This is a genomic window from Acinetobacter sp. YH12152 (assembly GCF_013418285.1).
In the GTDB taxonomy this organism is placed as follows: domain Bacteria; phylum Pseudomonadota; class Gammaproteobacteria; order Pseudomonadales; family Moraxellaceae; genus Acinetobacter; species Acinetobacter amyesii.
In genome coordinates, this window is the sequence record NZ_VPCH01000017.1 from 1 (window position 1) to 57,671 (window position 57,671).

Genomic DNA, 57,671 nt, shown 5'->3' on the forward strand with positions numbered 1-57,671 from the left:
AAAATATATATCGTTGGCAGAAGAAATTATTTAGACCAATTATCAAAAACTTCATTGATGACTTTATTCTCGATAAAAATCATCTGCTACCACAGAGAATCTATAAATGATAGTGCGTAAGTCCTATTCATTTAAAAATAAGCAACCGAATTGCTAAATTTAGTTTCATAAATTTCCTATCTTATTTATTTATATTAGATTTTTATATTTTATCTTTTGCAGATGGATTTATTTATTAGCATTATTTTGAATTTAATATTGTGGGTAAGTTATTTTAATTTGAATTTAAAAATAGAATAAATCGACTAGCTTGTGGATAAAAAATATTCAATCATTTAAATATTCAGCGATTACACATGATTAGCGAGAAATAAAAAAAACCGCACTGAGGCGGTTTTTTTTATTTGAAATAGGTTTTTTGAATTCAAATTAGGCAGATTTCGCGTAAATATTGGCTTGTATCCACAGGTTGCCACGAATATATTGCCCAACATTGAAATCTTTATGCGCCGGATTTCGTGTTGCAACACGAACAATCACCGCTTCTTGGTTTTCTTCGTGGATTAAGGTCACATCATACAGCGTGTAGTCTTGCTCTTTAAATTGCATGGCGGTTTTGCCAACAATATGCCCTTGGAACCATGCTTCGTCTTCTTGGCCAAGATTTTCACCATATAGGTATGCAACCATTTTAGAAAAATCGACGGTCACTGGCGCTTTGTCATCTTCAGACTTTGGTTGCCATGCTTTAATTTGTTCGTGTAAATCTGCAGGGGCAACACCATTATTTGCTGCCAAGATATCGTTTAAAGCACGATGATGTTTAATCGATGCAGGATCATCAACGACAAGCTGTTCATGTTCTGCGACAGCTTCGAGTTCATAGGCCCAAGCATTGAGTTGCACACTGTAGCTTGCATCTTTTTCATATTGGTCGTGATTGACGCTATATAAACTATCAAAAGCATACACACTGGTATTTGCGCCTAAGTCGAGGCAAAGCACTGCTTGTGTATTGGATTTACAGGTAATAATACGTTCAATGGTGGCTTTGGTTTTATATGGGCTATCAAAACTTGGAAATGCAGTTTTAACGGCTTTAGGTTTATTATTTTCTACCGCAATCACTTGGCACAGTTGAATCGACGCTTGTGATGGACCTTGAATCAGCCAGGTACTTTGATCCATATCAGATTCTTGTGCGCATAAGCCCATCGGCATAATGGGTGCATCTAATGCCTGACCCAGCCAAACTGGTACATCCGTTGTCGGGTTGCCTGTAAGCAAATTCCAATGTTCAACATGACTACCAAAAGTTTGATCTTCAATAGTGATAATTTCAGGGCTATTTTGTTTTTTCATATGCACAATTGATATTGGGTTGGTTTCATAATTAATAAATCGAGGGTTATTTGAAATTTTCAAGTCACCGACGTCATATTTATCATGAAATCATGCATAAAAAATGTTTTCAGTAGGATTTAAATGTAAAAGCATTGGAAAATAAGCCCAAGTTGGAGTCATTTTGCAGCTTTTCGATTCTCATGATTAGAGAAATGTAGATCCATTCAGCGGATGCAGATCCCCAAAATGTCATGTAGATTTGTTACTATGAGTCATGTTTAAAAGTGAATGGAAAATCAGTGCTGCCATTTAAATTATGGGTGGATGCAGATGCGTTACCACGCATATTACGTGATGTGATTATTCGGGCTTCTGATCGTTACCAGTTAGAAGTCACTTTTGTCGCCAATCAAAATGTTGGGATAACGCCTTCGGTGCGGATTAACTCGATTCAAGTCATGAGTGGGGCAGATGCAGCGGATAAAGAAATTATTCAGCGCATGAAAGAGCACGACATCGTGATGACACAGGATATTCCACTTGCTGCTGAAGTGATTGAGCGAGGCGGTATAGCGATACATCCACGCGGTGAGATTTATACCACAGCAAATGTCAAAGCACGTCTACACTTACGTGATTTTATGGATACTTTACGGGGTGCAGGTGTGCAAACCGGTGGTCCAGCCCCGATTTCTGAACGTGATAAGCGCGAATTTTCCAGTAGCTTAGATCAAACCATTCAAAAGCAAAAACGCAAAACGGCACAGAAGTAAAAACCATGGCATCTAAAACAAACCTAGCGACGACCTATGCGTTGTTGGTCTTTATTTGGTCAACCACGCCACTTGCCATCGTTTGGAGTGTCAGTGATATCAATGCGTTTTGGGCACTGACATTACGCTTTTTTATCGCATTACCCTTGGCTGTTGCATTATTGTTTATTTTTAAACATAAACTGCCGATGGATAAAACCTCGCTGCACAGTTATTTGGCCGGGGCATTTAGTTTTATTGGTTCGCAAATTTTTACCTATATGGCAACAGCCTATCTCAGCTCAGGCATTATTGCCCTGATGTTTGGTTTGGCACCAATTATGACGGGTCTGATCGGTCGTTTCTTCTTTCATACCTATCTGCATCGCTTGCAATGGATGGGGATGTTGATTGCCGTCTGTGGTTTAGCCATTATTTGCTTAGGCGGCAGTGATCAGCACGTACAGCCTGTTGGCATCGTCTTAATGTTAATGAGCGTATTCGTCTACTGTATGTCGATTTTTTGGGTGAAAAAAGTCAATGCACCTTTGCAGCCCATGTCTCAAGCCACAGGTTCGATTCTTATCTCAGCACTATTTTCTGCCGCGATGCTACCGTTTATATGGCAGTATGCACCGACACAGATGCCTTCAACTAAAGCGCTCATTGGCTTATTTTATGCAGTGATTATGGCTTCATTGATTGCAATGTTTTGTTATTTCAAACTGGTACAAAACATCAAGGCGACAACTTTGTCTTTAACAACGGTACTCACACCCATGCTTGCTATGCTCTTTGGTGCTTTACTGAATGATGAAAAATTATCATTGATGGTTTTACTTGGTGCTGTGATTCTATTATCAGGCTTGTTTGTTTATTTTTATAAAGATTTTCGGGCGAACAGAGAGCTCGCCCACAAATTAAAACATTGATTAAAAATCACTCTTTGTTTTGGGTCAGTGCGATACACTCTGCAAGTTTGACGCGGTCTTGAGGGAGCAGCGTGATAAAATAGGCACCCGTACGATATAAGTTGCTTTCTTCTTCACGGCTATAAACCACTTGTGCTGTTGCCGCAATATGGAAGAAATTTTCAGGGTGGCTTAAGGTCACATGGATATAAGTGCCTTCTTTAATCGCGCGTTCGCTAAAAAAGCTCAAACCAGTCTCTGAGAAATTCACATGCTCAGGCACTGGTAACATGCTTTGTACAATTGCGTCGTATAAAGAACCCGTAATAAGGTTTAACTTTTGGTTAAATAAGGATAAGATTCGAGCAATTTGTTGATCTTTCTCAGCTAATTGTTCTAATTCGTAGTTGAGTGCATGATCAAATTGATCTAATTCAGCAAGTAGTAGAAAATAGCGCGGCAATACAAAATTAGGATCGTAAGGATCATTCAGTGCAACATCATCAGAGATAATCTGATAGTTGATGCGCAAAGCAGCATCGATACGCGACATTACACGGCGTTCAGTTTGAACGCTTTGATGCTGTAAATTTTCCATAATATATTACCTCGGACTAGATGGTTATGTTTAAACCAATCTCGCTGTATATAGGGTTGAGATACACTCGCGCTCGGCGCAGTAACCACTTTATTTCTTTTATTGCTCTGGTATCCATGATCGGCCTCACGCTTGGTGTGGCAGTCCTTATTACAGTTTTATCTGTGATGAATGGTTTCGATCGTGAGCTGAAAACTCGTGTCTTAGGAATGATACCTCAAGCCACTGTTTCTTCAACACAAATTTTAACAAATTGGCCTGAACTTGCAAAAAAAATTGAGCAGCATGAGCATGTTCAAGGGGTCGCACCATTCACCCAATTACAGGGAATGTTGACGGCACAAGGTCAAGTGTCTGGCATTATGGTCAGTGGGATTGAACCGCAGTATGAAAAAAAGGTATCAATTATCCAAGACCATATGGTGGAAGGCAGTATCGATAACCTGAAAAAAGGTGAGTTTGGTATTGTCCTTGGCAAGCAAATGACAGATGCCTTAGGTTTAGGCTTGAATGACAGTGTGACCTTAGTGCTTCCTGAAGCAACTCCTTCGCCGGCTGGCGTTGTTCCGCGTTTTAAACGATTTAAAATTGTGGGTATTTTCAGTATTGGTGCGGAAGTTGATTCGATGATGGGCTATGTGGCCCTGAACGATGCGTCGACTTTATTAAGACTGCCAGATGGTGCACAAGGCATCCGTATGAAGTTGGATGATATTTTTGCAGCACCACAAGTCTCTCAAGAAATTGTGCGTGATCTACCAGCAAACTTCTATGCTTCAGATTGGACTTATACACACGGCAACCTATTTAGTGCGATTCAAATGGAAAAGGCAATGGTAAGTTTATTGCTGTTCCTGATCGTATTGGTTGCAGCATTTAATATCGTGTCTTCATTGGTGATGGTGGTCACTGATAAAAAATCTGATATTGCAATTTTGCGTACTCTAGGCGCTTCACCAGCTACAATTACGCGGATCTTCATGGTGCAAGGTACAGTGATTGGGGTGATTGGTACGGTGTCTGGGGCGATCTTAGGAATTATCGCTGCATCCAGTATTAGTAATTTAGTTGGTTGGTTAAATACTACACTGGGCTTAAATATGTTTGATGCTTACTTCATCAACTATTTACCGTCTTATTTAAGATGGCAAGATGTTGTGGTGATTGTGTCCTTATCATTGGGTCTTAGCTTTATCGCGACTATTTATCCAGCTTTACGTGCAGCTAAAGTTCAACCTGCAGAGGCACTACGCTATGAGTAATTTAGTTTTAGATGCCCAAAACATTACCAAATCTTTTACCGATGGGAAGTCTACAGTCGATGTGATTCGTGGACTTTCATTACAAGTTAAAGCGGGTGAGTTTGTTTCGATTGTGGGGTCAAGTGGCTCTGGTAAAAGTACGTTGTTGCATGTATTGGGTGGCTTGGATCGTCCAACATCGGGTCAAGTGTTGATTAATGGTCAACGCTTTGACACTTTAGGTGAAGCAGAGCGTGGTTATATTCGTAATGAGCATTTAGGTTTTGTGTATCAATTCCATCACTTGCTACCTGAATTTACCGCCTTTGAAAATGTGGCGATGCCATTAATGTTACGTAAGTCGAGTAACTTCAAAGAAGTGAAGCAGCAAGCTGAATATCTCTTGGAACGCGTTGGACTTTCCCACCGCATGACGCACAAGCCCGGTGAGCTTTCAGGTGGTGAACGTCAACGTGTGGCTTTGGCTCGTGCATTAGTAGCAAAACCTAAGTTGATGATGGCTGATGAGCCAACTGGGAACTTAGACCGCAAAACCGCGGTAAAGATTTTTGAGTTACTATCTGAGTTGCGTAAAGAATTTAACATGGCCATGTTAATCGTGACCCATGACGAATATTTAGCTCAATCTGCTGATGCGATTTTGCATATGCAAGATGGTTTATGGGTAGATGACTAATCGCTAAATTGATTTCGCAAAAATTAGTGGATTAAGATTGTTTGATTGAAGCTCACCTCGGTGGGCTTTATTATTACCAGCACATAATAAAAATAATGACGACTCATGTTACAAAGCTTTTGTATTGGCTGGATTTTAGGCATTTCTTTTATGGGGTTCACGTTTTGGAATCCACATATTTCGACAGCTCAGTTGCTTTTTATTGTTCTGATTTGGCTAGGTTTACAGCTTTGTATTTCCCCAAAACTAAAAAGTATCTTTTCGAAATTCTTACAGCTCAGTACAAATCTTTGCATGGGCGCAGTTCTCGGCTTCAGTTTCGCCAATACTCAACTTGATCAGCGTTTGGCATTGGTTGAGCATCAGAGCAGACAAGGCGAGTTTATTGTGTATATCCCACAAATTAGCCAACTCAAAGACCAAGCGATACATCAAAAAGCCGAAGTGCTAAATGTGAATCAGCAGATTCAATATTTTATGGCGTATTTACCCAATTCGATTTTGCAAAATAATGACCAGACGATCCAGCTAGTTCCCGGGCAATACTATCGCATGTATGGTGAGTTACGGCCTACACAGAGTTATGTGACCGAAGGTGCATTTGATCAAGAACGGTGGAGCATACAGCAAAATATACATGCTAGTTTAAAGGTGAAGTCAGTCGAATTGATACCACCCCAACATATGACTGCAATGGGCTATGGTCATCAGTATCAACGACATCAAGGTGTGTTGCATCAGTTCAAAATAAAAGTCGAACAGCAGCGTTTATATTTAAGAGCGTTTATATATCAACAACCACTACGAAATCATGGCTTGCTGCTAGCACTGCTTACTGGTGATAAAAGTTTACTCACTGAAGGCACCAGTGAATTATTTCAACGCTTTGGCATGAGTCATTTACTAGCGATCTCTGGTCCGCATGTACTGGTTTTTGCCAGCATGCTCTGTTGGGCGATGCAGTTGGGTATCCGTAAATATTGTCCCAAAATTTATCTCAAATGGCCTAAACAATATGTATTGGTCGTGCCCTTTATCTTCTGTGTCCTTTTATATTGTGCATTTACCGGTTTTGAAATACCAGCACTAAGAACGCTGACGATCTGCCTTGTCGCAAGTAGCATGCTTTTGTTACGGCAAACCATTCAGCCTTTTCAACTGCTGGTTTTTAGTGCCGCAATTTTATTGCTCGTGGATCCCTTTAGTATTTTATCCGCGGCATTTTGGTTGTCTTATGGCGCATGCTTTATTTTACTGCGGATATATCAAACCTTAAGGATGCATTTACTGGCTCAAGCGGAAGTCAGTTTTTGGCAAAAGTTAAAGCATTCAATGTGGTTGATGGTGGAATCACAATGGAAAATCTTTGTCGCCTTATTTCCATTGATGGTGATTTTTTTCAAGCAAGTGACTTGGATTAGCCCATTAAGTAATTTATTCGCCATCCCGTGGTTAGGGGCTGTGGTGGTTCCTTTAGATATCATCGGAGGGGCACTTTCTTATATTTCTACACCTTTGGCGCATTTGGTCTTTTTATTCAATGATCTGTGTTTAGAAGTGTTACATGTATTTCTCTATGGCTTAGATCGACTCTTTGCACCAAAAATGCACGATGTCGCATTGACGTCCACTCAGATCGTACTGTTGATACTCGCCATAGTAATCTTATTTTTACCTGAAGGAATCTTGCCAAAATATTGGGCGGTCATTGCCTTTTTTGCTCTGTTTATTCCATGGAAAAATTCAGCAAATTTTCAGCTTTCAATTTTAGATGTGGGACAAGGGCAGGCGATCTATATCCGTTCTGTAGATCATCATATGATGGTGGACTTCGGTGGAAACTATGATGAAAGTCAATTTAGTGTCGGGCAGAATATCATCCGGCCATTTTTGAGTGTGAATGGTGTCCATCGACTAGATCGGGTGTTATTGACTCATTTAGATCAAGACCATAGCGGTGGTTTTTTCTCATTGGAGCAACAGCTTGATATCGGGCAGCTTTCAAGTAATGAGCGAGTACAAACCACGAACCAAGTTCCACAGCGTTTATGTCAGCGTGGTCAGCAGTGGAATTGGGATCAGCAAGTCTATTTTGAAATACTCTCGCCAAAGCCTGAAGATCTGACAAATGCTCAATGGAATGCCAATGAACGTTCTTGTGTTCTATATGTCACGGTCAAAGGCGTCAATGGCCCACGACATTTTCTATTGATGGGGGATGCGGGTTGGGAGACGGAATATCAAATGTTAAGTGATTATCCAGACCTAAAAGTCGATGTCTTGGTGCTTGGACACCATGGTAGTCGGCACAGTTCATCCTATGCGTTTTTAAACCATTTTAAGCCCAAGTTGGCGATTGCTTCCGCAGGTCGCTTTAATCGTTATGGACATCCTGCAAAGATGACCCAAACACGGCTCAAACAATTAGACATTCCACTCTTGCAAACTGCACAAAGTGGAAGTATTCATTTCAAGCAAAATAAACAACAAATTGAACTAATTGAAGAGCGGACAAAGTATAAATGGCTCGATCTATATCGCAGGCTATCTAAAGAATCCGAATAGAAAAACTACTTCAAGTATATTGCTTGAAAATGTCATTCTGCCACATTTTTTATTGTTTGAAGTCTTTGATATTCCTCACGAATATCACGAATGCGTTGAGCGGCTTCTTCATCACTAATATTGTATAGATTTCTCAATTTTGGGTTGGCTTTAAAGCGTTTATAGCTCCAGTGATAATGCTCTGGGTAACGATGGATTAAATCTTCCACTGCTTTAAAGATAACCATCGAGCCATCATCTGCATTACCTTGATAAATATTGTCATCGATAGGTTCGATATGCATATCAAAACCATGATTATCATTACGAATGGCGTACAGTAAGAGCGCACGTGCTTTGGTTTTTTGAATTAGTTTTGCACTTAAGTTGCTGGTTTTTAGTGGAATACCAAAGTATGGAATCATTTCGCCGCCGGCATTGGGGGTGTGGTCTGGCAAGATCACAGTCGTCCCACCTTGTTTTAAGGCTTTGAAAATCTGACGTACACCTGATTCATCCGTAGGAACCAATATTGCTTGCTCACGGCTTCGAGCAGCACGGACAAAATTGTTGGCAGATTCGCTTTTTACCGGCTTGTACATGATGGTCATTTGAGTGTACTGCGCAACCCATGCATTCATGATTTCCCAAGTACCAAAATGTGGTACTACGAGTACAACGCCTTTTTGTAGGGCGAGCGCTTCATGTAAATATTCAGCGCCATGTACGTGATGAATTCGTTGAATATTTTTTTCTGTACTTGCACCCCAAATGTTAAAAAATTCAAAATAAGAACAAAGTTCGTTTCGAATCGCTTGTTTAGTGAGTTGAATGCGAGCTGACTCTGATAATTCAGGCAATGCAATTTTAAGATTGCGTTGAATCGTAGAGTAGGTTTTAGAGATTTTTAAAACATTGACTAACCCAGCCAAACCTTTTGCAATTAATCTTGAAATTTGAATAGGTTGACGGCTGATAAATTTTAACAGGTGATATGTGGTGTCCTGTGAATTTTGGTCGGTCATCTTATTTAAGTCTGAAAGAAATGAAAGAAAATTTAAAATAATTATAGGGGAAAATGAATTGATTAGACAGTTATAGCGATTAGCGTGTATATAATGACTACAAATTAACGATCAAATGGGTTTTTTTATGTCCGAATGGCCACCAAAACCTGAAGAAAAACAGCAAAGTTCTTCAAACAATATTCAGCAGCCAACTGGAAATGAATGGAAAATATTAGAAAAAGCCGTACTTTCTTCCGTTGAGGAACAACGTAGAGCACGTAGATGGGGTATATTTTTTAAATTTTTAACCTTTGCTTATTTGCTATTTATTATCATTGCGATGGCAAAAAGTTGCAGCATGTCATCATCAGATCCTGCAGCAACAGCGGGTTCACATATTGCCGTGGTTGATATCATTGGGACCATTGCAGCGGACAAGCAAAGTGTAAACAGCGCAAATACTATCAAAGCTTTGAAAAAAGCCTATGAAAACAAACAAAGCAAAGCGATTGTTTTAAATATTAATTCACCAGGTGGTTCACCTGTTCAGTCTGATGAAATTTGGCAAGAAATTCAGTACTTGAAAAAAGCCCATACCGATAAAAAACTGTATGCCATTATTGGTGATACAGGCGCTTCAGGTGCGTACTATATTGCTTCTGCCGCAGATGAAATTATTGTCAATCCTTCAAGTTTAGTGGGTTCAATTGGCGTGATCATGCCGAATTATGGTGTTAGTGGTTTGATGCAAAAATTCGGTGTAGAAGATCGCACCATGACTTCGGGTGAGAACAAAGCCATTTTATCCATGACTCAACCTGTAGATGCAGCACAAAAAGCACATGTTCAAGGTGTACTCGATAATGTTCATGCGCATTTCATTAATGCAGTGAAGGAAGGTCGCGGTAAGAAATTAAAATCAAATGATCCAGCTATTTTCTCAGGTTTATTTTGGACGGGTGATCAGGCTGTGAAGCTAGGTATTGCTGACCGTACAGGTAGTTTAAATAGCCTGAAACGTGAATTGAAAACTGAAAAAGCCGTGAACTACACCATTGAAAATAGTCCGTTTGATTCTGTACTAGGTCGTATGGGAAGTTCGTTTGGTCAAGGTTTGGCAAGCGCATTGTCACAACAGGTTCAATCTGAAAACAGCACGAAGTTACAATGAAACCGTTAATTCATTTTGCGCACGCCAATGGCGTGCCATCACGGGTTTATCAAAAATTGTTTGATTTACTGAGTGATGAATATGATGTGATCTATGTGCCGTTACTTGGGCCTGATAAGCGTTACCCAATCGATAACCATTGGAAAAGCTTAACACAGCAAGTCATTGACAGTATTGTACGTCAGGCCAATGGTCGTAAGGTGATTGGATTAGGTCACTCATTAGGTTCGGTTTTAACATTTCAGGCTGCTTTACAACGCCCAGAATTGTTTGAACAAGTGTTAATGATTGATCCGCCTATGATCATGGGGAAAGAGTCTTTTGCTTTGCACATCGCAAAACTCCTCAAACTTAAAGTCCTCGATAAAATGTCCCCAGCAGGATTGTCGAAGCGTCGTCGTGATCATTGGGACAGCCGTGAACAAGCAGCAGAGCTTTTAAGGCCGAAAGGTTTTTATAAAGATTTCGATCCAGACTGTTATCAAGCTTATATTGATCATGCCTTGATGGACGATAAACTGCGTGGTGGGGTGGAGTTGACGATTTCACGTGATGATGAAGTTCATATTTTTCGAACCAATCCTTCACTGTGGTGGTTACCTCATGCTCAACCACAAGTACCTGTACAGCAGTTAATTGCAGAGCAGGGACCATTTTTAGCTCGGCACTTTCCACAAATGGTAGAGAAAAAATTTGGGATTCCATTTAAAGTTGCTGCGGGGAGTCATATGTTTCCCTTGGAACATCCTGTGGAAACTGTTGAATTGATTAAAAATTTACTTAAATTGTCTAAGCGTCATCATTGAACCTTAAAAACGACAACACAAAAAAAGCACTCTATAGAGTGCTTTTTTTATGAATGAAACATTCTACTTTTGAGATTTATTTCGCATTTTCAAATTGTAAAACAACTTTGTTGTTGGCATCTAAAAATTTCAAATGATCTTTAGAGGCATCATAATGAGTAACTTGGCTCAATGCCTGTGAAAAATGTTGAGGAATATTTGTCGCAGTCAAACACGCTCTTTGTGTTGTAGCAAGGTTTGAAAATTGGATTTTTGTGTTTTGCACAGCGTAACCGCCCATGAATCGATTACAACCATCAGAACCACTTACACGAGTATCGTCGAAAGTGATGGTGGGTACGTTCGAATTGTTAGGGTCAGCTTCAAGCTTAACGCCTTGAATTTCACTCGCAACCCAATTTTTGTTTTGTAATTTATCTAAATTACGATCAGTAGCCGGATTTGATGTCGTAGCACAACCAATCATACCCAGTGTTATACATGCACAAGTCGCCAGTGTGATGGATTTTAACATGTGATTTTCTCCACTTTTGTTTGAAGGATGTAATATTTCTAGATTTATAAGGTTTACTAATTGCAATATAAGCTTATTATTTTAATGATGCTAAAAGCTTTAATTTAACTAAAAACTACATATTGATCATAAAGTTGAACATTCTGCAAAAATGGATTTTAGATTTTAGATTTTAGATTTTAGATTTTAGATTTTAGATTTTAGATTTTAGATTTTAGATTTTAGATTTTAGATTTTAGATTTTAGATTTTAGATTTTAGATTTTAGTAATAAATAGAGTTTTATTTGGCACTGAAAAAACAAAACGCACCCTAAGATGCGTTGATTGTTAAGTTATACAGTTGCTTAGAACTTACAGAATTGAACAGGTTGTTGCAAAGGCTCGCCACGATATAAAACACCATTTTCAGTGTGTTGAATGGTGCCATTACAAATCCATTCTGCCACTTGAGGGTAAATCACATGCTCAAGCACGTGAACCCGATCTGCCAGACTTTCAGCATGATCATGCTCATTGACTTTAAGTACGCCTTGAGCAAGCGCTTGACCAGCATCCAGCTCTGCAGTCACATAGTGAACTGTACAGCCATGGAAGACATCACCGGTGTTTAAAACACGTTGATGAGTATGCATTCCTTTATAATTTGGCAGCAGAGAAGGGTGGATGTTAATCATTTTTCCTTCCCATGCTTTGACAAATTTTGCGCTTAAAATGCGCATAAAGCCTGCCAAAATGACCAAATCAACATCCCAGTCGAGCAGTTGTTGATGCATCACATCATCAAAAGCTTCACGACTTGGATATTGCTTATGTTCAATGACTGCAGTTGCAATCTTTGCTTTTCTTGCACGTTGCAGTGCAAAAGCGTCAGGTCTATTGGAAATCACCCCAACGATTTGACCTGATAGATTGGCATCGATCAGGGCTTGCAGGTTAGATCCGCTGCCTGAAACAAGTACAGCAATTTTAATCATGAACGTTGCTTATGCGAAAACTACACGGATTTTTTCGTCAGCACCTTCAACAGATTCAGCATTGTCTGCAATGTGACCCATTGTGAATGCTTTTTCGCCAAGGCTATTGAGTAATTCAACAGTTTTGTCAGCATCGGCTGCATCAACCACGAGAACCATACCTACGCCACAGTTAAATGTGCGGTACATTTCAAATTGTTCAACACCACCTTCTTTTTGAAGTAGTTTGAATAATTCTGGCCATTCCCAAGATGCTTCATTGACTACCGCTTGAGCACCATTTGGCAGTACGCGAGGTAAGTTACCCGGTAAACCGCCGCCTGTGATGTGCGCCATAGCGTGTACATCCACTTCTTTCAATAACTGAAGAATTGGTTTTACATAAATACGTGTTGGTTCCATTGCTGTATCTGCAAGTGGACGACCATCAACGATTTGAGTAAGGTCAACGTTTTTCACATCTAAAATTTTACGAAGAAGTGAGTAACCGTTTGAGTGTGCGCCAGAAGATGCAACACCAACTAAAACGTCACCCGCTTTAACTTTAGAGCCATCAATAATTTTACTTTGCTCAACTACACCTACGCAGAAACCTGCAAGGTCATAGTCTTCGCCTTCATACATACCTGGCATTTCAGCAGTTTCACCGCCAACCAATGCACAACCTGCAAGTTCACAACCCGCACCGATACCAGTCACAACATTTGCTGCAACGTCAACGTTGAGGTGGCCAGTTGCATAGTAGTCAAGGAAGAACAGTGGTTCAGCACCACATACAAGAAGATCGTTTACGCACATTGCAACCAAGTCTTGACCAATTGTGTCATGACGGTTCAAATTCAATGCTAAACGCAATTTTGTACCAACACCATCTGTGCCAGATACGAGAACAGGTTCTTCATAACCTTTAGGAATTTTACAAAGAGCGCCGAAGCCGCCTAGGCCGCCCATTACTTCAGGACGTGCAGTACGTTTCGCGACAGATTTGATACGATCGACTAACGCGTCGCCCGCTTCAATGTCGACACCTGCATCTTTGTAGCTTAAACCAGTGTTTGGGGTAGAAGTTGAGTTGCTCATAATGAAGTCTCCGCATTCGCGCGGGGATTATAACCTGAATATGCAAAACTCTTATGCTATTTCGCACTAAAATGTTATCTTTATTAAAATATTTTCCTTTCTATAACGATTACATTGAAAAAAGGTGACTTTATATGGGTGATCGCACCTTGCGCCGAATATTTATTCTTGCTGGGATAGCATTGATCATATGGGTTTTATACTTATTAAAGCCTGTAGTTGTTCCTTTTGTCGGCGCATTTCTAATTGCATATTTATTTAGCCCTTTAGTCGATAAATTACATAATATTGGCTTGCCGCGCTGGTTGTCTATCAGTTTGGTCTTTATTGGAATTGGTGTCGCTATATTCCTTGCAATGTGGTTCCTCGTACCACTGGTATGGGAACAGTTGATGTATGCGAAAAACAATATTCCAAGCAATATTCATTGGGTCAACTATACATTCCTGCCGTGGTTATCAGAGACATTTAATCTTGTACCGATGGAAATTGATACAGAGCAAATGTCAGCAGCGATCATGGAGTATATTCAAACCAACTATAGTGCAGACAGTATCCAAGCCATGTTGTTAAAAGTGGCACAATCGGGTCTGAATTTCATACAGATTGGTGGCACGATTGTCTTAATTCCAATCATAGCTTTCTATTTCTTATTAGATTGGGAGCGTATGTTAGAAAACATGCGTCGACTTATTCCACGTAAATATGAAAAAAGCACGCTCACAATCGTGGGCGAATGTCATGAAGTTTTAGGTGCATTTGTAAAAGGCCAATTCTTGGTAATGTTCTTATTGGGTGTTGTTTATGCGGTTGGACTCCAATTAGTCGGTATTGAGGTTGGCATCATCATTGGGATGATTGCGGGTCTAGCCAGTATTATTCCGTATTTGGGTTTTGCGGTAGGTATTATTTCGGCAATTGTGGCTTGCCTGTTCCAATTCGGTTTGGATTGGGTGCATTTGGCCTTAGTACTGGTGGTATTCATGGTAGGGCAGGCGATAGAAGGTTATATTTTACAGCCTTTCTTATTAGGCGACAAAATTGGTTTGTCTCCTGTGGCAGTGGTATTTGCAGTCCTTGCAGGCGCGCAATTGGCAGGACTCCTCGGAATGCTCATTGCACTACCCGTTGCAGCGATTATTGTGGTCTTATTACGTCATGCACGCGAAAATTACGAGAAAAGTAATTTATACCGAAATGATGTACTTGTCGTAAATGATGCTGCAAGTGGCACTTTAAACATAGAAACCAATCAAGTTGCTGTCGATATTGAGCTCAAAAATCAGTCTGCAAATTCGCTGCAAGATCCTGAAATTTCGAGTAACATTGAAAGATCAGAACATAAAGATTGATAAGGCCAAAATATAGATATGCGTCAATTGCAGCTAGATATAGAACCACAACTCGATGCCCGAATTAGTGATTTTTCTGGGCCGAGTTGGGGGCATGTAATCGATGGTGTTCGTCAGTTACATGCTGGTTTAATGAATCGTTTCTATATCTATGGTGGAGCTGGCACAGGAAAAAGCCATTTACTGTCTGCAATATGTGACTCCTATTTAGAAATTGGCAAATCAGCAATTCAAGTTTCATTGCTTGAATTGCTCGATGCTCCCACTGAAGCGATTACTTCGCTTGATCGCTATGATTTGGTGGCTTTAGATGATATTGAAGCCATCAGTGGAGTTCCACATTGGCAAAAAGCTGTTTTTCACCTGATTAACTATAATAACGAAGAAGGTGGTCAATTGGTCTTTTCATCTCGACTAGCGCCAATTGAACTCAAACTTGAACTGCCAGACCTACAGTCTAGATTAACTCAGGCTGTTAGTGTGAAAGTGCCGAATGGTAGCTTATACGCAGACCGTCAAGCGCTCGTGAACTCTGTTTTAGCGCGACGTGGCATCCATATGGATCAACAAATTGTGGATTATTTGTTGGCACATGGGCCGCATCAGGCGTCTATTTTACTTCGCTCTTTAGAACAACTGATTCAGATGTTAAAAGGTGAAAAAGTCAAATTGAGTCATGCCAATTTAAGACAAATTTTTGCCCTAATTGATGAATATCGGTAAGCAATAAAAATTCTTGAGTAATTACTCAAGCTGTGACAAAGTACATAAAAATATTTTAATGTTGCAAGGATTGTGCAACTTAAGAATAAAAAGATAAAAAATATTTAAGGAGATGGATATGCTCAAACAGAGCATAGGCATTGGCATGCTTCTCATGGCAGGTCATGCATTTAGCGCAGAAATTACCGTTACAACCACTGAAGATGTTGTAAAGGATGACAAGGAATGTTCACTTCGTGAAGCCATAGAATATATCAATAATGGTATGCCAGAAGCCGGATATAATGGTTGCGGGGGGAAAGACGCCTATGCCTCAATTTCTCTGAAAAAAAATGAAGTTTATAAACTCACTAAAAAAATTGATATTAAAGCAGAACTGAATCTGAAAACGGCGTATGACAGTAACGTCAATGAAGATGTCGTACTCGGTCTTAATAATGCCGTCATTGAAATGACCGGTAAGGATCAAATTTTTAATATTAATGACGGCGAAAAAGAACTAATTGCGATCAATTTTAAAGAAATTTCATTTAAAGGATGTAAGCAAGATCAGTGCGCTGATAAAGGCGGCATCCTTTTTAATAATGAAAAACTCACACTTGAAAATGTAAAGTTTGAAGATGGTAATGCACGACTTGGTGGTGCAATCTACAATGTTGGATTCTCAGAAGATGGCGCAGCTGTAGCAAGCCGTCTGTATATGCGAACCACGATTTTTCAAAACAACAAAGCGGTAGATGGTGGTGCAATTTACTCAGAAGCACCGGCTTATGAAATCTATACATCTTTGTTCAAAAATAATGAAAGCACTTCTGGTCGAGCGATTGTTTACAATCAAAATGGGCTCGCAGACATCAGCAAGTTGGTGTTCAGTAACCCTCAAAATATCATTGCCAATAGTACCTTTTTCAAAAACAAAGGTTTTGCTGTCAACTTACGTGATGGTTTAGCACTCAATAATATTACAGTACTGAAGAACAGTGGCGGTATCGAACTAAATAGTACCTCTGAGCATGCTTATTTAGCCAATAGTGTGGTGATTGGTAATGCGCTCAGTGGTACCGCTCAAGATTGTAAAGTCGTGAACTCAGGAACAGACCAATCTGTTTTTTATAACAACTTAGTGGCTGCGAGTTGTCCTGTTGGGCCTGCTGCAAATTTAAATGATGTATGGTCTGGGACGAGTTTAATTGCGGGTGAAGATGAAGGTAGCTGTAAAACCTTAACAGAAGATCGTAATGCACTTTTCTGTCCATTTACCACAGCAAATAACGCATTTATTGGTTATTTACGTCCTCGTATTTTATTAGATTACGAAACGATTTTCTCAAGCCCGATATTAAATAAGGGGAAGACCACAGCAGATGGCAATGAGCATCATGTGTATTGTGAGTCTTCTGATCAGCGTGGAAAAAATCGTAATTTGGATGATGTTTGGTGTGATCGTGGGGCTATCGAAATTGTGGTTCCTGTGAGCATGCCTCGCTTAGGTAAAGACATACGTACAGGTGAAGTGGCGAAGTTTAATATCTTAGATGCTTTAGGTGACAGTGATTTAATTCCAAAAGAAGAATGTACAAAAGTGATGGGTATGGCAAATCCAACAGGTGAGCCATGGCAAGATGGTTGTCCAATAGTTGTACAAAGCACCGAATCAAAAGGTAAATTTACACTGAATTTGAATGGTGATTTTGAATACACGCCAAATGGAAATTGGCATGGCGCAGATATTTTTGAATTGCGTGTGGTGACGTCTTCAACCCGTTTTAATACTTCGGCAAAAAATTATTTAGCAGCAGAAGTGCGTATTTTCCAAGAACCAAACAATGAAATGGAAAGTAAAACCGTTAAAACTTCTGGTGGTGCTCTAGGCTGGGCGAGTATTTTTGCGCTGCTTGGCTTAGTTGGATTTCGTCGCTTTAAAAAATAGTCTGGATAGAATTAAGGACAGCACATGAAAAATTATAAAAAAGGATTGCTGGCGGTCATGGTCCTTGCGGCTATGTCTTCTATGGCAGCGACAAGTAATATCATCAAAGTTACGACCTTTGAGGATGAAAATGGTGAAAATCTCAATCAATGTTCTTTACGTGAAGCGATTGAAACTGCACGTAAAAACAAATCTTTTGGTGGATGTAATGTCGGTAATCCAAATAATGGGCAGACCGATTATATTCAACTTGAAGCAGGTGAATATCTTCTGACTAAAGGTGAGTTAGTTCCGCTCAATCAGATCGTGATTGAGGGGAAAAGTCGCTTTAACTATGATTCAAAAAATTTACTGACGCAGAAATTTCCTGCCTATGAGGATATTAGAACGACGATTAATGCCCAAGGCAAATCGCGTATTTTTAATACTTCACGCTCAGAAGCCAACTTTGTTGTCAATAATGTACGCCTTACTGGCGGGATGGCAGAAGACCGTGGTGGTGCCTTGTATTTAGGGGGAGCATTTACATTAAATAATGGTGCAATTGAAAACTCTCAAGCCAAAGTTGCTGGCGGTGCAATCTACTCCGTTGCGCATAATATGTCGAAAAAAACATTATTGGTGAGCAGTTTAGTTCAGGGCAACATCGCACCTAAAGGTAGTGTTGTCGCTATGGATTGTATCGGGAACTTGGGGGATACCCAGCCTGAAATTGTGTTCCAGCAAAGCAGTATTATTCAAAATGGTTCATCGACGAGCAATAGTGTGATGGACTTCTGTGGAAATGCCAAGGTTGAACTGACAGCAAATACGATTGCAAAAAACCAAGCAAATCCAAGTACGGGTAGTATTATCCGTGCCATTTCTCAGGGAACGGATCGTTTAAGTGCTTTTTCTAGCTTCGTTTTAACCAGTAATACAATAGTCGAGAACAATGCGGCTAGTACCTATTATTATGATAACAATGGTACAAAGGCTTGGTATTTCAATGTATTGGCCTACAATACTGGTGGAAAATCTTGTCGTTATCTGAATAATGCAGTACCTGATAATGGTCAAAAATTTGTGGCAAGTAATAATGCATTTGAACTGGCAGCCGCACAGTGTGATTTACCCGAAAGTGTGCTGAATAGTACGGAAAGCTTTCTGCAAAACCATGATGTAAGTAGCTATGCTATGGGGACTTTGTTAAGCGCCCTACAAACAAAATCTGCTTATAATTTGTATTTACCTTTGTATTATCCGAAAGCGATCGGCAGTGGTTTTGACTTAATCAATCTTGGCTTAGACGGCTGTAGTGATGCGGATCAACGGGGCATTTTGCGGATCACAGATGGTACTTTACAGTTATCACCTACGCAAAGAAACACATGTGATATTGGTTCGGTTGAGTTAATGAATTTAACCGCAGCAGATATGGCAGATATTACCAATGAGTCTTTAACAGCTCTGCAAGATAAGTATCAAAATACAATTGATGCTTTGAAAAAGGATATCGACGATCCAGATTATGCAGAATACAAAGTTGCCAATCAGGATGATTTAACAAAATACGAAGCGGCATTCAGTGCATTAAAAAATAACCTCAAATATCGTGCGGTTTATTTTGATCCATTCCCAGCATCATTACCTCAAGAAGAGTCTGTGAACGGAAGTGCTGAAACACGACAAATTGCCTTAAATGCTGACAACTATACCGTGACGACTTCACCAATCGGCATTGGTAGTGAAATTACGGTGTCTAGTACAGGCGAAGCAAGTATTGTGGGTAATCCACCACATGACCTGCACTGTGATTGGGATGCTGGAATAAAACAAATCGTTATATATCGCACCAGTGGGGCAACAACAGCGCCTACCGAATACGGTTTTTGTAAATATACGCTAAAACAAAAGACAGGGAGTCAGGCGGAATCCTCTGGTGTAGTACGTGTGGCATTTAAAAATATGACCCCAGTGGCCAAAGCTGCGCAATATACGATTAGTCCTTCAAATAATTTGTCAGTTACCGTCAATAATTTATTAGAAAATGCTAATGATGATGGTGATGGTCCAGTTGCATCAATGCCAGCGGGTAAATCGGTGTGGCATCAAAATGAAGAAGGCCAAATTATTCCAATTCGTTTTACAAAAATCCCAGCAGGTTTGAACTTTGAAGCCGAGTATAGTGGTAGTTGTCCCGCAAGTTATTTAAAGGAAACTTGCTACGGTGGCAAAATCACCTTCTCTGTAAAAAATGGCTTTAGTCAATTCGACTATCCTGTTGAATATAGCGTTGTCGATAGTGATGGCATTGCATCAAGCAATGCAACTCTGACCCTTAAGAATACTGCGAAGAATACCAACGCTTCTTCTAGCGGTGGTGGCTCTATGGGAGTATTTGGACTGTTGGCATTGATAGGTTTGGGTGTGTATCGTCAGCGTCGGTTGAGCAAGTAAGACAATAAAAAAAGCCTCGATAAGAGGCTTTTTTTATGACTTAACTAATGTAATTGATTTGATTTTCACAACATACTGTTGTTTTTGATTAGTGAACGATAGCGATAGGCTGTAAATATTTATTGATATACTCATCGCGAATAGCAGGTCTTTCATCAGGACTAGCTTTTTGCATACGTGTCGCGAGTTCTTTACGTTCTAAAGTACTCATTTTTTGCCATGTTTCGCGCATACGCTGCTTTTCACTGTCCGGAAGTTGGGTGAACCAATCCATGCGCTGTTGCAAGCTGACACGTTGATCTGCAGGAATCTCTTTGAGAGCCTGATACTTTTTAATTAAAGCCTGTTGTTCTGCTTCAGATAGCGAATCCCAAGTTTCATTAACTTGAGTATCTGCATCTTTTGAAAATATCCAAAAGCGATCAAAGCCAGCAAAACTGGTTTGCAAAAAACTAAAAGCACAGAATGCAATTGCTAATTTTTTAGCTGCCATGTGGAACTTTGTCCTCACCCAGAACCATCAACATTTCAAGATCTTCCACCATTTGAGGGGAGAGCTTAGGGGTTGAAATCACCTGATTTTGTGGTTTGTCATCCAGTACAGTCGCATTCGGTAAAATGACAAAACCTGCAATTGCTGCTGCAAGTGCAAAGCCAGACATTTTCCAAAAACCATAACGAGAAGTTTCGCGCTGATGAATATCTTCAAGCACGTTATTCATGACAGTTGCTTTGTCTTTATGGTGCTGTGCGAGTCCATCAAGTTTGGAAGTTACTTGCTTTAAGAAATCATCTTGTTTCATTCGGATGATCCTCCCATATGTGGATTCAAATGTGCCAAAGCGGTACGTAAACCTTGAATGGCACGGTGGTAATGTGTTTTCACACTGCCTTCGGAACAATTCATAATTTCTGCAGTTGTATGCGTATCAAAGCCTTCCCAAGCTCGCAACATAAATGCTTGTTGCTGGCGGACTGGAAGTTCTGCGATAGCATCTTGTATTTCCTCTGCAGTGACAGCCTGATCCAGAAAGTCGAAAGGGTTTGGTGTAGATTCATCTACAACATCCTGTATTTCGACATCGTCGTCATCTAGGCTGACTTTTCTAAATAGGGAAAACGGCTGCGAACGACGTGCTTCCTTTCGACGCCAATCTTGCAGCTTATTATTTAAAATGGTGTAAAACAGGGGATACCATTCCTCTGTGGACTTTTCAGCATAAGCTTTATGTAAGGAAATAAAGGCTTCTTGCACCAAGTCCATGGCAATGCCATGTTGACCGTGCGTTGCACTTTCCATCATTACTAAAGCACGCCCCGTCACTTCATTCATGAAGTTTTTCAGGCGAGACTCAGCCGTGCTTTTTAAAACACTGCTGTCTTGCGTCTCGGACTTTTTGGGTGCTAAATCCATAGAGATGGAAAATCCTGTCATCGGATACCCACCATTATTTCCATATTCATATACAAATAACGATGGAAATAACGGTTAGGTTGACAAAAAGAATTATTATTTTTTCTAGTGTAGTCTATTTTTTTCAGGCTTAAGCGCTAAATACAATAAAATAACGATTTTACTGACGCTGACGTACCATTTCAAAAAAACAGATCGAGCCAGCAATGGCTACGTTTAATGATTCTTGACCACCCGGTTGAGGAATCGCTACGGCTTCTGCATGTTGTAATGCATACTCAGAAACACCTTGACCTTCATTGCCTAAAATCCACACACATTGTTTGCGTAAATTTTTGCTATATAGGTTTTCAGACTGATGTGAGCTTGTTGCATACACTGGAATTTTGAATTTCGTCAAAATATCTTCAAGGGCAATATTTTCAAAGGTATTTAATGAAAAATGTGCGCCCATACCTGCGCGTAATACACGCGGTGACCAGAGTGATGCAGAGCCTTTGGTACAAACGACTTGCTCAATACCCGCTGCGGCAGCAGAACGGAGTAGGGTACCTACATTACCAGGGTCTTGAATGTTGTCTAAAATTAAGGTGTCTTCACTGATGTTAAGCGCTTCACTTGAACTTGGTAAATCCACAATCGCTAAGCAAGCAATAGATGTTCCAAGTGTACTGATATCTTTGTATAAAGATTCACTTAGAATGAACACCGCACCTTGATATTGTTCCGCAATGCGATCGAAATCAGCATGGTTAATTGCTTGTTCAGTGGTGAAAATCGATTTGATTGGACGTTTTGAGTCTAACCATGACAACACCAAGTGTGTGCCTTCCAAAACAGTTTGACCTTGTTTTTTACGGTAGGCATTTTGTTCGATTAAGCCACGGAGGTGCTTAATTTTCGGGTTGTCTTTTGATTCGAGATAAATCAGAGCCATGAGGGAGATATCCACGAAAGTCAGCAAAAATACTGACTTTCGTTATAAGAAATTAATTATGGTATGAAGTAACTAGGTCAACTTCGTTTTTAGAACCAATAATCACAGGAACACGTTGATGAAGTTCTGTTGGTTGGATGTCTAGAATGCGGACACGGCCTGTTGTAGACGCACCGCCAGCTTGTTCCATCAACATACTCATTGGATTTGCTTCGTACATTAAACGTAGACGACCTGCTTTTTTCGGATCTTTGAAGTCGTACGGATACATGAAAATACCGCTACGGCAAAGAATACGATGAATATCACCCACCATGCATGCAACCCAACGCATATTGAAGTCTTTTTCACGCGGGCCAGTTTTACCTGCAAGAAGTTCGTCGATATAACGTTTTACAGGCTCTTCCCAGTGACGCTGGTTTGATGCATTAATTGCATATTCTTTAGTATCTGCTGCAACCGCAATCGCATCTTTAGTTAATAAGAATTCTTTGCTTTCTGGATCAAAAGTAAAGAAGACTACGCCAGCACCGACAGTTAGAGCCATCATTGTTGATGGGCCATACAGTACATAACCTGCAGCCGCTTGGTTAACACCCGCTTGCATGAAATCTTCAGCTTGCGTTACCGCATTTTTTGCAGGAAGAATTGAGAAAATTGTGCCAACACACATGTTGATATCGATGTTGCTTGAACCATCTAATGGGTCGAACAAGACAAGATAATCGCCATTTTCTTGAGCTGGCGTGAATTCATCTAATTCTTCAGATGCCAGACCGCCGACATGTGGATGAACTTTTAATGCATCGATGAGGTAATCATTTGAAATGACATCAAGTTTCTTTTGTTCTTCACCTTGAACGTTTTCGTGTTGCGCGCTACCCAATACACCAGCCAAAGCACCTTTTTGTAAAAGAAGGTCGATGTCTTTGCATGTATTACCAATTGTTTCAATAACTTGTGCTAATGCAGGAGTAAGATTACCACTTTGTTGTTGTAGAAATTGGGAAAGGGTGAGATTTGACATAACCGGAAAACTCCAAATATTAATTTATCAAAAATGATAAAAATGTGATTGTGCAACATTTTAGATGAGAACGAAGGAAAAGAAAAATTAAACTAGACTATTTGTCGTGATTTTACCCTTGCAAGTCCTGAATAACATGCTATGTTGAATCTAATGTATAAATCGAAAGACAGGGAGCACAACAATGACCACACAAAAATTTGATGCGACTCCGACTGCAACTGAGGGATTGAATTTAGACGATATTTCTGCGGATACCGTAAAAGCTGCTTGGAGCAGTTACGAAGCAAAAGCAGAGTATAAAAAGTTCAATAAACATGATCTCATTGAGTCGATGCAAACAGAAAAAGAAAATGCTGAACATCCAGAAGCAGAAGCATAATGATTTAGATTGTTAAGCTAATTTTCTAGTTGGTAAAGCTAAGGATCTCGTTTTTAAAGTCGTTCACTTGCATTTTCATTGGATATTTTCTTAAAGTTCTAAAGTCGCTAACTGAATTTATCCTGAGTTAAAGGGCTAAAATGAGTAAAAGCACAGAACGATGCAAATGAAACGATATAAATAAAAAAAGCACTCATCAATGAGTGCTTTTTTTAGCTCAGACTTATTCAAGTCTTATTTAAGTAGTGGAGGAACAGCTTCGTAGTTAATTTCTACACGGCGGTTTTCTTTCCATGCATTTTCATCATGACCCGCATTGATTGGCATTTCTTTACCATAGCTGACTGCTTCAAGCTGGTTAGGGCTTACACCTGTTGTAATCAGGAAGCTTTCAACAGCTTTGGCACGACGTTCACCAAGTGCCATGTTGTATTCACGAGTACCACGTTCATCGGTATGACCTGTTAAAGCAACGCGTGAGTTTGCATTAGCAACAAGGAACTGGGCATGAGCTTGAAGGGTTTGTAAGTCTTCATTGCTAAGCTCGGTACTGTCGTAGTCAAAGTGTACTACGCGCTTCGCTAAAAATGCTTTATTCGCTTCAGTTACACCTTTCGATGATGCACCCGCAAGGTTTTGTGCATTGAGTGCTGCATCTTCACTTAAACCTGAAGTGTTTACAGTGGTTGAGCCATTTGGGTTTTGTCCTGCTTGTACATCTGCTGCAGGTTTACGGCTGGCACAACCAGTCATTACTAATGCTGTAGCTAAAACAGGTAGCGCAATCAGTTTCATTGCTTTCATATTGATCTCCATGACGGTTATTTATGATGTTTCATTAAAAAGTTATTGTTGAATAAATCATGCAGTGTTTATTTCGGTGCCCAAGCTGGTTCACGAACTTCACCTTGTTCACTTGGTAAGTTCATGCGGAAACGACCATCTAAAGACATGATCGAGAGCAAACCACGGTTTGCTTCACGTGTTGCATACACCACCATTTGACCATTTGGTGAGAAGCTTGGGGATTCATCTAAACTTGTTGGTGTTAAAATATTGGTTACACCAGAACCAATGTCTTGAACCGCAACTTTATAGTTACTACCGCTAGGACGATGCACCAAAGCTAATTTTTTACCGTCCGCACTTAACGTACCACGCGCGTTGAAAGCGCCACGGAAAGTTAAACGTTTGACACTTTCAGCACTTAAGTTGTAGGTATAAATTTGTGGAGAGCCACCACGGTCAGAGGTAAAAATAAATGATTTACCGTCAGGGGCATAACGTGCTTCTGTATCAATCGCTGTGTCATTGGTCATGCGTTTTAATTGGCGAGTCTGTAAATCCATCTGATAGATTTCAGGATTGCCATGCATTGAAGCGGTAAATAACATTGATTTACCATCAGGTGAGAAGCTTGGTGCACCATTCAGTCCACGGAAACTTGCAACTTTTTCACGGTTCCCACTCGCTAAGTCTTGGATGTAAATCGCAGGGCGCTTGGTTTCAAATGAAACATAGGCTAGCTTTTTCGCATCAGGCGTCCACGCAGGGGAAAGGATAGGATCACGTGAAGTCAAAATGGTACGGGGTTGTTCACCATCTGTATCTGCAATTTGTAGGGTATAGCGCTGATCTGGTGTTGCTGCATTACGCAATACATAGGCAATACGGCCGCTGAAGTCACCTGGAATGCCAGTTAAAGCTTGATAGATTGCATCACTGATCATATGCGCTGCTTGACGGTAACGTGAAGCAGGTACAGTGAGTAGTTCATTTAATAGGTATTGTTTTTTTTCAACATCATACAGTTGATAGTGAATTTCATAAGAGCCATCTGCCGTTGTTTTTGATGTACCGGTTACGACATAGGGTACGCCCGCAGCTTTCCATGCTTCTGCATTAGGTGAATTTATTGTTGCAGTTGCAGGTAAGTTTTTAGAGGCACTGGTAAATTTACCTGAGCGGTTCAAGTCATTTTCAACCACTGGATAAATATTTGAGTCATTACTAAAAGGCACGATCGCAATTTTAGGTGTTTCTTCAGGAGCTTTAGTGATTTCGAGGTGAAGCTGCGCATGCGTTTGAGTCACTAAAACTGGGCTCAAAGCAGTGAATACGGCTAAGCAAAGAAGATGTTTACGCGTCATTTCCATCATTCGCTAACTACTCTAAAAATGTGAGTTATTGTCTGTATTAGGTTGTGTCACATAATGGCATGATTTTGGATTATTAAAAGCATGAAAATATGACTGAACTGTTATAACACTGTGAAAAATGCAGAGATTTTATTCGAGTTCACTGAAGTTTATCTTAAAATTGGTGCAGACAACATCACATTTTGAATTGGAAATGATAATTCTATATAGTTGAAATTTAATTTTTGAATCAAATGGTTAGAAGAAATAAGTAGCTCTTAATTAGGCTGAGCTAGTAAAACTTATATATATGTCATTTTATGAAAAGTGTCGACCAAATAGAATTTTTTTCATTCAAAAAATCAGTGAATGAACCCATCTAATCAATAAATTTTCCAAAGTTTGCCATATTCAGAAGAAATATAAAAAAATCCCCGCAATCAATGCAGGGATTTATCAAACTTAATTTGAAGATCTAAATGTAGAGGTAAAGCTTTGTGCTTCACGTCTAGCATCAGGGTCGCTTGGCATTGGGTACGGTGCTGCAGCACGAACCGCGGCTTCAATACTGGCTTTCATATCAGGGTCACTAGAGTTCACAATAACTGATCGGACTGAACCACTTTCTGATAATGTCACCCGAGCAGTTGCCGATTTACCCGCAGAGTCAGAAGGTGTGTCCCATGCACGACGGATTTTATTTTCAAAATCTTTCTTTGCAGTAGATGCAATCTTCTTCGCTTCAGCCTTTTTCTGTGCGGCTTCTTCAGCTGCTTTTTTAGCTGATGAAGCTTTGGCTTCTTCGGCTGCACGTTCGCGTGCTTCGGCATCGGCTTTAGCCTTTGCATCTGCCTTGGCTTTTGCATCGGCATCTGCTTTACGTTTTGCAGCTTCTGCATTGGCCTTGGCTTTCGCATCAGCATCTGCTTTACGTTTTGCAGCTTCCGCATTGGCCTTAGCTTTGGCATCAGCATCTGCTTTACGTTTTGCAGCTTCCGCATTGGCCTTGGCTTTCGCATCAGCATCTGCTTTACGTTTTGCAGCTTCCGCATTGGCCTTAGCTTTGGCATCAGCATCTGCTTTACGTTTTGCAGCTTCTGCATTGGCCTTGGCTTTCGCATCAGCATCTGCTTTACGTTTTGCTGCTTCAGCATTGGCTTTCGCGGTAGCATCTGCTTTTGCCTTAGCCGCATCCGCTTTGGCTTCTTGTTGTGCTTTTAGTTTTGCAGCTTCAGCCGCTTTAGCTTGTTCTTGAGCACGCTTTGCATTGTCCGCAGCTTTTTGTTCAGCAAGCTGCTGTGCTTTTGCCGCAGCGAGTGCCTGTTGAGCAGCAACCTGTGGATCTGCCTTAGGTGGTTCTGCTGGTTTAGGTGGTGCAGCCGTTGGAATCTCGGGTGCTGGTTCAACGCTAGGTTCTGCTGTTTGCGTGATTTGTTCAGCTACATTTTCATGTGCGGTTTCATCAAACTCAGTGACTTCACGTGTTACAGGTTTTAAATCTTCCGGTTTTACCAAAACAGTGGTTATTTTTTTAGGGGGCTCAGGTGGTTTACTCATGCCAAGATAAAGTAAGCCAACCACAGCGACGATATGAACACCTAGTGTGAAACCAATCGCAACGGCTTTTTGTTTAAAAGGCGGCTTGTTGAAATCTTTCATAAATTATTTTAATGGCTCAGTCAGTAAACCTACTTGTGTTAAACCTGCATCTTGAAGGGCTGACATGAGTTTCATGACTTCACCATAAGGACGAGATTCACTGCCGTTAATCAGGACACTCATTTGCTTTTTCTGTTCGTTGGCTTCATTTTGCGAGGCCGTTAAAACAGATTTTAGTTCATCGAGTGTGAGTACATCATTTTGATGATTTTTATCTTCGAGTTTGATCGTCCCATCCGCCTCAAGTGTAACAATCGCAGGGCGATCTTCCGCTTGCATAGGCGTGCCATTTGCCTGTGGTAAATCGACTTTGACACCTGTGGTGATCATAGGTGCCGTGACCATGAAAATCACCAAAAGAACTAACATGACATCAATATAAGGTACGACGTTCATGTCACTTTTTAATGGTTTTTTGATGCGCTCAAAGCGTCCAGAACGTTGAATAGCCATTAGTCATTGTCCTGAGTTGAACCTACAGACTGGCGTTGTAATAACGCAACCATTTCTTCGGCAAAAAGCGCACGATCGTTATAAACGGCTTCACCTTTGGCTGTGAAATGGTTAAATGCAAGTACAGCAGGAATTGCCGCAAAAAGACCAATGGCCGTTGCAATCAATGCTTCTGCAATACCCGGAGCAACCGTAGCAAGGGTGACTTGGTCAACATCTGCCAAACCAATAAAAGCGTTCATAATGCCCCAAACGGTACCGAATAAACCAACATAGGGTGCAACCGATCCAATACTCGCAAGCGCGCCTAAACCATTTTCTAAATGTCCTTGGTCACGGCTTAAACCTACGCGAAGAATACGTTCTGTACCTTCAATTGATTGTTCTGCGCTGGCATTACGTTTTTTAAGTTTGAAAAACTCGCCTAAACCTTGATAGAAGACATCTTCAAGGCCAACACGTTTCGAGTTGAGCTGAGCATTGTTGTATAAAGTGTTGAGTTCGGCGCCAGACCAAAAGATTTTTTGGAAATGTTCATCATCGGCCTGCGCTTTTTTATAACTCATGTGTAACTTGGCAATCAGATACCAACTGAATAACGAAGCTAAGAGCAGCAGGAGCATTACCAGTTGTACGACAGGACTTGCTTGTAAGATGAGGTCTGAAACTTTGAGTGTTGATTCTAGTTGAGTTGCCATAGTTACTACATGTGCCAAATAATTTTTTTAATCTTGTTCCAATTCTTTCAGAATCAGTTCACGTATTTCATCAGGAAGGCGACGGGGTTTCATCTCTGCACTGATACATGCCAATTCTACCTCACCTGATGCCAGCATAATATCACCACGATAAATATTTTGTTGCAACACAAATGACGTAGCCTTACACGAAACTACACTTGCTGTAACAGTAATCAGGTCATCCATTAATATAGGACGTGAATATTTCACATTAATTTTATGAACGACAAAGTTGTAATCTTTTTGATGCCAATAATGGTCTACACCTGAAGCGCGCAGCCATTCTGTGCGGGTACGTTCCATAAAGCGAATATGATTTGCGTGGTAAACAATGCCACCTGCATCTGTATCTTCAATATATACACGAATGTTGAATTCGAATTTATTCGCCATGAGAGTGTTCCGTCTTTATAAAATCTGAAAAATATTGTTCTGCACTTCAGCATAGAATTAGAGCATTTAAAAATGGCGATAATTCAATGATTCGTCAAGTGCTTCAATGACGGGCAGTTTAGCACCGTGAGTCATCAGTCCAATGGCACAAGGTTTCAACTCACGTAATTCTTTAACTTTCGTAGTTGTCATTATTGGTTAAAAAGTGGCTGCTTTTAATTTGTTTGTTCATCTAATTTAAATTTTGCATCGACAAAACCCTGTAGATGAGCTGCTAAATATCCCGCAATATGAAAGTGAGTTTCTTCCATTCTCTTTTTCTGTTGCTTTGGGAGTAATGCCTTTAAAGATTCATACATATACGTTAAGCAGCAAAAGCCAAGGCCAATAACTAAAATAAGTGAAAGTTATTAGGTAGATCTATCCAGAAAAATACATAAACGAGTATGGCTAAAGCAAAGAATGAGAAGCTGAAATACAAAGTATTAATTTTTGCTGGCTTAAAGTTTTCCGTGACCAAAGCTTGTACGTCGTCGTGATAGTACGTCCCAATAAAAATGAGGGCAGAAGTATAGTTGAAGCTCAGGTTTTTTATACGATATGCAGAAGGCGATTATTTAATAGTTAAGATATTATCTTCACTTACTTCTATGGTTCTTTGCTAAGAATGTTTTCACATTCGACAGTGATAAAATAATTGTATTCGGTGTGGAATAAGCTTTCAAAATCACTCATTTGTTTTGGACTAAATGAACTGATGGGTTGTTCTCTGGGAATGTTTTCAATGGCACTGTCTAATGGAAGGTTTTGAATGTATTCGCTATTAATTTTGTTAATTATTCTATTCTCAAGATTTATCATTTTAGTTTGCTGTTTGTAGTGGATTGAATTTATTTAAAAATTTAAATAAACATTCAGGGAGAATTTAACTCCCTGAAGTCGTTCAGTGAATAATCGTCTATTTATCTTTCGGCTCTGGTGGTGTCATCCCAAACTGTAAATAAGCCATATTGGTGGCAATACGTCCACGTGCAGTACGCATGACATAACCTTGCTGAATGAGGTAAGGCTCGATCACATCTTCTAGCGTCCCTGAGTCTTCTGCCATAGCTGCAGCCAAAGCTTCAACACCTGCAGGGCCGCCGTCAAAACGTTCTAATAACATTGAAAGATAACGACGGTCTAAAGTGTCTAAACCATCTTTATCCACATTCAACATATCTAAAGCACGTTGCGCCATTTCTTGGGTCACTTCGCCTGTACCTTTGACTTGCGCATAATCACGGACTCGGCGTAATAAACGGTTTGCAATACGAGGTGTCCCACGAGCACGGCGTGCAACTTCCTGTGCGCCTTCGGCAGTCATGGGTACATCCATCAAGTTTGCAGATCGAGTCACAATATGCGTTAAGTCTTTGACAGAATAAAACTCTAAGCGTTGTACGATACCAAAACGGTCACGTAAAGGAGAGGTCAGTAGGCCTGCACGAGTCGTCGCTGCAACAAGAGTGAAGGGTGGTAAATCCAGTTTGATCGAACGGGCAGCAGGGCCTTCACCAATCATGATGTCGAGTTGGTAATCCTCCATCGCTGGATAGAGAATTTCCTCGATGACCGGTGAAAGACGATGGATCTCATCAATAAATAAAACATCACCTTCTTCGAGGTTGGTTAGCATTGCAGCCAAATCGCCTGCACGCTCAAGGACAGGGCCTGATGTCGATTTTAAGTTACCACCCATTTCACGGGCAATAATATTGGCCAGTGTGGTTTTACCTAAACCCGGTGGGCCAAAAATTAAGGTGTGATCGAGTGCTTCTTCACGGCCACGTGCAGCACCGATAAAGATTTCCATTTGTTCACGGACGACAGGCTGCCCGATGTAGTCATCGAGGGAAGTTGGACGAATGGCGCGGTCGAAGTGGTCTTCGGGTTTTTCTGAACCACTGATAAGACGGTCTTGCATAATTATTTAACTAATCTCTATATCGTTGTGGAAGAATCACAGCCTCAAAAAGCGATTGAACTTTAAATGCCATTGTATAGGCGATTCTCACTTTTGACTGGGCAAAAGTGACAAAACCCATTTGTTAAACTGATGCTACGTCCTTGTAGCACAGTTTAACGGCGACATCCTTGTCGCCTGCGTGATTCACATACTGTCTATAGCTCTAAAAGGCAAAGGATGCAGTGCTCATTAGAAACTAAAAATTATTTATTCATCGACTTTAATGCAGCACGGATAATGTCGCTGGCTTCAGTAAAGTCACCTTTGGCAGCATTCACTAATTTTTGTGCTTCAATTGGTTTGTAACCTAATGATTGCAATGCCGCCTCAGCTTCGGCTACGGCAGAGTTGCCCGTAAATTGAATTTGTTCAACAGTTGAATTCGTTGGTGCAGTGCCTGAAGCCATGGCTTTAAAACGGTCACGAAGTTCAATCATCAAGCGTTCTGCGGTTTTTTTACCTACACCCGGAACTTTGACTAAAGTGTTTACATCTTCATGTTCAACCGTGTGAATCAGCATTTCAACGCTTAAGGTCGACAAAATGCCCAGTGCCATTTTTGGGCCAACGCCGTTAACTTTTAATAATGTGCGGAAGATCAGTTTTTCTTGCGCATTGCTAAATCCATACAGCAGTTGTGCATCTTCACGAACAGCCAAATGTGTCCACAGGGTGATTTTTTGACCTTTCTGTAGTTGGCAAAATGTTGAAAGTGGGGTGTCAATTTCATAGCCCACACCATTTACATTGAGTAATACTGTTGGTGCTTCCAATGCCAGCACTTCACCAATTAAACATCCGATCATGTCATTTATTCACTTTATTTCAGTTTAGTCTGAGCCATTTGCTCAATTTCAATTTGTTGTGAGATTAGCGTGAAGGCCAGCGAATTACTAGCCTTCACATTTTTTCAGCTTTAAAAGAAACCAACTTTATTGCCTTGAAGTTCCTGTGCAAGGTTATAAGCCTGATGGTCTGAAAATTTAGAGATAATATCCAATACTTGCATGATGTTTTCATAATGCAACGGCCCAAAATGTGCCCCCGAACGGTGGAGAATGGACATCAGTCGCTGTTCTTTAAAACTCAAGGTTTTATTTGGCGTAGTTAGAGGAATAAATGCGTCTAAAATATTTTGCAGACTTTGGTGTGCAATAATCTCTAAGCCTGCTTTTTGTGGATGTTCAAAAATTTTATCGCGAGCTAATTCTTTCGCTCGGTTAATTCCACACTCGATATCTTCACTGCAATACTGCAATAAACTGCCTTTAAGTTGACCTGACAAAATTTCATGATGATGGCGGGCGAAGGCTGTCGTGACTTCTTCGACTAGACGTTTCATCACTCGACCACGTAATGCGGCAATTTTTTGTTGCCAAGTGGTATCAGTCATCGCCAATTCGGCAGGTATGCCATAGTCACCGACCAAATCAAGGAAAATTGGCTCAACTTCGTTATAGTTCAACATGTTGAGGATAATGCCATCTTCAAGGTCAATTAAGGCATAACAAATGTCATCTGCGGCTTCAAGCAAATAGGTCAACGGATGACGACAGTAGTGATATTCGCCCAGTTGAATTAAACCGAGTTGTTCTGCAATTTGCTGTAAGATTTCCTTTTCTGCCTGATAGCAGCCAAATTTAGCCCGTTGGCTCGCGGGTTTATTGCCTTGCGATGCAATGGTTTTTGAAAGCCACGGGTATTTTAAATACGCACCTAAAGTTGCATAGGTTAAACGCATACCCCCATCATTTGGATGATAATCAATTTTAGTCAGTAGGCGTAAACCTTGGGCATTGCCTTCAAACTGTCTCACATCGGCTTCTTCTTCAGGGCTTAAGTCCTGTAAAAAGTTGGTATGCGATGCGTCATCAAACCATTCTCGAATGGCATATTCGCCTGCATGGCCAAAAGGTGGATTACCAATATCGTGTGCCAAGCACGCAGCTTGAATAATTGCACCGACATCGGCAGGTGAAATCCACATCGGGAGTTCATCTTTAATTTTTTCAGCCGCCAGCATCCCCAATGAACGTCCAATACAAGACACTTCTAAAGAGTGAGTCAGGCGAGTATGAATACCATCGTGTTGGGTGAGGGGATGGACTTGGGTCTTGCGGTTTAATTGTCGAAAGCTTTGCGAAAAAATAATGCGGTCGTAGTCTTTGTGGAAGGGGCTACGTGCCTGTTCAGAACTGTGTTTATTGCTACCAATACGAACTGTAGAAAGAAGTTCAAGCCAACGCATTTGAGTCATTTATCATTATTCAATTATTACTTGAATTGAATAATGCCAAACTTAGCAGAAAAGCACTAGAGTGGAACGACATGATTTGGCGTTTCTGTTCCTAAATATTTAGACACATATATAAATTTTTTTCGAAATGATTCTATTCCAATGAATTTCAAAATTAAGCATCATAGATTGCAATGCCTTAGAAAAATGAGCAAATGAAATTACAAGAATGTTAAATTTACCATTTGCTAAATTATTTTTATAAAAATGTTTAATTTATAATCACTTGCTGGAAATATAACTATTTTCAGTGATAGAAAAATAAGTCAATAGTGATACTTTACGAAAATCTGTTTCTTTTTTATTAAAAATTGTAACTAAAAAAGCAGGCAGATTCTTCTTCTAGGATCACTTATGAAATTATCAATCAAAAAATTAAGCTTGTGTATCGCTATTGCAGGATGCATGAATTATGCACATGCAAACAATCCTGTGGATTTGGCAAATAAAGAAAATGAACGTTTACAACAAAATATACAAGAACGGCTGAAATATGAACAACAGCAATTATTACAATCGTCAAAGCCACCAACACGAATAGAAGCAGCTGCGCCAAGTATTGGTACAAGTGATTTAGGTCCTTGTATTGATATTCAAAAAATTGAAATTTCTGGGAATCATTTACTTAAAAATAAAGCACTAGACTCAATTATATCTCCTTACACCAATAGTTGTATGAATACACATGCGATTGAAGGATTGATGAGTCAAATTACTGCTTCATATTTAAATCAAGGTTATGTCGCGACAAGAGTCTATTTGCCAGAACAAGATTTAAAATCTGGAATTTTAATATTACAAATAGAAGAGGGAAAATTAACAGAGCTAAAAACAACCGAGAGAGCGCAAGGTACACTATCTTTGGCGACTGCTTTTGGCTTTGTAAAAGGCAAACCATTGAATCTGCGTGATCTTGAGCAAGCGATTGATCAAATTAATCGCCTCCAATCAAATAATGCCAAAATGGATATTTTAGCTGGCGAACAGCCCGGTGAAAGTATTGTTGTTTTTGATAATGAGCCTTCAAAGCGACTGAATGGATATTTTAGTTATGACAATAAAGGGCAGGATTCAACAGGCGAAAATCAAGCAGCATTGGGGCTTAGCCTAGATAATCCATTTGGTTTAAATGACTTAATTAATGTTTCATATAATAGATCATTACCTTTCAATATAAATCGAACTGACTCGTTTTCTGCGAGTGCAATGTATGTTTTGCCATTTGGTTATAACACATTGAATTTAAATGCATCTCGCTCTGAATATGACAGCACAATTGATACTGGCTTAAATCAACTGGTATCTCATGGTGAAACTGTCACCTACTCGGCAAAGTTAGATCGACTCATACACCGTGGATTAAACAATCAATTTCGTATAAATGCAGCACTTACCTCAAAAGATACAGAAGCCTTTTTAGAAAATATCAAACTTGGGGTGAGTAGCCGAAAACTAAGTGTATTAGATTTAGGTCTTAACTATAGTGATCGATTATTTACAGGTTTAGTCAATATGAATCTTGGCTATGCCAAAGGCTTAAAAGTATTTAACGCTTTGGAAGATGCCTCAGATTTACCAGCAGATATGCCTAAAGCGCAATTCGAAAAATTGAGCTATGGCATCAGTTATTTAAAAGGCTTTAACTGGTTAGGACAAAGCTTTAGCCTTTCTAGTAGTTTCTCAGGGCAGCAAGCTTTTGATCCACTTTATGGTTCAGAACAATATTCAATCGGCAGTTTATATAGTGTACGTGGCTTTAATCAAAACTCTTTGAGTGGTGATCATGGCTATGCATTTAAAAATGATTTAACCCTTAATAAAGCTTATGACATCAATGGTACGGCTGTTTATGCACGCCATGTACTTGGTCTAGATTACGGCAAAGTTGATAGCAAAGTAAATTCAAACTCCGTTGGTGAACTCAGTAGTGTCAGTTTGAGCACGACCTTCAACGTAAGTAACGTTTCTCTCGAGTTAATCGCAACTCAACCTATTCATCAAGAAAACTTTATGAAGAAGCAATCTGCTGACTTTTTCTTCTCTACGACTGTTTCATTTTAAGGAATAAACCATGAATCATATTTATAAAACAATTTGGAATAAGTCAAAGAATGCATTTGATGTTGTATCAGAAACAGTTTCTTCTAAAGGAAAAGATACATCAGGTAGTAAAGATGGTGCACAGTCGGTAGTAGGGAAAGTAACAGGCTTTTTTGCGGTACTTACACCTTTGGCGGCCATGCTATTTGTGCAACAAAGCTTTGCAAATGTAGAGGTCCAATCTGGCAATACACGTGTTTATAATGCCAATAATGGTGTACAAGTTATTGATATTGCAACTGCAAATGCAGCAGGAATTTCACATAACCGCTATTTAAATTATAACGTAGATAAATCAGGCCAAGTCTTAAATAATGCCGCGATGAAGTCAGATGCGTTATCTGTGATGACTCAGTTAGCTGGAAAAATTCAAACTAACAAAAACTTGGATAAAAGTGCGCGCGTTATTTTAAATGAAGTTACAGGTACAAATCGAAGTCAGCTAAGTGGTTATATTGAAATTGCAGGAGCTAAAGCTGACCTTGTTATTGCAAATCCGTATGGCATTACATGTTCAGGTTGTGGATTTATTAACACAGATAGAGCAACACTAACAACGGGCACACCACAGTTTTCAACTGATGGCTCAATTAATGGTTACAGTATTCGTCAAGGAAACATCACTGTAAATGGAAATGGCTTAAATGGTTCAGAACAGAACCTTTTACAATTGCTTTCCCGTAATTTGAATGTAGACGGTCAAATTAATGCCAAACAACTTGAAGTTGTTACAGGTGCACATGATTATGACGCTAAAACAGGTCAGGTCACCGCTGTTAGTGACTTACAAAATAATCCTACCTATGCAATAGACTCTACATTGCTTGGAGGGGTTTATGCAGATCGCATTAGTTTAATTTCGTCTGACCAAGGTGTCGGGGTGAAAATGCTAGGAAATGTAGCGGCTAGTGCTCAGGACTTTATTTTAACTGCAGCAGGGAAAATTGAGCTAAAAAACAAAATATCAGCAAAGGAAACAATCAGTCTTCAAAATACCAATGCTTCAGTGCAACAAATAAACCTTGCTGGTAGTTTAAGTGCAAAAAATATTGAAATTGGTTCGCAAGATAATGATCAAATCGACTTAGGTATTACAGATGGAACTATTGATGCAGAAAACAATGCCAACTTTACAACTAAAAATATGGCATTGAATAAGGCTATATTAAATGTCAATGAAAAGCTGAATATCGAGAATAAAGAAAAACTAACGGTTCAAAATTCAACGCTGACTTCAAAAGAACAACTATCGATTGAAAGTGGAACACTGACAACACATGGTGCAACTGAAATAGCATCATTAAGCAGGGATATATTACTTAAAGCACAAAATAATATTGAATTGAACCAAAATACAAAAGTCATTGGACAAAAAAATGTATTGGTTCAGAGTCAATTTGGAAATATTAATATTGACCAAGCGAAGCTTAAGTCGACAACAAGCAAGATTGATATACAAGCTGAAAATATAGATTTAAATGCTGAATCTGATGCGGAATCAGTTCAAATTCAAGCCAATGATCAGCTTAATATTGGTCAAAATAGTGTTTTAAAAAGCCAAAAAACATTGGATATAGCAGCCAAAGATGCAAATGTTCAGGGGCAAATTTTTACAGTACAACAGAAAGCCAATATCGTTAACAATTTAACTATCGGACACGCTTCAGTTTGGTCAGCGACAGATGAGATGAATCTGAATGCTCAAAATATTGAATTGGCAGGTCAGTTATATGCAAAAAATAATAATATCTCGGCTGAAAACAATTTTATAACACAAGAAGATTCGCTTATTTCAGTAGCTCAACAATTGTCACTCTCTGGAGAAAACATACAATTAGCTGGCAAGAATTATGCAGAGAACATTGATGCTACAGCACAATCTATTTTGTTGAAGAATTCTGCAGATTTAATAGCTGAAAGTAAAACTCATCTGAAAGCATCTGATTTGGTTCAAATCGATGGTTATGTCGAATCAAATCAAGTGAAATTAAATTCTGATAAAAATCTAAAAGTGACTCAGACAGGTCTTTTAAATATTATCGGAAGTGTTGAACTACAAGCAAAAGATACTGAATTATCAGGGAAAATATACGCAAATCAAATTAATTCAACAAGCCAAGATTCCATAGTGGTGAATGATTCGGCATCGTTAATTGCCCAAGATCAAGCTACATTACAAGGAACCCATATTAGTTCTAGTGGTCTGATTTTTGCAAAATCACTAGATTTGAATGCAGTTGAAACATTGAAATTAAGCCAGCTAGGTCAACTTGCTGCAACTGATCTAGTGAAGTTGAGTGCAGAAAATATTGAGCTTCTAGGGCAGCTTAAAAGTATTAATTCACAAATTACTGCCATCAATACATTCAATGTCGGAAAGGATGCATCGCTTTTACATCAGAATTATGCAGATATTGTTGCGAAAACAATGTCAATTGAGGGCGGAATTTATGCGCGTAACGCAATTTTAAAAGCTGATGAAAAAATTGACATTAAACATACAGCTGAATTGGTTGCTAACGAAAAAATTTCTGTGAAAGCATCTGATCTTCAACAAGATGGATTGTTAAATGCATCTAACCTAAGCTTAGAGGCAACAGATGAACTAAAATCAGCTGATAGTGCGATTTATTCCATTATTCAAAATGCAGATTTAAAAGCTAAAAATATTCAATTGAAGGGTAAATTTGTTGCTGAAAATGCAGATATACAAGCTACAAATCATTTAATTCAAGACGCAAAAATTAGTGTTCAAAATGAAGCTAAACTAGGTGCACAGGATATAAATGTTAGTCGTACAATTTTGTCTAAAAATACAACTTTGACGGCTGGAAATAATCTTGATTTGAGTAAAAATAGTGTACTGATTAGTGATGAAAATATTGTATTAAATGCAGAAAAGCAATTAAAAATATCTGGTCAAACCAGTTCTAAAAATATTCAAGTACTGACTAAAGGTCAAGCAATTATCGATGATTCTGCAGTTGTTATTGCTGAACAAATAGCGTCAGTTCAAGCTGGAAATATTGACCATGCAGGATGGATTGAATCAAAAAATACATTGCTTACAGCACAAGAAGATTTAATTACGCAAAAAGATGCAGTACTAAATTCTTCACAAAATTTAAGCCTGAATACTAATAAATTAGTTAATGATGGCCTTGCTTATGCTGGCTTAATTGATGTTAATGCAAGTGATATTATTGTTAATCAAGATGGCTTATTCAGTGCATCCGATATGCTTGAGATGACAGCCAAAAAAAGCCTAAACAATTTTGGTAATTTGTTTGGTAAAAATCAATTAAGCATTGATGTTTTAAATCTAATAAATTTGGGTGCAATACAGTCAAATAAATTAAGCTTTAGTGACTTAAATGAATTTATAAACCAAGGATCTATTTTTACGAATTCTAATTTGGATATTCGTGTAAATAGTTTTGATAACAGCACATCAGGTTTGATCAGCAGCAACGCAAATTTAAATATTTTGTCGCGTAAATCAGACATCCAAAATGATGGTTCACTGTTAGCTGTAGATTCTATTAAGCTAGAAACAGCGGATTCCGCTGCTAAAGTATTAAATACTGGGTTGATACAGTCTGAAAATAATATCGATATAATTAGTACTAAACTAGATAATGAAAATAAGATAGTTGCTAAAAATGTTGAGATAGATGCAAAAGATTTAACTAATAAAGGTAATATTTTAGCCTATGATCAATTAGATGTAATAAATAATCAAAGCTTAACTAACTTTGATAAAGCTGTTTTACATGCTGGAAAGCAACTTCATATTACCTCCTCAGGTCAAATTATTAACCAAGGTGATATTTTGTCAGGTGGCCAAGCAAGTTTAATCAGCTTGGATACTAAATCATCAGCTGGAATTCAAAATGATGGGTTAATTATGACCTATTCAAATGATGCAACTGATCAACTTACATTACAAGCAGCAAATATTCAGAATAAAGATATTTCAAGTTCAAACTTGAATTTGAAAACAAATTTATTTCGCAATATTGGGCGTGTAGATGCATTGAATTTACAACTGTCGAAATTGGATTTGACACAAGTATTGAATATTTATAACAATAAAAATGCAGAATTCAATATTTACACGAGTTTTATCGCAGATAGGATTAATTTATTAGATAACTACGGTAGTCTATATTTAAGTGGTAAAAATGCTCCAAATACCGATTTGAATGAGTTGGTTGTTGATACTTTTAATAATAAAGCTGAAGCTTCAGCATATTTTTATAATGCACAACTTAATTTAAAAAATCAGCCTTTCTTTGATAATTTGGGGACATTGACTTTGCATAGTGCTAAATTATTGGCAGATACTATGCAAAATACTGCAACAACAAACTTAATTTCATCTGATTTGATTTTAAATCATAATTTTACAAATGAGATCAATGGTTTTGTACGTGCAGACTCTAAGAATAACTCGATCAAAGCAGCACAGATTAATAATAAAAACTTGATATTTGCAAATGAGAATTCACAGTTAAATATTGATGCAGATTTATTGGTCAATGAGATTGCTTTGAGTAGTGAAGGTGAATCTCTTGATTCTGCCATAGTGTCTAACGGTGAGTTGAATTTAAATACTCAAATTGAGCATGCAAATAAAATTGAAAACTCAGGCAGTATTTATGCCAATGTATTAAGTATTGGTTCAGAATCGAGAAATAATACAGATATTGAGAACAAAAAACATGGCATAGAATTTTCTAGTTATAAAGTACAACAAGATGGTTCTAAGTTATTTACTGATATGGGTTTAGGTGGCATAATTTCAGCTTTAGGTGATATTAATATCTATGCCAATAACTTTACCAACAACTATTTATTGAACAGTAAAAACGGTAATATTTTAATTGACACTAAAGGTGATTTTATTAATTCAACAACTTATATGGGTCATGCACTATCAAATAAGTTAACTTGGAAAATACCAAAAAATGTCGGCATTGGTTGGAATAGTGAAAAGAAGGTAAATAAAACTGGGACGGATGAATTTGGTAATACCATAGTCTGGAATCAGATTGCCTTCCAGGGAGATAAAGGCCATGATAATGGTGTTAATGCGGGCTTTATCACCGAGATTTGGACTAAAAATACTGATTTGTCAGTTAGACCTGATAGTGAAGGAACTGAAGATCAGTATTTTAAAACTTTAACAAATTATCTAAAGCATACTGAGTCCGCTAGCATCATTGCAGACGATGGTAATGTCACGATTAAAGTCGATAAATCTGGGCAAAATTTAGGTGGTCAGATTTATGCGTCTGGCAGTGTAATTGACGGCAAAGGCCGAATTAATTTAGATTTAGCAAAGGATGCAGTCTTTAAAAATGAAAGTTTAGAACTTGTTCGTGATCAAAAAGTGACAGTTCAGTATTTGGCGATCTCTGATGAAGTTGATAAGCCTAGTCGATGGGACGTGGGTGTTTTTCTGGTCAAAGATGGAACAAGCGGCTTTAAAATACCGACAGAACTCAATGGCTTAAACATTGAAGATGATCAGGAAATTAATTATCTTGTTCATTATATTCAAAAAATATTTTATGAATCTTTGTCGGACACGGACAAAGCGTTATACGAAAAACAAATAGCTGTAGGTAATGTCAACATTAAACAAGATGAATTCTTTGCTGATTTAGAACAATATCTTTTTTATAAAGATAAGGTTAAAAATGAAGATATGACTAATGTTGTTGATGTATTTAAGAAAAAAATTATTGCGGGTAATTATTTTAGTTTAGGTAGTCCGCTTACAACTAATTCTGAAAATTATGAACCGACCAAGAAATCCGTTATAGCTGCATCAGCTATCGTTAAGGTAGATGGTAATGGGCATTTTATTAATTCAATTTATGCACAAGATGTTTCTGAAAAAGATAAACCGGAAAATAGTTCAATTTCTAATCCTAAAACTCCTGAACCCGCTAATCCCTTAAATGACTGTAACAAGGAATGCGGGAATATAACTCCAGAAAAACTTCAAAATTTTGAACAAGATACGTCAAAAAATGGTGTAGAGGAGGGATCTGTAGATCCAACCAAAATCGAAGGTGAAGGATCTCCATCAGATCAAAAAGATATTGAAACTGATCAAGATCTTAGTCAAGAAAATAAAGCAGAAATGACGCAAAATGCAGATGATGTTGATCCTGGTGATTCAGAAGAAAAGCCTGAAGAAACCTTGCCTGTTGAACGTCCAGTTTATCCAGTAGATAAAATTCCAACCGTAGATATTAATTTACCGGCGGGTCGTAATACGGAATATATTCAATCTAAAGATCCAACTTCCCAGTATTTGGTAGAGCGTAATCCAATTTATGGCGAATCCGCAGATGTTATTGGTTCAAGTTATTTAAATGAATTATTAGGAATTGATCCTGACGCATTATTAAAACGTTTAGGTGATGATAGCTATGAAATGAATTTGATCCAAAAGCAATTGGACCAGCTTGGTGGGCGAAACGTCTTGGCTTCTGGATTTGAATCACAAGTTGAAATGATTCAACGTCTATTTAGTAATGCTGCTGAAAGTCAAGAAATTTTAAACCTTGAATATGGTAAAGCATTATCTGCGGATCAATTGAAAAATTTAGATACCGATATTGTTTGGATGGTCGAACAAAAAGTTGCTGGTCAAACCGTACTTGTTCCACAAGTGTATTTGAGCTCTAAAACAATCAGTGATATTGAAACTACAGGTTCTGTGTTGCGTGGTAATCTCGAAGTTTCATTGGATGTAAAATCATTTACGAACAATGAATCCACTGTTAAAGGTGGTTATGTAAATATTACTTCTTTAAACGATATTAATAACCTAAGCGGTAAAATTTCAGGTGATGATATAAACCTTACTTCAACTCAAGGTTCGGTAAATAATATTACTAAGGTTTATAATTTTGGTGGTGATGCATATAACGAAACTGTTGTTGGGCCAAAAGCAAGTATAGTAAGCAAAAACTCTTTAGTGATTGATGCTGCAAAAGATATTAATAATATTGGTGCTGCATTAAAAGCTGAGGGAGCCGCTATGCTAAATGCTGATGGCGATATTAATATCTCTGCAATTGAATTTAAAAAAGCGGAAACCAAAAACATTAAGCGCGGTGACGTTATTTATGAGCAAAAAGATGAACAAGGTAATGTAATTGCAACCACGAAGAGTATCGGTAAAGGTACGATGAATTCCCAAACTGTTAATCATGAAGGTTCAGATGTCAGTTTTGGTTCAGATGCAGCAATGATTAGTGGCGGAAATACTGTTATTTCAGGTAGTAAGTTGGATGTTACCGGTCAGCTTTATGTACAAACGGGTGGTAATTTTAAAATTGAATCTGTTCAAGATACTGAACAAGTTACATCACAATCATCTCGTTCAGGCTTTGGTGTTGGCGGTGGTATTTGGGGTAAACAATCTCAAGAAACTAAAGATTTTAAAGGTACAAATAATGCAAGTGAGGTCACAGTAGGAAGTATTATTGTTGACTCTGCAAATAAAATCGTGATTGAGGGGTCAGATTTAAATATTAAAGATAAAGAAAGTTTAAGTATTTTAAGTGGCAAAAAAGGAGTTGATATTCTTGATGGTAAAGATGAACAACACCATGAGAAGAAAACTACAACCACAACATATTTGAAAGCAACCAATAGTGGGCAAAAAGACAATAATAAACCGATCTACGGCACGAAGGCAGAGCAAATTGATTCTGAAGCACCTCAAAGTTTAACGACTCAGAGGTATCTAGATTCAACACAGGATCAAAGTGATACTTTTGCCGAAGCGAATGCAGGTACTGAGATTTCTAAACTTAAGGTTGGGGCTGAAGCAAGTGTAGCAGTTGGTGCGAAAGGAGAAGCTAGTTTAAGGTTCTCAGAAAAGACCGTTGAAGTAGAAAAAAGTGGTGGTACTTCAAGCATAAGTTCAAATGTTAATTCTGCAGGTAGCTTATTAATAACTTCAGAAGAAGGAACTGTAAATGTCCGAGGTTCTAAAGTTGATGTTCAAGGTGGCCTAGGGATTAATGCGAAAGCTTTAAATGTGACCGCTGGACAAAATACTGAATATGCAAGCCGTGATAAAAAAGTGACATCAAGCGGTATTTATTCAGAAGCAGATGCGAGTGCCAACGCAGGAGTGGGTGTAGGTGCGTCTGTCGGTGCAATGGGTGTAAATACTGGGGTAAATGCAGATGTCGCAGCACAGGTTAATACGACAACTACCATTGGTGCTAAGGTCGAAAAAGAATCCGAATCTATGTCGAGCACAACCCATAATTTATCATCACTCAGTTCTGGTACGGGTGGTATGTACATCAATGTAGATGAGACAGCAACTTTCCACGGTGCAAATGTATCTACAGCAGGAAATTTAAAAATAGAAGCTAAGGATATACATAATCTTGCAGTGCAAGATACGCACGAAGAGACGCGCTCAAGTTCTAGTCGATTAGCAGGTGTTTATATTAGTGGGCAAGCAGAAGCAGGAGCGAGTGCAAGTGCGGGTGCTGGAGCTGATGCTAGTAATATTAATCCAGTGCAGGGAAGTGCTCAAGCAAGTGCAGGGGCGAGTGCAGAAGCTGGAGCTGGCTTGCGTGTAGCGACTGAAGACAGCAAAGAATCTTTCAAAAGCGTTACAAATAAAGGCAATACATTTACTGCTGGTGGCGAATTCTCAAGAACAGCATTAAATGGAATTGTAGATGAAGCGACGCAAGTTGATGCAGGTAGCGTATTCCAAAAAGCGGCAACTATTACAGATGTAGCTGTGAGCGATTCTCAAACATATTCGAAAAATTCTTCATCACATGATGCAAGAATCGGGGTCTATGCTTCTGCTGAAGCTGGTGTAAGTGCTTCTGCAAGTGCAAGTGTTGGAGTTGTTGCAGCAGATAGTCAGAGCACATCGAGAAGTACTGGTCTGTCTGCAGGAGTTAGTGCCTCTTACACAGGGTCAGTGAGTTCGGAATCGAGTCATGATACGCAAGCAGTAACATCGAGTTTTGTTGCACGAGAGGGTGGAATAACTTCCATTTCAGAAAATGCAACAACCTTAAATGGTGCTCAGTTCCAGTCAGTTGGTGATATTACGATTCAAGCTGGAGAATTAAACTTCAATGCAGCACGAGATACGCATTCGTCTAGTAGTTCTTCAAAAGATATTGACGTAAGTGCCAAATTGGGACTTGGTCCAGGTAAAGGCGACTTTGAGGCGAGTGCAAGTTATGGACAAAATAACAGTCAGATGCAAAGTTCTCAGGCAGTGGTTGGTAGCTTAGATTCGACGGGTGGTAATATTCGTATTTCAACCACGGGTGATGCAAACTTTGAAGGTACTCGATTTGCCGCTAACAATACATCTATAGAGGGCGAACATGTTAATTTGCGTGCCGCCGAAAATACAGCTAGTCAAAGTTCTACTGGATTTAATGTTGGAGCAGGGTTTTCAACAGGCGCAAAAGCCGATACTCCAGCAGAACAAGTAAAACGGTCAAGTACAAATAATGGAGCTGCGACTACTGAAGACTGGCGCCATGAAGGTGGGGTAAGTGCTGAATTTGATGTTAGTAACTCAAGTTCTAAAACCTATCAAGGTAGTCAAGTCACAGGTACTGGTTTTAGTGTTGTTGCTCGAGCAGGTGGAACAGCCGAAAATCTAAATACTTCAAATGTTAAACCAGATGCGAATTCTGCAAATTTAGATAACTCAAATGCTGAACAAAATGGAGTTAAATTCACGAATATGAATGAAGTACAAAAGAAAAATCAGCAATCTGGATTTGAATTAAGTGGTGCAGCATCTATTGATTCTCAAGATCTTCGGGATGTTCGCAATGCTAGAGACACCTATAATGCACCTAATAGTGCTCCGGGCAGCGTCAGAAAATCGACAGAAACGATTACGTCAAATGTGAACAATAGTCCAGATGATATAAATCTGCTTAATCAAAAAACCAATAGTCGAGCAATAACAGATATTTTGGGTAATGGTCTGAATAAAGTTAAAAATGCAGTTCAGTCAAATGGAACATCACGCCCATAATACTTAAAATAAATTGACTAAATGGCTACCCATGGGTGGCCTTTTGGTTATAGGAGGTTTTATCCCAGTTAATCGAATTAATTGGTTTCCAAGTACATTTTTTTATAGATATGCTTTAGATCTATTCTTTGAAGTAAGAAAAAAATTATAAAATATTTCAATCTTATGAGTATTCTTAATATTGCTATCAACACATTCTGTCAAACTTAAACATTCAATTTTTTTTAACTGAAAATAAAGGAATTCTTAGTATTTATTATAGGAATTATGCTGAGAAACGTGTTTTGCCATCTAGCTGATTTTGCCAATACGCAGTAGAATATGCGCTCTCTTCAAGTCACATTGCGGCTTGGTTCAAAAGACCAGCCCGTGGAGCCAAAATCAGCATGTTTATCGTGGCCGGTGCACCAGCACACTCTTCTTTTAAGAAAACGCAACTATTAACACGTCTATCTTCGATTAGTTCTGTTCAAGAAATTGAAAGCCAATTGGTCTATCTATTTGACCAAACGCTCAGCGAACAGCAACAGCAATCTGCTTTACAGCTGCTTAATGATGGTCAATCTTTTGAATTGCGCCAGCCAGCAAGTGATGAAGTCCAAATATTAGTGACACCACGTGTTGGAACCATCTCTCCGTGGTCGTCTAAGGCAACAGACATTTTTGCCAACTGTAATACACCGGTTCATCGCCTTGAACGCGGTGTTTTGTTTACTTTGAAGGGTGTAAATGCTGTTTCTGATGAAGTAAAACTAGCATTGCATGATCGCATGACTGAAAGCGTTTTTAATGCTATTGAAGATGCTGCGGCACTTTTCTCTGAAACTGAACCAAAGCCTTTAAACTCAATTGATATTTTGGGTCAAGGTAAAGAAGCGTTGGTGAAAGCTAACTCTGAATTTGGTTTTGCGCTTTCTGATGAAGAAATCGATTATTTAACCGATGCATTCACAAAAATGGGTCGCAACCCGCATGACATCGAATTGATGATGTTTGCTCAAGCAAACTCTGAACACTGCCGTCATAAAATCTTTGGTTCAGAATGGACAATTGATGGTGAAGTTCAACCATTGTCATTGTTCCAAATGATTAAAAACACCTATAAAGAATCACCTACAGATGTATTGTCGGCATATAAAGACAACGCTTCTGTAATTGTTGGTTTTGACACACAGCGTTTTTATCCAAAACTAGATGCTGAAACAGGTCACCACGTTTATAAATACAAGAGTCAAGCCGCTCACATCTTGATGAAAGTGGAAACACATAACCATCCGACAGCGATTGCACCATTTGCTGGTGCAGCAACAGGTTCGGGCGGTGAAATCCGTGACGAAGGCGCAACAGGTCGTGGTGGTAAGCCAAAAGCAGGTTTAACAGGTTTTACCGTATCTAACTTGAACATTCCGGGCTTTGAACAGCCATGGGAAGAAAACTACGGCAAACCATCTCGTATGGCATCTCCACTTCAAATTATGATTGAAGGCCCATTGGGTGGTGCAGCGTTTAACAATGAATTTGGTCGTCCTGCGTTAAATGGTTACTTCCGTACATTTGAACAAAATGTAAATGGTGATGTAAAAGGCTTCCATAAGCCAATTATGATTGCCGGTGGTTACGGTAACATCCGTCCTGACCATGTAGAAAAAGATGCGATTCAACCAGGCGATTTACTGATCGTACTAGGTGGTCCTGCAATGCTGATTGGTTTAGGCGGCGGTGCAGCGTCTTCTGTAGACAGCGGTAAGTTGGGTGAAAACCTAGACTTCGCATCTGTACAGCGTGAAAACCCAGAAATGGAACGCCGTTGCCAAGAAGTGATTGATGCTTGCTGGCGCATGGAAGATCATAACCCAATCGTGTCTGTACATGACGTAGGCGCGGGCGGTATCTCAAATGCAATGCCTGAACTTGTGAACGATCACGAGTTAGGTGCGGTACTTGATCTGCGTAAAATTCCATCGCTTGAAAAAGGCATGTCTCCGATGGAGATCTGGTCGAATGAAGCGCAAGAACGTTATGTTTTGGCGATCCGTCCATCATCTTTAGAACTCTTTGAATCACTGTGTGCACGTGAGCGTTGTCCGTTTGCGGTATTGGGTGAAGCGACTGAAGCGCGCCATTTAACCGTTGAAGATCCATTGTTTGAAAACAAAGCTGTGGATATGCCAATGCAAGTGATGCTTGGTGGTACACCACGCATGAGCCGTTCATACGAAACCATTGAACGTAAAGGCGATGACTTCACTGCTGAAACAGTAACAGATTTGAAAGATGCGATTTACCGCGTTCTTAAGAATCCAACTGTTGCATCTAAATCGTTCCTCATCACCATTGGTGACCGTTCGATTACAGGTATGGTTGCACGTGATCAGTTCGTCGGTAAGTGGCAAGTGCCTGTAGCGGATGCTGCAGTAACAACGACTAGCCTTGTTGGTTATACAGGTGAAGCGATGGCAATGGGTGAGCGTCCACCAGTTGCGTTGTTGAATCCTGCTGCTTCTGCACGTTTATCTGTAGCAGAATCAATTTCAAACATCATGTCTGCAAAAATCGACCAGATCAGTGACATTAAATTGTCTGCAAACTGGATGGCTGCTGCAGGTCAACAAGGTGAAGACCAAGCGCTATTCGAAGGCGTTAAAGCCATCGGTATGGAAATGTGTCCTGCACTAGGTATCGCAATTCCTGTTGGTAAAGACTCATTGTCTATGCGTACCACTTGGAATGACGAAGGCATCGATAAATCTGTCACTTCACCAATGTCAGGCGTGATCACAGCATTTGCACCTGTGACTGATGTTCGCAAAACATTGACACCTGAATTGAAAAATATCGAGTCTGTACTGGTACGTATTGATTTGTCTAAAGGTCAATTCCGTCTTGGCGGTTCGATCCTTGCTCAGGTTTATAAAGCAATTGGTTCTGTAACACCTGACGTAGACAGCTTCGATGACTTCAAAGCATTCTTTGCCTTGGTTCAAGATTGGAACAACCGTGGTCTAATCAAGGCTTACCATGACATCGGTGATGGCGGTCTATTGGCAACTGTTGCAGAAATGATGTTCGCTTCACGCCTAGGTGTAGCACTTGAAGATCAATCTGTTGAATCATTATTTGCAGAAGAAATTGGTGCAGTGCTTCAAATCAGCAAAGCGGATTGGGCTGCCTTAGAAGCTGAAGTTGCAGCGTCTAGCCTTAAAGATGCAATTGCAGTTGTAGGTACTGTAAACGATACAGATACTTTAACTGTAAATGGTTTGAGCTTAGACCGTGCTGAATTACAGCAAGCATGGACTGAAGTGTCACATCAAATCCAACGTCTGCGTGACAACGTAGAAACTGCGGATCAAGAATATGCGTTGATCGCGGACAAATCACATGCAGGTTTAATTGCAAAACCAACATTTGATTTGAACGAGCCAATCGAAGCACCGTACATCAATGAACGCCGTCCAAACATGGTGATTCTGCGTGAACAGGGTGTAAACGGTCATGTAGAAATGGCTGCTGCATTCGATAAAGTCGGCTTCAACACTGTAGATGTACACATGAGCGACTTGCTTGCTGGCCGTATCAGTCTTGATGACTTTGAAGGTTTAGTCGCATGTGGCGGTTTCTCTTACGGTGACGTATTGGGTGCAGGCGGTGGTTGGGCTAAATCTGTATTGTTCAATCCAAAACTACGTGACCAATTTGAGAAATTCTTCAACCGTAATGAAACATTCTCTCTAGGTATCTGTAACGGCTGTCAAATGCTGTCTCAGCTTGCGCCGCTTATTCCTGGTGCAGAGGCTTGGCCTCGTTTCCACCGCAATACATCTGAGATGTTTGAAGCACGTGCTGTAAACGTACGCGTTGAAAAATCAAACTCTGTATTGTTAGAAGGCATGGAAGGTTCGATTCTTCCAATCGCTGTTGCTCATGGTGAAGGCCGTGTAGTTGCTAGCGTGGAAAACATTGCAGCACTCAATGCAGGTGATCAAGTGATCTTGCGTTATGTAGATAGCCAAGGCAACCCAACGCAGCATTACCCAATGAACCCGAATGGTTCGCCAGAAGCAATTTCAGGTGTAACGTCTAAAGACGGTCGTGCAACGATTATGATGCCGCACCCTGAACGTAACTTCCGTGCGATTCAGCATTCTTGGAAACCAGAAGACTGGGATCAAGATGGTGCATGGTTACGTATGTTCCGTAATGCCCGTAAATTTATTGGTTAATTGATTTAATCAACAAATTGAAAAGCCCCGAAAGGGGCTTTTTTTATGGCGAAGAGATACTCACCTTTCAGCCGTTTAAATGGTTTAGCTTTTCGTTTAAGATGAGTTGCTAAAATAAAAAATACATTGCTTATGAATCTACAAAAATTAGTAAAAATTTCCTTGATTGTTATTCCGAGTATTATTTTTCTGAATGGCTGTGAAGCGTATATGTGGCGGCAGAATGTTGTACAGCTCAATGAAGTGGAAAAAAGAGGCGGACAACTTCAGCTGAATGTCGATAATAATTTAATGGGAGTGGATGCAGATCTGAATGGTATCCGTGATGACATTGATCTTTATATCACTCAAAATTTTAAGCAAATAGAGCAGCAAAGGGCAGTTAGCCAATATGCAGTGCAATTACAAAAAAGCCTATTAGTGAATAAACTAGACTTAGCGCAGGTTAAACATATTTCATTTGAGAAATCACGTGCGATAGGGTGTATCTATGAACGTTTTCCAGTAGATGAATTACCTAGAGCAATGACGGTTGTTAAAGATATCAGTGCAATTACCATGAATACTAAAATACGTTTTAAAGCGCATTTAGCATTTAGTCAGGCTCTGGATGGAACTGTAATGACATTGGCTAATGATAATTTGTGTAGTAAATAATAAGGTAAAATAATGTCTTAATTTTACCTTATGGAAAAATATTAAAACATTGGTTAAGATGCCTCATTATTATGCCACCTATTTGGTGGTTTTTTGTGTCTGCAACTTTTGTAGTCTCCCATGCTGAACTTGGTTTAGATTTTGCTTTTATATTTGTGGAAACATGCTAGTGTGTAATGTATGCACAATAGCTATGCAAAATAAAAGAAAGATGGATAACTAAACGAGTTCAGTCTCAACACTCATGATGAGGTGATGACATGATTAAAACAGTGGAATATTCGGCAGTTGATAAGTCTGCACTGCGTAGAAAGGGCTGGAAACTTTTTGGTGCAGTGGTGTGTTTGCAGTTGGTGTTTTTAGTTTTGGGTTATGCGTTGCAGATGTAATATTTGAAATATAGAAACCGCCGTGAGGCGGTTTTTTTTATGTGTTATTTGTTGAAAAAGTAGTTCAGAGTTATATAAATGAAAATAATAGATGGAAGAATATAACGTGGTTGAGATATTTGGTTTTTAATAAATGTTGTGGAGTCATTAATTAATTTAGATTGCTTTGAAGTGCTAACTATTTCTTGAGTATTTAATTCAAAAACATCTAGAAGTTCAAATTCATCTAGCAGCCTATTAGATAATTCATTCTCTAAATTATTATTAATTTTCCTTTTATGATAATTTGATGATGTTCTGATTGGGATGCTTGCATCAATCTCAGCTTGTAATGAAAAAAGAAAATTGCAACCTAGGGATCTATAGTTTTGAATTTCTGTAGAGGTTAAATTTATTGAAAAGTCTCTATAAAGATATGGTCTGGAACTTTGGATACAAAAATAAAATTCTTTTTTTTTTCTAAAAGTGCCCAATCTTCTGAATAATCTATCAGTTTCATAGTGTTTGGATCATCAGTGGAAATTTTATCAATATGATGCAAAAGTTTTAAACAAGTAATGTATTCACTTAAATAGAATTCCTGGCTAATAATTTGACCTCTTTCATACGTCTTTAGCTCCCATTTTTCATCTGATATATTTTTAATAGAAATTGCTAGATCAGCTGAATACCCAAAATAGAAATAGTCTTTTCTTACAGTTTGTAAGCATTTTGACATGGGATATAGAATACGTTGGAGGTCAATAATATTCATATTTTTATGGGTGTTTTTTAGCTCAATAGGCAATGTAAAGTTATTCTACTATAAAATTTGGAATTCGATAGGCTGTAAAAAAATGCTCAAACTCATCTATTACGTCCCAGAATCACATCTTGAATCTACCAAACTGGCCGTATTTGAAGCAGGAGCAGGCGGTATAGGCAACTATGAACACTGCGCGTGGCAAGTTTTAGGGAAGGGGCAATTTAAACCTGTAAAAGGCGCAAATCCTTTTATAGGTGAGTTGGATCAGCTTGAATCTATCCCTGAATGGCGTGTGGAAACCATAGTGCCTGAAGATAAAGCGAGTGAGGTCGCAAGGGCTTTAAAAGTAAGTCATCCTTATGAAGAGCCAGCATTTGAGTTTATTCAAATGGTGGATATTCAATTTTAATGATGCTTTTAAATTTTTAAGTTATAGAAAAAAGTAGATACACGAAGGGTGACATGGATGTAACCCGTTAGACAGAGATTCAAGGATGAATCTTCTGTCTAACAAGGGATTTTGGTTACTTTGATCCTTCAAAGTAACGTAATACCTACGCGTTATAAACTAAAGTCACGTAGCTAATTGTGGTTGTGACTATTCTTTTGAAAGCAAATTATATTTTCTGAATAAACAGCTCACGATCAAAACGATACTGAGGGAAGAATACACCATCTTTAGCACGTTCACCTGCACCAATCACCATCACTGGGTATTGCTGTGCATTTAATCCTAAAATCTTCTTCACCAAAGGTTCATCAAAACCTTCCATCATACAACTGTCAAAACCATAGGCGCGTAAAGCCAAAACTAAGTTTTCACAAGCCAATGCTGTAGTTTTGCTCGCCCAAAGTTTAGCATCTGCTTCATTAAATGCTGTTACAGGCAATTGTTTATCCAGTGTACGTGCAACTTTGAAAGCTACTTTCTTAAAGTTACCTAGTGCGTTGAAGTAACCAGTTTTATAGTTATAAGGAATGAACTTGTAATACTTTTGCACAGCTGCAGGTGCTTCAGGAAATGGAAATTCCGAAATATTACGTTTAGCCATTTCATCTACACGGTCGGTACGCGCGACACAGACAATCAATTCAGCAGCAGTTTTTGCCGCAAGTTGCCCTAAGCAAGCTTTCACCAACTGTTTTTTCTTTGCAGGGTTCTGAACGACATAGAATGTCCAAGGCTGTAAATTTGATGAATTTGGCGCAAGCAGGGCAAGGTCTAAGCATTCATCTAAAACATCGTTTGGAATGGCCTTGTCGGTAAACTTACGTACAGAACGACGGCTTTGTACAACTTTTTTAAAATTTTCGATATCGATGCCTTCAGGTGCAGGTTCGTAGTAGCGTTTCTTTTCAGGTTTATTTTCAGTTTGTGATGCTGCAGTCATGTGGAAACATCCAGTTTTTAATTTAGAAAATAGATTGGGGCTGAGATGAAAAAAACCACCCAAATATGAGTGGTTTTTAAGTTCCATTACAAATTAATTGAACTGAGAGAAGTCAGGTTTGCGTTTTTGCATAAAGGCTGCAACAGCTTCCATCATTTCTGGAGAACCTACTCGATCCATGAAAATCTCAGCTTCATGGTCAATCCATGCCACGATTTCATCTACATTATGTTTCATTAATGCTTTTGATTGAACCAAAGAAGCTAGTGGTAGTGCAGATAACTGTGCTGCTTTTTTCGCAGCCGTCGCATAAGCATCTTCTTCAATACTATTGACCAAATTTGCTGAAAGCGCTGTCGCACTATCAAACTTTTGAGCAGTTAACAGTAATTCAGCAGCTTTATGGTAGCCGGCTTGTTGAACCAATAGCTTGCTCGATGCACCTTCAGGTGATAAACCAAGGCTCACAAACGGAATTTGGAATAGGGCGGTATTGTCGCTGTAGACTAGATCGCAATGAAGCAGAATCGTAACACCAATCCCAATGGCAACACCGCGAACCGCAGCGATCAGCGGCTTAGAAAATTGAGCAGCAGATTTTAACAAAATAAAAGGTGCGCCTTCTGAAGCTGGAGCTTGTCCTTTTTGAGCAGCAGATTTCATAAAATCTTGCATGTCATTGCCCGCACTGAAGTCTGCATCTTGACCACGGAGTACTACTACACGCACTGAAGTATCTTGATCAGCTTCATCTAATGCTTTGGCAATCCACAGATATAATTCTGTATACAGCGCGTTCTTCGCCTGAGGTCGGTTAATGGCTAAGGTCAGTACGCCATTGTCCAAATTCGCATTCAAATGTTCATGGGGTTGTTGAATACAGCTCAGTGTCATCGTACTATCCTTGCGTAAAAGTTTCGTTTTGATTTTATGCTCGACATTATGTCGCATATTTCAGCCTGTGGCACAACTGCTCAGTTCATAAAAAGTTTGATTTGATATGAAATATACATTTGATTATTTGGTTTTCATTGGGCGTTTTCAGCCGTTCCATTTAGCACATCTGCAAACCATTAAAATTGCCTTGCAACAAAGTCAATATGTGCTTCTGGCGCTTGGTTCGGCGCAAAATGAACGTAATATCAAAAATCCATTTTTGGCTGTAGAACGTGAGCAGATGATCTTGTCGAATTTTTCAGAGCAAGATCAGAAGCGAATCAAGTTTGTGCATGTGATAGATGTATATAACGATGAAAAATGGCAAAAGCTAGTCAAATCTTTGGTAAATGATGTAGTTGAAACGAATGCAAAAGTCGGTTTGATCGGGCATTTTAAAGATGATTCTTCTTATTATTTAAAATTCTTCCCTGAGTGGGAAATGGTTGAGCTGGATAGTCTAGAAGGGGCCATTTCTGCGACACCGGTACGTGAAGCGTATTATCGTGGTGAAATTCAGCATGATGCTTTTCCTCAAGGTACCGTCGAATTTTTGCAAAAATTTCAACAGACAGACATTTATAAACAACTTCAACACAAATTTATGACTCAGGATAAAACAAATCTGCTATAAAAAAACGCTAAAATTTCTAGCACTACAATGGAGCAAAAAAATAAACATTGTAGTGATTTTAGGCTGTGTTTTATTCAGGAGAAAAACATGAATTTGCGTCACGGAACCTTAGCAAAATATATGGGAGCCTTCGCTTTATGCTGCGTATTGCCCCTACATGCTGCTGAGTGGACGCTAACGCCTAATAGTCAGGTCACATTTGGCATTAAATCTGTGGGGCTATCTATTGTTGAAGGGCGCTTTAATAAGGTTCAATCGAACCTAAAATTTGATCCTGAAATTCCGCATAAAGGTTCAGCGCATTTACTGTTAGATGTAGATAGCATCAGTTTTAGTAATCCAAGCTTAAAGGGATTAATCTTGGGCAGTGAATATTTTGATGCCGCTGAATTTAAGCAAGTGAAGTTTGTAAGTAAACAAATCGAACCCGTGGCTTATGCGAAATATATGATTCGAGGGGATCTCACCATTCGTGGCATCACTAAACCTGTGATCTTCGATACCACACTCACCCCAAGCCCGCAAAATCCAAAAGTGTTGGATGTTCAATCTTTAGCAACCATTAAGCGTAGTGATTTTGGTATGCGTAAAGCACTCGGTGGAGTAGGTGAGCAAGTATTGATACAGCTCAAAGGCCAATGGCGGCTTGAATAACCGTAGTCTTACTGGGTTTAACACATATGATCTTTGGCATGTTGCAGCACAACAGCAGTCAATTTTTGTAATTGAACAGATTGTTGGTTCCAATGATGCCAATACAAGGCTAAATCAATACTGAGTTCTGTTGAAAGCTCTATCAATTTTCCCGCTGCTAACAAGTCTTTGCTTTGATAGTCGGGTAACCATCCATAGCCCAAGCCCATCGTAATGGCATCAAAAAATGCAGTTGAAGAGGGAATGAAATGATGCGGATATTGTGAAGGATTGAGCCCGAAATTTTTCTGAATCGATTGCGTATGCAGGTCATCCTTCTCATTAAAAATCAGTGCAGGCGCAGCCCTTAACGCATTTCGCGTCACACCTTGACCGAACCATCTTTGGATAAAATCAGGGGTTGCTACAAATCGATAATGCATTTCACCCAGATATTCTGCAATGCAGCCCTTCATGGCTTCCGATTCTGTTGTGACACAGGCATTGACTAGTCCTGCTTCTAATAAATGATGTGTTTGTGACTGATCATCGACCTGAAAATGAATCACGATTTTTTCTTCAATTAAGAGATCTTTGAGTAGCGGAAGCAACCATGTCGCAAGTGAGTCAGCATTGGTTGCAATATTGACTTGATAGAAAGCATTCGCCGTTTGTCCTGTTAGATTTTGCAGAAAATTATGTTCTAATAATTTGCTGTGTTGTAAATAATGCAATAAAGATTGGCCTGCAAGTGTTGGACGGCAGGGTCGTTCACGTACAATGAGTACATGACCTAATTTCTTTTCTAAAGTTTGTAACCTGAGCGTGACCGCAGATGCCGTAATATTTAAACGTAGTGCAGCTTGTTCAAAGCTTCCTGTTTCAGCAACTGCAAGAAATGCTTCACTATGTTTGCTTTGTAACATGAGTCACCTATGAGCATTAGAGATTCCATAAACTAAGAAAAACTTAGTTATAATGATATTTATTTATAAATACTTATTTTTAACAATAAGCTTCGATAATAGCAACATTCATTTAATGCTTTGAAAGTGTAGTTAAAAAATGTTGTACAGTTATATGCAAGGGCTCGCAATTGGATTTAGCCTAATTATCGCGATTGGTGCGCAAAATGCGTTTATTCTTAAGCAAGGGTTAAAAAAGCAGTATGTCTTTTGGCTCTGCGCTATTTGTGCTGCTTCTGATTCGATACTCATCTTATTGGGTGTACTCGGATTCTCCCAATTGGTTGAAAGTTATCCGGAAATTGTCAATGGAGCTAAATATTTGGGCGTAACTTTTTTAGCAGTTTATGGAGCACAGCATTTTCTGCAAGCCTTCAAAACTTCGAGCAGTTTAGCGCCCAGTGAGAAGAATGAAACCAAACTATTGAAGTTGGTGCTGATTTGCTTGGCTTTAACGTGGTTAAATCCACATGTGTATCTCGATACGGTTGTGCTGATTGGTTCTATTTCCACGAAGTTTGAATCGACCGCAGTATATTTTGCGATTGGGGCAATTACAGCTTCATGGGTATTTTTCTATGTTCTCGGATATGGTGCGCGCTGTTTATTACCACTCTTCCAAAGTGCAAAGGCATGGAAAGTTTTAGATTTTATTATTGGCGTTGTGATGTGGGGAATTGCAGCCTCATTATTGCTCTAGTTAGAAGCTTCTTATTAAGTTTGAGCCCATTCCTAAAGGAGCGGGCTCAAATCATTACTGTTATGCTGCTTGTAGTGCTTTTAAATCTTCTAAGACTTGTTCTGCATGGCCTGCAGCTTTGACCTTGCGATATTCTTTTACCAGCTTGCCATGATGGAAAATAAAGGTTGAACGTTCGATGCCCATAACCTTTTTGCCATACATATTTTTTTCTTTAATCACGTCAAAATGCTGACATAGCACTTCTTCTTTATCACTGATTAAATCAATGCTTAGATTTTGCTTTTCAGTGAAGTTTTGATGAGCTTTAACCGAGTCACGAGAAATACCGTAGATTGGGGTATTAAGCGCATCAAACTGATTTTTTAAGCATGAAAACCCTATAGCTTGCGTTGTGCATCCCGGTGTTGAATCTTTAGGGTAGAAGTAAACAATCAGCCAGTCATTGTTAAGTTCCGCAAGGTTAACTTCACCTGAGGTGGTTGGGAAGGTTTGATTTGGTAAGCTAATTTCAGTCATGAAGATTTCCTTTTTCGTGTCTTATCCCTAAAGGGGCTTAAACAAAGTATGTGAAATATGACCATCATACAGAATTTACTTTGAACTTAAAGCAATAAAAAAGCCTGCATTTGCAGGCTTTTTTAAGACGAAAAATTATTTTTTCGCTTGAGCAGATTTCATTGCTTCTTCAGTTAAAT

48 protein-coding genes and 1 pseudogene (1 of these 49 running past the window's edge) are annotated in these 57,671 nt (G+C 39.2%); 22 read left to right on the forward strand and 27 right to left on the reverse strand.

What is annotated here, in order from left to right; all coding sequences use genetic code 11:
- Positions 1-110, forward strand: a pseudogene (locus FTU83_RS07290) (IS701 family transposase); the annotation flags it as partial.
- Positions 111-429: 319 nt separating this feature from the next.
- Here the strand turns inward: FTU83_RS07290 and FTU83_RS07295 are convergent.
- The gene (locus FTU83_RS07295; RefSeq protein ID WP_180009976.1) at positions 430-1,362 is read right to left on the reverse strand and encodes a hypothetical protein; all 933 of its coding nucleotides are present in this window, start codon (positions 1,360-1,362) and stop codon (positions 430-432) included.
- Between the two features lie 266 nt (positions 1,363-1,628).
- Between FTU83_RS07295 and FTU83_RS07300 the strand changes: the two genes are divergently transcribed.
- Together FTU83_RS07300 and FTU83_RS07305 are read left to right on the forward strand one after the other, a co-directional pair.
- On the forward strand, positions 1,629-2,117 hold the full coding sequence (locus tag FTU83_RS07300; protein WP_372491130.1) for a YaiI/YqxD family protein: 489 nt from the start codon (positions 1,629-1,631) through the stop codon (positions 2,115-2,117).
- 5 nt (positions 2,118-2,122) lie between these two features.
- A complete protein-coding gene (locus FTU83_RS07305) occupies positions 2,123-3,028 on the forward strand; it encodes a DMT family transporter (protein WP_180105994.1) in 906 nt (301 codons plus the stop codon).
- A 7-nt stretch (positions 3,029-3,035) separates the two neighbouring features.
- Here the strand turns inward: FTU83_RS07305 and FTU83_RS07310 are convergent, their stop codons facing one another.
- The gene (locus FTU83_RS07310; RefSeq protein ID WP_078192054.1) at positions 3,036-3,605 is read right to left on the reverse strand and encodes a PilZ domain-containing protein; all 570 of its coding nucleotides are present in this window, start codon (positions 3,603-3,605) and stop codon (positions 3,036-3,038) included.
- Between the two features lie 26 nt (positions 3,606-3,631).
- Here FTU83_RS07310 and FTU83_RS07315 point away from each other — a divergent pair, with 26 nt between their 5' ends.
- From FTU83_RS07315 to FTU83_RS07325, 3 genes are all read left to right on the forward strand, one after another.
- Positions 3,632-4,867 (forward strand): lipoprotein-releasing ABC transporter permease subunit, encoded by a 1,236-nt coding sequence (locus FTU83_RS07315; protein WP_078190389.1) that lies wholly within the window; start codon positions 3,632-3,634, stop codon positions 4,865-4,867.
- Entirely contained in the window at positions 4,860-5,543 is a 684-nt protein-coding gene (gene lolD / locus FTU83_RS07320; RefSeq protein ID WP_111883937.1) for a lipoprotein-releasing ABC transporter ATP-binding protein LolD, read from the forward strand. The genes FTU83_RS07315 and lolD overlap by 8 nt, the downstream gene beginning before the upstream one ends.
- Before the next feature lie 105 nt (positions 5,544-5,648).
- Positions 5,649-8,108 (forward strand): DNA internalization-related competence protein ComEC/Rec2, encoded by a 2,460-nt coding sequence (locus FTU83_RS07325; protein ID WP_180105995.1) that lies wholly within the window; start codon positions 5,649-5,651, stop codon positions 8,106-8,108.
- A 32-nt stretch (positions 8,109-8,140) separates the two neighbouring features.
- Here the strand turns inward: FTU83_RS07325 and FTU83_RS07330 are convergent, their stop codons facing one another.
- On the reverse strand, positions 8,141-9,112 hold the full coding sequence (locus FTU83_RS07330) for a lysophospholipid acyltransferase family protein (protein WP_180003312.1): 972 nt from the start codon (positions 9,110-9,112) through the stop codon (positions 8,141-8,143).
- Positions 9,113-9,239: 127 nt separating this feature from the next.
- Between FTU83_RS07330 and sppA the strand changes: the two genes are divergently transcribed.
- Both sppA and FTU83_RS07340 read left to right on the forward strand, forming a co-directional pair.
- Complete coding sequence (sppA, locus tag FTU83_RS07335) at positions 9,240-10,265, forward strand: signal peptide peptidase SppA (protein ID WP_078192397.1); 1,026 nt, start codon at positions 9,240-9,242, stop codon at positions 10,263-10,265.
- Positions 10,262-11,071, forward strand: a complete 810-nt coding sequence (locus tag FTU83_RS07340; RefSeq protein ID WP_180003310.1) for an alpha/beta hydrolase — start codon at positions 10,262-10,264, stop codon at positions 11,069-11,071. The genes sppA and FTU83_RS07340 overlap by 4 nt, the downstream gene beginning before the upstream one ends.
- A gap of 76 nt (positions 11,072-11,147) precedes the next feature.
- Here the strand turns inward: FTU83_RS07340 and FTU83_RS07345 are convergent, their stop codons facing one another.
- From FTU83_RS07345 to purM, 3 genes are all read right to left on the reverse strand, one after another.
- Complete coding sequence (locus tag FTU83_RS07345; protein WP_078192049.1) at positions 11,148-11,585, reverse strand: META domain-containing protein; 438 nt, start codon at positions 11,583-11,585, stop codon at positions 11,148-11,150.
- Between the two features lie 345 nt (positions 11,586-11,930).
- Positions 11,931-12,560 (reverse strand): phosphoribosylglycinamide formyltransferase, encoded by a 630-nt coding sequence (purN, locus tag FTU83_RS07350; protein ID WP_180003308.1) that lies wholly within the window; start codon positions 12,558-12,560, stop codon positions 11,931-11,933.
- Between the two features lie 9 nt (positions 12,561-12,569).
- Positions 12,570-13,640 (reverse strand): phosphoribosylformylglycinamidine cyclo-ligase, encoded by a 1,071-nt coding sequence (gene purM, locus FTU83_RS07355; protein ID WP_078190382.1) that lies wholly within the window; start codon positions 13,638-13,640, stop codon positions 12,570-12,572.
- 134 nt (positions 13,641-13,774) lie between these two features.
- On the opposite strand from purM, the gene cxpE reads away from it, so the two are divergent.
- The 4 genes from cxpE (at position 13,775) to FTU83_RS07375 (ending at position 20,084) form a co-directional block, all read left to right on the forward strand.
- On the forward strand, positions 13,775-14,992 hold the full coding sequence (gene cxpE / locus FTU83_RS07360; protein ID WP_180105996.1) for a chloramphenicol efflux transporter CxpE: 1,218 nt from the start codon (positions 13,775-13,777) through the stop codon (positions 14,990-14,992).
- An 18-nt stretch (positions 14,993-15,010) separates the two neighbouring features.
- Positions 15,011-15,715 (forward strand): DnaA regulatory inactivator Hda, encoded by a 705-nt coding sequence (gene hda / locus FTU83_RS07365; protein WP_078190380.1) that lies wholly within the window; start codon positions 15,011-15,013, stop codon positions 15,713-15,715.
- A 118-nt stretch (positions 15,716-15,833) separates the two neighbouring features.
- Positions 15,834-17,645: a rhombotarget A gene (rbtA, locus tag FTU83_RS07370; protein ID WP_180073587.1), complete on the forward strand. Its 1,812-nt coding sequence runs from the start codon at positions 15,834-15,836 to the stop codon at positions 17,643-17,645.
- A gap of 24 nt (positions 17,646-17,669) precedes the next feature.
- Complete coding sequence (locus FTU83_RS07375) at positions 17,670-20,084, forward strand: CSLREA domain-containing protein (RefSeq protein ID WP_180106008.1); 2,415 nt, start codon at positions 17,670-17,672, stop codon at positions 20,082-20,084.
- An 88-nt stretch (positions 20,085-20,172) separates the two neighbouring features.
- Here FTU83_RS07375 and FTU83_RS07380 read toward each other — a convergent pair whose 3' ends face one another.
- The 5 genes from FTU83_RS07380 to FTU83_RS07400 all read right to left on the reverse strand — a co-directional run bounded on the left by FTU83_RS07380 (position 20,173) and on the right by FTU83_RS07400 (position 23,462).
- Positions 20,173-20,577, reverse strand: a complete 405-nt coding sequence (locus FTU83_RS07380) for a DUF3106 domain-containing protein (RefSeq protein WP_180105997.1) — start codon at positions 20,575-20,577, stop codon at positions 20,173-20,175.
- Positions 20,567-20,887, reverse strand: a complete 321-nt coding sequence (locus tag FTU83_RS07385) for a hypothetical protein (protein WP_078190377.1) — start codon at positions 20,885-20,887, stop codon at positions 20,567-20,569. Before FTU83_RS07385 ends, FTU83_RS07380 begins: the two co-directional genes overlap by 11 nt.
- Complete coding sequence (locus FTU83_RS07390) at positions 20,884-21,498, reverse strand: RNA polymerase sigma factor (protein ID WP_111883945.1); 615 nt, start codon at positions 21,496-21,498, stop codon at positions 20,884-20,886. The genes FTU83_RS07385 and FTU83_RS07390 overlap by 4 nt, the downstream gene beginning before the upstream one ends.
- 160 nt (positions 21,499-21,658) lie before the next feature.
- Positions 21,659-22,435 carry an RNA methyltransferase gene (locus FTU83_RS07395; protein ID WP_180105998.1) on the reverse strand — a complete coding sequence of 259 codons (777 nt, stop codon included), beginning with the start codon at positions 22,433-22,435 and terminating at the stop codon, positions 21,659-21,661.
- 52 nt (positions 22,436-22,487) lie between these two features.
- On the reverse strand, positions 22,488-23,462 hold the full coding sequence (locus FTU83_RS07400; RefSeq protein WP_078192041.1) for a class 1 fructose-bisphosphatase: 975 nt from the start codon (positions 23,460-23,462) through the stop codon (positions 22,488-22,490).
- Between the two features lie 184 nt (positions 23,463-23,646).
- Between FTU83_RS07400 and FTU83_RS07405 the strand changes: the two genes are divergently transcribed.
- Positions 23,647-23,844, forward strand: a complete 198-nt coding sequence (locus FTU83_RS07405) for an NF038105 family protein (RefSeq protein WP_078190373.1) — start codon at positions 23,647-23,649, stop codon at positions 23,842-23,844.
- A gap of 234 nt (positions 23,845-24,078) precedes the next feature.
- Here FTU83_RS07405 and pal read toward each other — a convergent pair whose 3' ends face one another.
- The 10 genes from pal to FTU83_RS07450 form a co-directional block, all read right to left on the reverse strand.
- The gene (gene pal, locus FTU83_RS07410; protein WP_168378062.1) at positions 24,079-24,648 is read right to left on the reverse strand and encodes a peptidoglycan-associated lipoprotein Pal; all 570 of its coding nucleotides are present in this window, start codon (positions 24,646-24,648) and stop codon (positions 24,079-24,081) included.
- A gap of 68 nt (positions 24,649-24,716) precedes the next feature.
- Positions 24,717-26,000 (reverse strand): Tol-Pal system beta propeller repeat protein TolB, encoded by a 1,284-nt coding sequence (gene tolB / locus FTU83_RS07415; RefSeq protein ID WP_180003388.1) that lies wholly within the window; start codon positions 25,998-26,000, stop codon positions 24,717-24,719.
- A gap of 444 nt (positions 26,001-26,444) precedes the next feature.
- A complete protein-coding gene (gene tolA / locus FTU83_RS07420; RefSeq protein WP_180105999.1) occupies positions 26,445-27,641 on the reverse strand; it encodes a cell envelope integrity protein TolA in 1,197 nt (398 codons plus the stop codon).
- Between the two features lie 3 nt (positions 27,642-27,644).
- Positions 27,645-28,094 (reverse strand): protein TolR, encoded by a 450-nt coding sequence (gene tolR, locus FTU83_RS07425; RefSeq protein WP_078190369.1) that lies wholly within the window; start codon positions 28,092-28,094, stop codon positions 27,645-27,647.
- Positions 28,094-28,792, reverse strand: coding sequence for a protein TolQ (tolQ, locus tag FTU83_RS07430; protein ID WP_078192037.1), 699 nt, complete (start codon positions 28,790-28,792; stop codon positions 28,094-28,096). The genes tolR and tolQ overlap by 1 nt, the downstream gene beginning before the upstream one ends.
- Positions 28,793-28,819: 27 nt before the next feature.
- Complete coding sequence (gene ybgC, locus FTU83_RS07435) at positions 28,820-29,227, reverse strand: tol-pal system-associated acyl-CoA thioesterase (RefSeq protein WP_078190367.1); 408 nt, start codon at positions 29,225-29,227, stop codon at positions 28,820-28,822.
- Between the two features lie 66 nt (positions 29,228-29,293).
- Positions 29,294-29,419, reverse strand: coding sequence for a hypothetical protein (locus FTU83_RS17395; protein ID WP_257222542.1), 126 nt, complete (start codon positions 29,417-29,419; stop codon positions 29,294-29,296).
- A 766-nt stretch (positions 29,420-30,185) separates the two neighbouring features.
- Positions 30,186-31,193, reverse strand: coding sequence for a Holliday junction branch migration DNA helicase RuvB (ruvB, locus tag FTU83_RS07440; protein ID WP_168378058.1), 1,008 nt, complete (start codon positions 31,191-31,193; stop codon positions 30,186-30,188).
- A gap of 245 nt (positions 31,194-31,438) precedes the next feature.
- On the reverse strand, positions 31,439-32,041 hold the full coding sequence (ruvA, locus tag FTU83_RS07445) for a Holliday junction branch migration protein RuvA (protein WP_168378057.1): 603 nt from the start codon (positions 32,039-32,041) through the stop codon (positions 31,439-31,441).
- A 110-nt stretch (positions 32,042-32,151) separates the two neighbouring features.
- Positions 32,152-33,492, reverse strand: a complete 1,341-nt coding sequence (locus FTU83_RS07450; protein ID WP_180026953.1) for a deoxyguanosinetriphosphate triphosphohydrolase — start codon at positions 33,490-33,492, stop codon at positions 32,152-32,154.
- 393 nt (positions 33,493-33,885) lie between these two features.
- Between FTU83_RS07450 and FTU83_RS07455 the strand changes: the two genes are divergently transcribed.
- The 5 genes from FTU83_RS07455 (at position 33,886) to FTU83_RS17400 (ending at position 50,969) form a co-directional block, all read left to right on the forward strand.
- A complete protein-coding gene (locus FTU83_RS07455; RefSeq protein WP_180003289.1) occupies positions 33,886-35,592 on the forward strand; it encodes a ShlB/FhaC/HecB family hemolysin secretion/activation protein in 1,707 nt (568 codons plus the stop codon).
- A gap of 10 nt (positions 35,593-35,602) precedes the next feature.
- On the forward strand, positions 35,603-45,700 hold the full coding sequence (locus tag FTU83_RS07460; protein WP_180106000.1) for a hemagglutinin repeat-containing protein: 10,098 nt from the start codon (positions 35,603-35,605) through the stop codon (positions 45,698-45,700).
- 386 nt (positions 45,701-46,086) lie between these two features.
- Positions 46,087-49,923 carry a phosphoribosylformylglycinamidine synthase gene (gene purL / locus FTU83_RS07465; RefSeq protein ID WP_180106001.1) on the forward strand — a complete coding sequence of 1,279 codons (3,837 nt, stop codon included), beginning with the start codon at positions 46,087-46,089 and terminating at the stop codon, positions 49,921-49,923.
- A 132-nt stretch (positions 49,924-50,055) separates the two neighbouring features.
- Positions 50,056-50,580: a hypothetical protein gene (locus tag FTU83_RS07470; RefSeq protein ID WP_180009961.1), complete on the forward strand. Its 525-nt coding sequence runs from the start codon at positions 50,056-50,058 to the stop codon at positions 50,578-50,580.
- Positions 50,581-50,840: 260 nt separating this feature from the next.
- Positions 50,841-50,969 (forward strand): KGW motif small protein, encoded by a 129-nt coding sequence (locus FTU83_RS17400; protein ID WP_257222543.1) that lies wholly within the window; start codon positions 50,841-50,843, stop codon positions 50,967-50,969.
- A 391-nt stretch (positions 50,970-51,360) separates the two neighbouring features.
- Here the strand turns inward: FTU83_RS17400 and FTU83_RS07475 are convergent, their stop codons facing one another.
- A complete protein-coding gene (locus tag FTU83_RS07475) occupies positions 51,361-51,756 on the reverse strand; it encodes a hypothetical protein (RefSeq protein ID WP_180106002.1) in 396 nt (131 codons plus the stop codon).
- 49 nt (positions 51,757-51,805) lie between these two features.
- Between FTU83_RS07475 and FTU83_RS07480 the strand changes: the two genes are divergently transcribed.
- Complete coding sequence (locus FTU83_RS07480; protein ID WP_078192030.1) at positions 51,806-52,123, forward strand: NGG1p interacting factor NIF3; 318 nt, start codon at positions 51,806-51,808, stop codon at positions 52,121-52,123.
- A gap of 208 nt (positions 52,124-52,331) precedes the next feature.
- Here the strand turns inward: FTU83_RS07480 and FTU83_RS07485 are convergent, their stop codons facing one another.
- Positions 52,332-53,105, reverse strand: a complete 774-nt coding sequence (locus FTU83_RS07485) for a nitroreductase family protein (RefSeq protein WP_180106003.1) — start codon at positions 53,103-53,105, stop codon at positions 52,332-52,334.
- Positions 53,106-53,198: 93 nt separating this feature from the next.
- Positions 53,199-53,999: an enoyl-CoA hydratase-related protein gene (locus FTU83_RS07490; protein ID WP_078192396.1), complete on the reverse strand. Its 801-nt coding sequence runs from the start codon at positions 53,997-53,999 to the stop codon at positions 53,199-53,201.
- A 106-nt stretch (positions 54,000-54,105) separates the two neighbouring features.
- On the opposite strand from FTU83_RS07490, the gene FTU83_RS07495 reads away from it, so the two are divergent.
- Positions 54,106-54,675, forward strand: a complete 570-nt coding sequence (locus tag FTU83_RS07495; protein WP_180106004.1) for a nicotinate-nicotinamide nucleotide adenylyltransferase — start codon at positions 54,106-54,108, stop codon at positions 54,673-54,675.
- A gap of 87 nt (positions 54,676-54,762) precedes the next feature.
- Positions 54,763-55,329 carry a YceI family protein gene (locus FTU83_RS07500; protein ID WP_171262626.1) on the forward strand — a complete coding sequence of 189 codons (567 nt, stop codon included), beginning with the start codon at positions 54,763-54,765 and terminating at the stop codon, positions 55,327-55,329.
- Between the two features lie 17 nt (positions 55,330-55,346).
- Here the strand turns inward: FTU83_RS07500 and FTU83_RS07505 are convergent, their stop codons facing one another.
- Positions 55,347-56,234 carry a LysR family transcriptional regulator ArgP gene (locus FTU83_RS07505; protein ID WP_180106005.1) on the reverse strand — a complete coding sequence of 296 codons (888 nt, stop codon included), beginning with the start codon at positions 56,232-56,234 and terminating at the stop codon, positions 55,347-55,349.
- Positions 56,235-56,373: 139 nt separating this feature from the next.
- Between FTU83_RS07505 and FTU83_RS07510 the strand changes: the two genes are divergently transcribed.
- The gene (locus FTU83_RS07510; protein ID WP_180106006.1) at positions 56,374-56,973 is read left to right on the forward strand and encodes a LysE/ArgO family amino acid transporter; all 600 of its coding nucleotides are present in this window, start codon (positions 56,374-56,376) and stop codon (positions 56,971-56,973) included.
- A 60-nt stretch (positions 56,974-57,033) separates the two neighbouring features.
- Here the strand turns inward: FTU83_RS07510 and FTU83_RS07515 are convergent, their stop codons facing one another.
- Both FTU83_RS07515 and FTU83_RS07520 read right to left on the reverse strand, forming a co-directional pair.
- A complete protein-coding gene (locus FTU83_RS07515) occupies positions 57,034-57,492 on the reverse strand; it encodes a peroxiredoxin (RefSeq protein WP_180094965.1) in 459 nt (152 codons plus the stop codon).
- 135 nt (positions 57,493-57,627) lie between these two features.
- Positions 57,628-57,671, reverse strand: partial view of a hypothetical protein gene (locus FTU83_RS07520; protein ID WP_078192024.1) — the 3' end only. The gene runs 364 nt beyond the window's last position; 44 of the gene's 408 nt are visible here — the last part of the coding sequence; its start codon lies beyond the right edge, outside the window; the stop codon is at positions 57,628-57,630.

What these genes read in the sequence shown, in the direction of transcription:
- ruvB (WP_168378058.1), bottom strand. Translation starts at nt 31,193, where the DNA reads ATGCAAGACCGTCTTATCAGTGGTTCAGAAAAACCCGAAGACCACTTC.
- rbtA (WP_180073587.1), top strand. Translation starts at nt 15,834, where the DNA reads ATGCTCAAACAGAGCATAGGCATTGGCATGCTTCTCATGGCAGGTCAT.
- FTU83_RS07345 (WP_078192049.1), bottom strand. Translation starts at nt 11,585, where the DNA reads ATGTTAAAATCCATCACACTGGCGACTTGTGCATGTATAACACTGGGT.
- ruvA (WP_168378057.1), bottom strand. Translation starts at nt 32,041, where the DNA reads ATGATCGGATGTTTAATTGGTGAAGTGCTGGCATTGGAAGCACCAACA.
- FTU83_RS07505 (WP_180106005.1), bottom strand. Translation starts at nt 56,234, where the DNA reads ATGTTACAAAGCAAACATAGTGAAGCATTTCTTGCAGTTGCTGAAACA.
- lolD (WP_111883937.1), top strand. Translation starts at nt 4,860, where the DNA reads ATGAGTAATTTAGTTTTAGATGCCCAAAACATTACCAAATCTTTTACC.
- FTU83_RS07485 (WP_180106003.1), bottom strand. Translation starts at nt 53,105, where the DNA reads ATGACTGCAGCATCACAAACTGAAAATAAACCTGAAAAGAAACGCTAC.
- FTU83_RS07375 (WP_180106008.1), top strand. Translation starts at nt 17,670, where the DNA reads ATGAAAAATTATAAAAAAGGATTGCTGGCGGTCATGGTCCTTGCGGCT.
- FTU83_RS07310 (WP_078192054.1), bottom strand. Translation starts at nt 3,605, where the DNA reads ATGGAAAATTTACAGCATCAAAGCGTTCAAACTGAACGCCGTGTAATG.
- FTU83_RS07390 (WP_111883945.1), bottom strand. Translation starts at nt 21,498, where the DNA reads ATGGATTTAGCACCCAAAAAGTCCGAGACGCAAGACAGCAGTGTTTTA.
- FTU83_RS07400 (WP_078192041.1), bottom strand. Translation starts at nt 23,462, where the DNA reads ATGTCAAATCTCACCCTTTCCCAATTTCTACAACAACAAAGTGGTAAT.
- tolA (WP_180105999.1), bottom strand. Translation starts at nt 27,641, where the DNA reads ATGAAAGATTTCAACAAGCCGCCTTTTAAACAAAAAGCCGTTGCGATT.
- pal (WP_168378062.1), bottom strand. Translation starts at nt 24,648, where the DNA reads ATGAAAGCAATGAAACTGATTGCGCTACCTGTTTTAGCTACAGCATTA.
- FTU83_RS17395 (WP_257222542.1), bottom strand. Translation starts at nt 29,419, where the DNA reads ATGACAACTACGAAAGTTAAAGAATTACGTGAGTTGAAACCTTGTGCC.
- FTU83_RS07295 (WP_180009976.1), bottom strand. Translation starts at nt 1,362, where the DNA reads ATGAAAAAACAAAATAGCCCTGAAATTATCACTATTGAAGATCAAACT.
- FTU83_RS07330 (WP_180003312.1), bottom strand. Translation starts at nt 9,112, where the DNA reads ATGACCGACCAAAATTCACAGGACACCACATATCACCTGTTAAAATTT.
- FTU83_RS07500 (WP_171262626.1), top strand. Translation starts at nt 54,763, where the DNA reads ATGAATTTGCGTCACGGAACCTTAGCAAAATATATGGGAGCCTTCGCT.
- FTU83_RS07380 (WP_180105997.1), bottom strand. Translation starts at nt 20,577, where the DNA reads ATGGCAGCTAAAAAATTAGCAATTGCATTCTGTGCTTTTAGTTTTTTG.
- FTU83_RS07480 (WP_078192030.1), top strand. Translation starts at nt 51,806, where the DNA reads ATGCTCAAACTCATCTATTACGTCCCAGAATCACATCTTGAATCTACC.
- FTU83_RS07450 (WP_180026953.1), bottom strand. Translation starts at nt 33,492, where the DNA reads ATGACTCAAATGCGTTGGCTTGAACTTCTTTCTACAGTTCGTATTGGT.
- hda (WP_078190380.1), top strand. Translation starts at nt 15,011, where the DNA reads ATGCGTCAATTGCAGCTAGATATAGAACCACAACTCGATGCCCGAATT.
- FTU83_RS07490 (WP_078192396.1), bottom strand. Translation starts at nt 53,999, where the DNA reads ATGACACTGAGCTGTATTCAACAACCCCATGAACATTTGAATGCGAAT.
- FTU83_RS07515 (WP_180094965.1), bottom strand. Translation starts at nt 57,492, where the DNA reads ATGACTGAAATTAGCTTACCAAATCAAACCTTCCCAACCACCTCAGGT.
- purL (WP_180106001.1), top strand. Translation starts at nt 46,087, where the DNA reads ATGTTTATCGTGGCCGGTGCACCAGCACACTCTTCTTTTAAGAAAACG.
- sppA (WP_078192397.1), top strand. Translation starts at nt 9,240, where the DNA reads ATGTCCGAATGGCCACCAAAACCTGAAGAAAAACAGCAAAGTTCTTCA.
- purN (WP_180003308.1), bottom strand. Translation starts at nt 12,560, where the DNA reads ATGATTAAAATTGCTGTACTTGTTTCAGGCAGCGGATCTAACCTGCAA.
- FTU83_RS07460 (WP_180106000.1), top strand. Translation starts at nt 35,603, where the DNA reads ATGAATCATATTTATAAAACAATTTGGAATAAGTCAAAGAATGCATTT.
- FTU83_RS07395 (WP_180105998.1), bottom strand. Translation starts at nt 22,435, where the DNA reads ATGGCTCTGATTTATCTCGAATCAAAAGACAACCCGAAAATTAAGCAC.
- tolR (WP_078190369.1), bottom strand. Translation starts at nt 28,094, where the DNA reads ATGGCTATTCAACGTTCTGGACGCTTTGAGCGCATCAAAAAACCATTA.
- FTU83_RS07495 (WP_180106004.1), top strand. Translation starts at nt 54,106, where the DNA reads ATGAAATATACATTTGATTATTTGGTTTTCATTGGGCGTTTTCAGCCG.
- tolB (WP_180003388.1), bottom strand. Translation starts at nt 26,000, where the DNA reads ATGGAAATGACGCGTAAACATCTTCTTTGCTTAGCCGTATTCACTGCT.
- FTU83_RS07510 (WP_180106006.1), top strand. Translation starts at nt 56,374, where the DNA reads ATGTTGTACAGTTATATGCAAGGGCTCGCAATTGGATTTAGCCTAATT.
- FTU83_RS07315 (WP_078190389.1), top strand. Translation starts at nt 3,632, where the DNA reads ATGTTTAAACCAATCTCGCTGTATATAGGGTTGAGATACACTCGCGCT.
- FTU83_RS07470 (WP_180009961.1), top strand. Translation starts at nt 50,056, where the DNA reads ATGAATCTACAAAAATTAGTAAAAATTTCCTTGATTGTTATTCCGAGT.
- FTU83_RS07405 (WP_078190373.1), top strand. Translation starts at nt 23,647, where the DNA reads ATGACCACACAAAAATTTGATGCGACTCCGACTGCAACTGAGGGATTG.
- ybgC (WP_078190367.1), bottom strand. Translation starts at nt 29,227, where the DNA reads ATGGCGAATAAATTCGAATTCAACATTCGTGTATATATTGAAGATACA.
- FTU83_RS07455 (WP_180003289.1), top strand. Translation starts at nt 33,886, where the DNA reads ATGAAATTATCAATCAAAAAATTAAGCTTGTGTATCGCTATTGCAGGA.
- FTU83_RS07340 (WP_180003310.1), top strand. Translation starts at nt 10,262, where the DNA reads ATGAAACCGTTAATTCATTTTGCGCACGCCAATGGCGTGCCATCACGG.
- FTU83_RS07305 (WP_180105994.1), top strand. Translation starts at nt 2,123, where the DNA reads ATGGCATCTAAAACAAACCTAGCGACGACCTATGCGTTGTTGGTCTTT.
- FTU83_RS17400 (WP_257222543.1), top strand. Translation starts at nt 50,841, where the DNA reads ATGATTAAAACAGTGGAATATTCGGCAGTTGATAAGTCTGCACTGCGT.
- tolQ (WP_078192037.1), bottom strand. Translation starts at nt 28,792, where the DNA reads ATGGCAACTCAACTAGAATCAACACTCAAAGTTTCAGACCTCATCTTA.
- FTU83_RS07325 (WP_180105995.1), top strand. Translation starts at nt 5,649, where the DNA reads ATGTTACAAAGCTTTTGTATTGGCTGGATTTTAGGCATTTCTTTTATG.
- purM (WP_078190382.1), bottom strand. Translation starts at nt 13,640, where the DNA reads ATGAGCAACTCAACTTCTACCCCAAACACTGGTTTAAGCTACAAAGAT.
- cxpE (WP_180105996.1), top strand. Translation starts at nt 13,775, where the DNA reads ATGGGTGATCGCACCTTGCGCCGAATATTTATTCTTGCTGGGATAGCA.
- FTU83_RS07385 (WP_078190377.1), bottom strand. Translation starts at nt 20,887, where the DNA reads ATGAAACAAGATGATTTCTTAAAGCAAGTAACTTCCAAACTTGATGGA.